48 protein-coding genes and 4 tRNA genes are annotated in these 57,671 nt (G+C 69.7%); 37 read left to right on the forward strand and 15 right to left on the reverse strand.

The genetic code is table 11. The features are described 5' to 3' along the window. Positions 1-4: 4 nt before the first annotated feature. Genes BJ998_RS05390 through BJ998_RS05400 form a run of 3 tightly spaced genes read right to left on the reverse strand, consistent with a single transcriptional unit; the run spans position 5 to position 2,398 of the window. Complete coding sequence (locus tag BJ998_RS05390) at positions 5-1,381, reverse strand: long-chain fatty acid--CoA ligase (RefSeq protein ID WP_184859029.1); 1,377 nt, start codon at positions 1,379-1,381, stop codon at positions 5-7. A 1-nt stretch (position 1,382) separates the two neighbouring features. Beyond that, a complete protein-coding gene (locus BJ998_RS05395) occupies positions 1,383-2,072 on the reverse strand; it encodes an SDR family NAD(P)-dependent oxidoreductase (protein ID WP_221337885.1) in 690 nt (229 codons plus the stop codon). 20 nt (positions 2,073-2,092) lie between these two features. Next, on the reverse strand, positions 2,093-2,398 hold the full coding sequence (locus BJ998_RS05400) for a hypothetical protein (RefSeq protein ID WP_184859033.1): 306 nt from the start codon (positions 2,396-2,398) through the stop codon (positions 2,093-2,095). A 296-nt stretch (positions 2,399-2,694) separates the two neighbouring features. Between BJ998_RS05400 and BJ998_RS05405 the strand changes: the two genes are divergently transcribed. From BJ998_RS05405 to BJ998_RS05440, 7 genes are read left to right on the forward strand one after another with little or no spacing between them, the layout of a single operon-like run. Next, positions 2,695-3,708: an AurF N-oxygenase family protein gene (locus BJ998_RS05405; protein ID WP_184859035.1), complete on the forward strand. Its 1,014-nt coding sequence runs from the start codon at positions 2,695-2,697 to the stop codon at positions 3,706-3,708. A gap of 5 nt (positions 3,709-3,713) precedes the next feature. Beyond that, positions 3,714-4,865: a hypothetical protein gene (locus BJ998_RS05410; protein WP_184859036.1), complete on the forward strand. Its 1,152-nt coding sequence runs from the start codon at positions 3,714-3,716 to the stop codon at positions 4,863-4,865. Next, entirely contained in the window at positions 4,852-7,584 is a 2,733-nt protein-coding gene (locus BJ998_RS05415; RefSeq protein WP_184859038.1) for an AMP-binding protein, read from the forward strand. Before BJ998_RS05410 ends, BJ998_RS05415 begins: the two co-directional genes overlap by 14 nt. A gap of 37 nt (positions 7,585-7,621) precedes the next feature. Beyond that, the gene (locus BJ998_RS05420; protein WP_184859040.1) at positions 7,622-9,211 is read left to right on the forward strand and encodes an MBL fold metallo-hydrolase; all 1,590 of its coding nucleotides are present in this window, start codon (positions 7,622-7,624) and stop codon (positions 9,209-9,211) included. Positions 9,212-9,249: 38 nt separating this feature from the next. Then, on the forward strand, positions 9,250-11,304 hold the full coding sequence (pabB, locus tag BJ998_RS05425; RefSeq protein ID WP_184859042.1) for an aminodeoxychorismate synthase component I: 2,055 nt from the start codon (positions 9,250-9,252) through the stop codon (positions 11,302-11,304). Next, positions 11,301-12,470: a chorismate mutase family protein gene (locus BJ998_RS05430; RefSeq protein ID WP_221337886.1), complete on the forward strand. Its 1,170-nt coding sequence runs from the start codon at positions 11,301-11,303 to the stop codon at positions 12,468-12,470. The genes pabB and BJ998_RS05430 overlap by 4 nt, the downstream gene beginning before the upstream one ends. Continuing rightward, on the forward strand, positions 12,467-13,690 hold the full coding sequence (locus BJ998_RS05440) for a 3-deoxy-7-phosphoheptulonate synthase (protein WP_184859044.1): 1,224 nt from the start codon (positions 12,467-12,469) through the stop codon (positions 13,688-13,690). The genes BJ998_RS05430 and BJ998_RS05440 overlap by 4 nt, the downstream gene beginning before the upstream one ends. Positions 13,691-13,752: 62 nt before the next feature. Here the strand turns inward: BJ998_RS05440 and BJ998_RS05445 are convergent, their stop codons facing one another. After that, positions 13,753-14,946 carry a Cmx/CmrA family chloramphenicol efflux MFS transporter gene (locus BJ998_RS05445; protein ID WP_184859046.1) on the reverse strand — a complete coding sequence of 398 codons (1,194 nt, stop codon included), beginning with the start codon at positions 14,944-14,946 and terminating at the stop codon, positions 13,753-13,755. Positions 14,947-15,280: 334 nt separating this feature from the next. Here BJ998_RS05445 and BJ998_RS05450 point away from each other — a divergent pair, with 334 nt between their 5' ends. The 6 genes from BJ998_RS05450 (at position 15,281) to BJ998_RS05475 (ending at position 24,811) form a co-directional block, all read left to right on the forward strand. After that, the gene (locus BJ998_RS05450; RefSeq protein WP_312889943.1) at positions 15,281-16,534 is read left to right on the forward strand and encodes a cation:proton antiporter; all 1,254 of its coding nucleotides are present in this window, start codon (positions 15,281-15,283) and stop codon (positions 16,532-16,534) included. A 1,037-nt stretch (positions 16,535-17,571) separates the two neighbouring features. Further along, positions 17,572-18,819 (forward strand): IS110 family RNA-guided transposase, encoded by a 1,248-nt coding sequence (locus BJ998_RS05455; protein ID WP_184859048.1) that lies wholly within the window; start codon positions 17,572-17,574, stop codon positions 18,817-18,819. Positions 18,820-18,952: 133 nt separating this feature from the next. After that, positions 18,953-19,174 carry a hypothetical protein gene (locus BJ998_RS05460; RefSeq protein WP_184859050.1) on the forward strand — a complete coding sequence of 74 codons (222 nt, stop codon included), beginning with the start codon at positions 18,953-18,955 and terminating at the stop codon, positions 19,172-19,174. A gap of 545 nt (positions 19,175-19,719) precedes the next feature. Continuing rightward, entirely contained in the window at positions 19,720-22,059 is a 2,340-nt protein-coding gene (locus BJ998_RS05465; protein WP_184859052.1) for an ATP-binding protein, read from the forward strand. A gap of 8 nt (positions 22,060-22,067) precedes the next feature. Next, a complete protein-coding gene (locus tag BJ998_RS05470) occupies positions 22,068-24,221 on the forward strand; it encodes an ATP-binding protein (protein WP_184859054.1) in 2,154 nt (717 codons plus the stop codon). Positions 24,222-24,544: 323 nt separating this feature from the next. Then, complete coding sequence (locus tag BJ998_RS05475) at positions 24,545-24,811, forward strand: hypothetical protein (RefSeq protein ID WP_184859056.1); 267 nt, start codon at positions 24,545-24,547, stop codon at positions 24,809-24,811. 148 nt (positions 24,812-24,959) lie between these two features. Here BJ998_RS05475 and BJ998_RS05480 read toward each other — a convergent pair whose 3' ends face one another. Beyond that, positions 24,960-25,544: a lamin tail domain-containing protein gene (locus tag BJ998_RS05480; protein WP_184859058.1), complete on the reverse strand. Its 585-nt coding sequence runs from the start codon at positions 25,542-25,544 to the stop codon at positions 24,960-24,962. A gap of 514 nt (positions 25,545-26,058) precedes the next feature. On the opposite strand from BJ998_RS05480, the gene BJ998_RS05485 reads away from it, so the two are divergent. Beyond that, positions 26,059-26,496 carry a hypothetical protein gene (locus BJ998_RS05485; protein ID WP_184859060.1) on the forward strand — a complete coding sequence of 146 codons (438 nt, stop codon included), beginning with the start codon at positions 26,059-26,061 and terminating at the stop codon, positions 26,494-26,496. Between the two features lie 201 nt (positions 26,497-26,697). On the opposite strand, the gene BJ998_RS05490 is transcribed toward BJ998_RS05485, so the two are convergent. The 4 genes from BJ998_RS05490 to BJ998_RS05505 all read right to left on the reverse strand — a co-directional run bounded on the left by BJ998_RS05490 (position 26,698) and on the right by BJ998_RS05505 (position 27,567). Continuing rightward, positions 26,698-26,772, reverse strand: a tRNA-Val gene (locus BJ998_RS05490). A gap of 1 nt (position 26,773) precedes the next feature. Further along, positions 26,774-26,845 (reverse strand) — tRNA-Cys (locus BJ998_RS05495). Between the two features lie 57 nt (positions 26,846-26,902). Next, positions 26,903-26,975: transfer RNA gene (locus BJ998_RS05500), tRNA-Gly, on the reverse strand. Positions 26,976-27,141: 166 nt separating this feature from the next. Next, complete coding sequence (locus BJ998_RS05505) at positions 27,142-27,567, reverse strand: SsgA family sporulation/cell division regulator (RefSeq protein WP_043716771.1); 426 nt, start codon at positions 27,565-27,567, stop codon at positions 27,142-27,144. A 243-nt stretch (positions 27,568-27,810) separates the two neighbouring features. On the opposite strand from BJ998_RS05505, the gene BJ998_RS05510 reads away from it, so the two are divergent. From BJ998_RS05510 to BJ998_RS05525, 4 genes are all read left to right on the forward strand, one after another. Continuing rightward, complete coding sequence (locus tag BJ998_RS05510) at positions 27,811-28,443, forward strand: sigma-70 family RNA polymerase sigma factor (RefSeq protein WP_312889944.1); 633 nt, start codon at positions 27,811-27,813, stop codon at positions 28,441-28,443. Next, a complete protein-coding gene (locus BJ998_RS05515) occupies positions 28,440-29,234 on the forward strand; it encodes an anti-sigma factor (protein ID WP_184859064.1) in 795 nt (264 codons plus the stop codon). The genes BJ998_RS05510 and BJ998_RS05515 overlap by 4 nt, the downstream gene beginning before the upstream one ends. Before the next feature lie 23 nt (positions 29,235-29,257). After that, positions 29,258-29,596, forward strand: a complete 339-nt coding sequence (locus BJ998_RS05520) for a TIGR02611 family protein (RefSeq protein ID WP_312890536.1) — start codon at positions 29,258-29,260, stop codon at positions 29,594-29,596. Positions 29,597-29,645: 49 nt separating this feature from the next. Further along, positions 29,646-29,717: transfer RNA gene (locus tag BJ998_RS05525), tRNA-Val, on the forward strand. Between the two features lie 188 nt (positions 29,718-29,905). Here the strand turns inward: BJ998_RS05525 and BJ998_RS05530 are convergent. After that, on the reverse strand, positions 29,906-30,202 hold the full coding sequence (locus BJ998_RS05530; RefSeq protein ID WP_184859066.1) for a hypothetical protein: 297 nt from the start codon (positions 30,200-30,202) through the stop codon (positions 29,906-29,908). A gap of 620 nt (positions 30,203-30,822) precedes the next feature. On the opposite strand from BJ998_RS05530, the gene BJ998_RS05535 reads away from it, so the two are divergent. After that, positions 30,823-31,677: a phosphotransferase gene (locus tag BJ998_RS05535; RefSeq protein ID WP_184859068.1), complete on the forward strand. Its 855-nt coding sequence runs from the start codon at positions 30,823-30,825 to the stop codon at positions 31,675-31,677. Between the two features lie 13 nt (positions 31,678-31,690). Here the strand turns inward: BJ998_RS05535 and BJ998_RS05540 are convergent, their stop codons facing one another. After that, positions 31,691-32,425, reverse strand: a complete 735-nt coding sequence (locus BJ998_RS05540; RefSeq protein ID WP_184859070.1) for a GAF and ANTAR domain-containing protein — start codon at positions 32,423-32,425, stop codon at positions 31,691-31,693. Between the two features lie 297 nt (positions 32,426-32,722). Here BJ998_RS05540 and BJ998_RS05545 point away from each other — a divergent pair, with 297 nt between their 5' ends. The 13 genes from BJ998_RS05545 (at position 32,723) to BJ998_RS05600 (ending at position 43,505) form a co-directional block, all read left to right on the forward strand. Beyond that, on the forward strand, positions 32,723-33,430 hold the full coding sequence (locus BJ998_RS05545) for a GAF domain-containing protein (RefSeq protein ID WP_246488936.1): 708 nt from the start codon (positions 32,723-32,725) through the stop codon (positions 33,428-33,430). Then, a complete protein-coding gene (locus BJ998_RS05550; protein WP_184859074.1) occupies positions 33,427-34,200 on the forward strand; it encodes a GAF and ANTAR domain-containing protein in 774 nt (257 codons plus the stop codon). Before BJ998_RS05545 ends, BJ998_RS05550 begins: the two co-directional genes overlap by 4 nt. 462 nt (positions 34,201-34,662) lie before the next feature. Beyond that, the gene (locus BJ998_RS05555; protein ID WP_184859076.1) at positions 34,663-35,091 is read left to right on the forward strand and encodes a hypothetical protein; all 429 of its coding nucleotides are present in this window, start codon (positions 34,663-34,665) and stop codon (positions 35,089-35,091) included. A gap of 997 nt (positions 35,092-36,088) precedes the next feature. Continuing rightward, positions 36,089-36,421, forward strand: a complete 333-nt coding sequence (locus BJ998_RS05560) for a MerR family transcriptional regulator (protein WP_184859078.1) — start codon at positions 36,089-36,091, stop codon at positions 36,419-36,421. 118 nt (positions 36,422-36,539) lie between these two features. Beyond that, positions 36,540-36,683, forward strand: coding sequence for a hypothetical protein (locus tag BJ998_RS05565; protein ID WP_184859080.1), 144 nt, complete (start codon positions 36,540-36,542; stop codon positions 36,681-36,683). A 138-nt stretch (positions 36,684-36,821) separates the two neighbouring features. Further along, on the forward strand, positions 36,822-37,007 hold the full coding sequence (locus BJ998_RS05570) for a DUF5994 family protein (protein WP_184859082.1): 186 nt from the start codon (positions 36,822-36,824) through the stop codon (positions 37,005-37,007). A gap of 118 nt (positions 37,008-37,125) precedes the next feature. Further along, positions 37,126-37,365 carry an RGCVC family protein gene (locus BJ998_RS46475; RefSeq protein WP_221337888.1) on the forward strand — a complete coding sequence of 80 codons (240 nt, stop codon included), beginning with the start codon at positions 37,126-37,128 and terminating at the stop codon, positions 37,363-37,365. Positions 37,366-37,372: 7 nt separating this feature from the next. Continuing rightward, positions 37,373-38,518: a carboxylate-amine ligase gene (locus BJ998_RS05575; RefSeq protein WP_184868454.1), complete on the forward strand. Its 1,146-nt coding sequence runs from the start codon at positions 37,373-37,375 to the stop codon at positions 38,516-38,518. A gap of 508 nt (positions 38,519-39,026) precedes the next feature. After that, positions 39,027-40,061: a fatty acid desaturase family protein gene (locus BJ998_RS05580; RefSeq protein WP_184859084.1), complete on the forward strand. Its 1,035-nt coding sequence runs from the start codon at positions 39,027-39,029 to the stop codon at positions 40,059-40,061. A gap of 360 nt (positions 40,062-40,421) precedes the next feature. Then, a complete protein-coding gene (locus BJ998_RS05585; protein ID WP_184859086.1) occupies positions 40,422-40,922 on the forward strand; it encodes a DUF5994 family protein in 501 nt (166 codons plus the stop codon). 177 nt (positions 40,923-41,099) lie between these two features. Continuing rightward, positions 41,100-41,459 carry a DUF6292 family protein gene (locus tag BJ998_RS05590; RefSeq protein ID WP_246488526.1) on the forward strand — a complete coding sequence of 120 codons (360 nt, stop codon included), beginning with the start codon at positions 41,100-41,102 and terminating at the stop codon, positions 41,457-41,459. Positions 41,460-41,946: 487 nt separating this feature from the next. Then, positions 41,947-42,663 (forward strand): GAF and ANTAR domain-containing protein, encoded by a 717-nt coding sequence (locus BJ998_RS05595; protein ID WP_184859088.1) that lies wholly within the window; start codon positions 41,947-41,949, stop codon positions 42,661-42,663. 74 nt (positions 42,664-42,737) lie between these two features. After that, positions 42,738-43,505, forward strand: coding sequence for a GAF and ANTAR domain-containing protein (locus tag BJ998_RS05600; protein ID WP_184859090.1), 768 nt, complete (start codon positions 42,738-42,740; stop codon positions 43,503-43,505). A gap of 267 nt (positions 43,506-43,772) precedes the next feature. Here BJ998_RS05600 and BJ998_RS05605 read toward each other — a convergent pair whose 3' ends face one another. Continuing rightward, positions 43,773-43,976 carry a cold-shock protein gene (locus tag BJ998_RS05605; RefSeq protein ID WP_184859092.1) on the reverse strand — a complete coding sequence of 68 codons (204 nt, stop codon included), beginning with the start codon at positions 43,974-43,976 and terminating at the stop codon, positions 43,773-43,775. A 762-nt stretch (positions 43,977-44,738) separates the two neighbouring features. Between BJ998_RS05605 and BJ998_RS05610 the strand changes: the two genes are divergently transcribed. From BJ998_RS05610 to BJ998_RS05620, 3 genes are all read left to right on the forward strand, one after another. Next, positions 44,739-44,966: a hypothetical protein gene (locus tag BJ998_RS05610; RefSeq protein ID WP_184859094.1), complete on the forward strand. Its 228-nt coding sequence runs from the start codon at positions 44,739-44,741 to the stop codon at positions 44,964-44,966. 446 nt (positions 44,967-45,412) lie between these two features. Beyond that, positions 45,413-45,883, forward strand: a complete 471-nt coding sequence (locus tag BJ998_RS05615) for an ATP-binding protein (protein ID WP_184859096.1) — start codon at positions 45,413-45,415, stop codon at positions 45,881-45,883. Positions 45,884-46,184: 301 nt separating this feature from the next. Next, positions 46,185-47,018: a GAF and ANTAR domain-containing protein gene (locus tag BJ998_RS05620; RefSeq protein ID WP_246488527.1), complete on the forward strand. Its 834-nt coding sequence runs from the start codon at positions 46,185-46,187 to the stop codon at positions 47,016-47,018. A gap of 296 nt (positions 47,019-47,314) precedes the next feature. Here the strand turns inward: BJ998_RS05620 and BJ998_RS05625 are convergent, their stop codons facing one another. Beyond that, positions 47,315-50,167 carry an AfsR/SARP family transcriptional regulator gene (locus tag BJ998_RS05625; RefSeq protein WP_184859098.1) on the reverse strand — a complete coding sequence of 951 codons (2,853 nt, stop codon included), beginning with the start codon at positions 50,165-50,167 and terminating at the stop codon, positions 47,315-47,317. A gap of 123 nt (positions 50,168-50,290) precedes the next feature. Between BJ998_RS05625 and BJ998_RS05630 the strand changes: the two genes are divergently transcribed. After that, positions 50,291-54,382, forward strand: coding sequence for a golvesin C-terminal-like domain-containing protein (locus BJ998_RS05630; RefSeq protein ID WP_184859100.1), 4,092 nt, complete (start codon positions 50,291-50,293; stop codon positions 54,380-54,382). A 37-nt stretch (positions 54,383-54,419) separates the two neighbouring features. Then, positions 54,420-54,896, forward strand: a complete 477-nt coding sequence (locus BJ998_RS05635; protein ID WP_184859102.1) for a DUF2690 domain-containing protein — start codon at positions 54,420-54,422, stop codon at positions 54,894-54,896. A 62-nt stretch (positions 54,897-54,958) separates the two neighbouring features. Here BJ998_RS05635 and BJ998_RS05640 read toward each other — a convergent pair whose 3' ends face one another. Both BJ998_RS05640 and BJ998_RS05645 read right to left on the reverse strand, forming a co-directional pair. Beyond that, a complete protein-coding gene (locus BJ998_RS05640; protein ID WP_184859104.1) occupies positions 54,959-56,545 on the reverse strand; it encodes an alkaline phosphatase family protein in 1,587 nt (528 codons plus the stop codon). Between the two features lie 90 nt (positions 56,546-56,635). Next, positions 56,636-57,409, reverse strand: coding sequence for a COG4705 family protein (locus tag BJ998_RS05645; protein WP_312889945.1), 774 nt, complete (start codon positions 57,407-57,409; stop codon positions 56,636-56,638). Positions 57,410-57,671: the final 262 nt, after the last annotated feature.

Below are 57,671 nucleotides of genomic sequence, written 5' to 3' on the forward strand. Positions count from 1 at the left end.
GCGGTCAGTCCTGGTCGGGCCGCGGGCGCAGCCGCGTTTTCTTCAGCCGTTCGGACATGCCGATGGCGTCGACCACGGCGATCTTCGACGGGATCTTGAACGGCTCCACTCGGCCGGTCAGGAACTCGCGCACATGCGCCCGCGCCTGCGCCCGGCTCAGCTCACCGGCCGGTTTGACGTCCACGCACACCGCCTGCCCGGTGAGGGCGTTGGGCCGGCCGTAGACCACGCAGTCCTCGATCAGCGGGCTGGTCAGCAGGATCGACTCCAGCTCGAGCGGCAGCAGCTTCTCGCCACCGACGTTGATCATCTCCGTGGCCCGGCCGCGGATCCGGATGTAGCCGTCGCCGTTCTCCTCGACCAGGTCTCCGGTGCGGAACCAGCCGTCATCGGTGATCGCGTCCGAGTCGTGGTTGAGGTAGCCGAGGAACTGGGTGTCGCTCTTGAGCTCCAGTTGGCCGTCGACGACGCGGTAGCGGGTGCTGTCGTCGGCGATCCGGAAGTAGGTGCTGGAGGACGACTCGCTGGCGGTGGCGGCGATGCCGGTCTCGCTGGTGCCGAACGTCTGCAGCAGCCGCACGCCGGGGAAAGCGCCGTTGACCCGGGCCAGCAGCTCGTCGGACATCGGCTCGGTGCCGTATGTGATGAGCCGCAGGCTGCTCATGTCGTGTCGCTCGTGGTGCCCGCCGACCAGGATCAGGTTGAGGAACGTCGGACTGGCCGGTAGCACCCGGATCTTGTGCCGTTGCACCAGTTCGCAGATCTCCTCCGGCGTTCGCCGGGCCGGCAGCACCGCCGTGCTGCCGGCCAGCAGCGCGCTCAGCAGCGAGTTGACACCACCGATGTGGTCGAACATCAGCACCATCAACATGTTCAGCGACAGTGCGCCACGGGGACGCTTGGCCAGTTTCTGCGCCACCAGCGCGTCCAAGTTGTGCAGGATCGCTTTGGGTTTGCCGGTGCTGCCACTGCTGAGCAGCACCAGGCCGGCCGCGTCGTCCGCGACGAGCCGGGTGAAAGCCGCGGCTCGCTCACCACCGCCCTCCAGCGGCTTGACCTCGGCAGCTCCGTCGCCGGTGCGCACGGTGAACCGGGGGCCGCAGGTCTCGCGCACGGTGTCCACGGCCGACGGTGTCGCGTTCACCAGCGGCACCACGGTGTTGCGGCCGAGGTAGAGCGCGAACAGCGCGGCAATGGAGTCGGCGGAGAAATCTCCTTGTAGCAGAACAGAATCGTGCTGCTCGACACCTGCGGCGTCGAGCTGCTCGCGCACTGCTCGCACCCGGGCCATCAGGTCGGCGAAGCTGTGGGCGACGTCGTTCTCCCACAGCGCCGTCCGCTCGCCGAAGCCGGTCAGCCGGTCCAGGAACGCCTCGCGCACGTCAGTTCACCCCTCCCAGGAAGATCGTCTCGCCGGTGACGAAGGCCGACTTCTCGCCGATCAGGAACTCCACCGGCCCGGCCAGGTCGGCGGTGGTGCACAGGCGGTTGATCGCCTGCCGGGCGACGAGCCCGTCGATGCGCTCGCGCGGCACCGTGCGGGTCAGCACCGTGCTCACCGGCGGCACACCGAGGCCGTTGACCCGGATCCCCTGGTCGGCCAGCTCCTTGCTCATCACCCGCACCAGTTGTTCGACCGCGGCCTTGCTGGCCGAGTAGGCGAGGTGCCCGTCGAGCGCCCACGGCACCGCGACGGAGGAGAGCGTGAGGATGGCCGGGCTGGGGTGCTCGGATCGGCGCAGCAGCTTCACCGCCTCGCGGCAGCAGTTGAGCACCGCGAAGAAGTTCAGGTCGAACAGCCGCCGGGTGGTCTCCTCGGGCGTCAGCATGAAATGGTTCATCACCGACGTGCCGGCGTTGTTGACCAGGGCGTCGAGATGGCCGTGAGCGCCGCGCAGGGCGCGGAACAGCGCCTTGACCTGGCCGCCGTCGGTCAGGTCGACCTGATGGTGGTGGTAGCGCTCGTGCTCGACGACGCCCGGCTTGCGACTGCACCCGATGACCTCGTGTCCGCCGGCCAACAGGTGTTCGGCCAGCCCGCGGCCGATGCCCGTCCGAGTCCCGGTGATCATGACCTTCATCGCCCGACCCGCTACGACGCCGCGACGACGAGCCGGAGCTCCTCCTCGGCGAAGTCGATGAGCCGACGGACGCTGCTGAACGGGCTGATGCGCCGGGACACCGCCTTCTCCGAGGCCAGCGCCACCTCGACGTCGAACTCGTCCTCCAGCTTCTCCTCGACCAGGGCGAGGAAGCCGACCAGGTGCATCGACTCGAAGACGCCGGCGTCGCCGTAGAGGCTCAGGTCGAGGACGTTGTCGGTGGGGATCTTCTCCTCCCGCGCCTCGTTCAGCTCGTCGATCGCGGAAACAATGATCTGCAGTATGCGGTCGTTCACGACGGTCTCCTCCCCGCTGGCAATTGCCGAATATGCCGGCGCCGACGGCGTTCCGGTCGATCCGCCGCGGTCGACCGCGGCGGCCGAGATCGGACACTAACAGCGAATATCGACGACCGGAAGCCGTCCCACAACCGCTTCCACGCCGTGAACACGGCCCTGTGCAACTGCACCAACGACGCAGTTGAACAACGTTGAACGATGATCGAACACCCCTTGTGACCGAGAACGAAAAACGCCAGACTTCGACCCGAAATCAAATCAAACCGATATTCCGATCAGAGGAGTTGTGGGCCATGGCCAGCCAGGCCGAGCAGGGTTCCGACGGAAGCGGACTCACGAGTTTCGCCGGCCTTCCCGAGTTCGACCCGACCGATGCCGCAGAAAGCGCGGTGATCCTGCGGCTGGTCGGCAACTGGCACCGCCGCGCGGCCGTGAAGCGCGCGGAACCGGACGTGCACGCGCTGTTCGAGCCGGCGCGGCCCGATTTCCGGGTGGACATGGTGCCGTTCAGCGGGCATCCGCTGTGGGAGTCGCTGCCCGACGACGAGCGGTCGCGGCTCACCAGCTGGGGTTGGATCGCCTACAACCGCAACACCGTCCTGATCGAGCAGGGCATCGCCAATCCGGCGTTCCAACTGGTGTTGGCCGGCGAATATCCCGGCGTCGGTGGCCAGCAACTGGAACTGGCGATCGCGCAGGCCATGGTCGACGAGCAGTACCACACGCTGATGCACATGAACGGCAGCGCGACGACGCGGCGGATGCGCAAGGGGGAATTCTCCGACCGGGTGCTGCCCGACTCGCTGATCACCACGATCCACGACCAGCACCTGGCCCTGTGCACCGAACGATGGGAACGCAGTCTCACCACACTTGCGTTCGCCACGGTCGCCGAGATATCCATCAACGCCTATCTCGAACTGCTGGCCAACGATACCGATATCCAGGTCGTCAACTCCACGACGGTGCGGCTGCACAACCGCGACGAGTACTGCCACGCGTCCATTTCCGGCGAGATACTCAAGAACGTCTACGAGGTGCTGAACCCGGGCGAACGACGTTTCCTGCTGGACAAGGTGGTTGCGGGACTCGAGGCGTTCGTCGCCCCGGACTTCACCACCTGGGAGACCATCGCCGAGTTCGAGAACGTGCGCGGCCGGGAGAAGGCCGCCGCCGAGATCCGCGAGTCGCAGGGCGGCACGCACCTGGTGCAGGACCACTCCGGCGTGCACTCGCTGCTGGCCGAGATGGACGTGCTCGACCAGGTCGAGTTCGCCTGGGGCACGACCACGGGCCCCAAGGGGTGACGACCATGACCGCACCCGCCCTACGCCCGCAGGCCCTGGCCGTCCGCGACATATACAGCTTCCTGCGTGACCTCGGCCTCGACTGCGACGTCAACCCGTGCGCCGCCGCGCTGGGTGTGCTCGCTGCCGAACGCGCGGCGAACCTCTCCGTCGTCGAAGGGTTCCTCCGTGAACTGGGCGTCACCGCAGCGCTGGCCGACCTTCTCGACATTCCCGAGCCGTCCGTGCGGATCACCTGCGCGGTGCACGACACCGTCCTGTCCGGCGGGCCCGACGACCTGGCCGAGGTGGCAACCGCCTATCACAACGCCCACCCGCTGCGGCTGGACGAAGCCGTGCATGTCGCATTCTGGCCGCACGTCGACGGTGGCCACCTCGTCTTCACGAAGTTCAACCACATGGTCGTCGACCTCTCCGACGTCGTGGCCCTGCTGCCGCAGCTACGGGCGTACCTGCGCGGGGAACCGGTCAAGCGGCCGGGCCACCGCTACCGCGGCCATGCCGCCGCCTTGGCCCGCTACGCCGACCTGCCTGCCGCGGATCTCGACGAGGTGCAGCGCGAGCTGGGCGACCTGCCCACGCCCGGCACGCCCGGTGTGCCAACGATCTCACGGTGCTCCGAGCGCTGGCTCGAGATGCGCTCCGGGATCTCCTTCGACGACCTGCTGGCTGCGGTCACCGCCACCGCGCTGCGGGTGCTCGGCGGCGGGCTCGTGTTGCAATATCCGTTCTCCCGCTGGGACTTCGCGCGGATCGGCGGCTACTTCGTCGAGATCCGCCCGCTCGTGGTACGCGGCGACCGCGCCGGCGAGTACACGGCCGAGCACTTCGCCCGGACCCGGCAACGGCTGGAGGGCCTCGGCCGCTACACGATGTCCGACCTGACCACGTTCGCCACCGCGTTCAGCCGGGGCCGGATGCCTCGGCTCGTCGTCTCCGACACCACCTTCATGCGACCGGAGCCGCGGCACTGGACGTGGGTGCGGGTACGCAGCGAGCGCGCGTTCGAGGACCTGAAGTTCCTCGCCGACCGGTCGTTCCCCGGCCCGCCGCTGATGCGGCTGCAGTACAAGAGCCGTTTCCTCGGCGACGACGCCGCGCAGGACATCCTCACCGAACTCGAGCAGCGGATTGGAGTTTCCCGTGCGACTGCCTGACCTGCTCAGCGGCGCGTTCGCGCGTCACACCGACCGGGTGGCGCTGCGCTGCGCCGACCAGGAGTGGACCTACGCGGCCCTGGACCGGGTCACCGGCGCGCTCGCCGCCCGTATCGGCCGGGAGTGCCCGGCCGGCCGTCGGGTCCTTGTCGTCGGCGAGCACACGGCCGAGGCGGTCGTCTGGGCGCTGGCCGCGCTGCGCAGCCACGCCGTGTACACCCCGACCAACCCGGGCCTGCCGGCCGAGCGGCTGGCCGAGTCCGCTCGGGTGGCCGGCGCGGGCCTGGCGGTCTGCTTCGATGACGAGGGGGTGGCCAAGGCGGCAGCCGCCGGCGTGCCGGCGCTCGACACCAGGCGGATCGACCTCGACGAGGCCGGCGAGCAGGCCACCCCCGCCTGCGACTCGCCGATCGCGTACTCGATCTTCACCTCGGGCTCCACCGGACGGCCCAAGCTGGTCGACGTCGGACACGGCGGCCTGCTCAACCTGTGCCGATCGCTGCGGCGGCTGCTCGACATCCGCCCCGGCGAGGAGGTCCTGCAGTTCGCCTCGCTGTCCTTCGATGCCTCGATCACCGAGATCGTGGCCGCGCTGCACGCCGGCGCCACGGTCGCGGTGCCGGCCCGCGAGCAGCACTCATGGCTGGGCGCGGTCTCCCGGCATCTGGCCGAGCACGGCGCCGACCTGATCATGGTGCCGCCGTCGGTGTACGCCCGCCTCGGCGACCAGGCGCAACGGCGGGTCCGCAAGGTCCAGTTCGCCGGCGAGGCCCTGGGCAAGGCGGAGTTCGAGACCGCGGTGCGGCACAGCCTGGTCTTCAACGCCTACGGCCCCACCGAGGCGACGGTCTGCTTCTCGATGGCCGCGATGACCGAGTTCGGCGCCACCATCGGCACGCCGATCGACGGCTTCACGGCGCTGGTCCGTGACCCGGAGACCGGCGACCTGGCCGACTCGGGTGTGGGCGAGCTGGTCATCGTCGGCGACGGCGTGGCGCTGGGCTATGTCGGCGGCGATCCCGACGAGCAGCGGCGGTTCAGCGAGGTGGAAGGCCGGCGCGCCTATCGCACCGGCGACCGTGTCGCGCTCGACCGCGCTGGCCTGACGTACATGGGCCGCGTCGACGAGCAGATCAAGCGCCTCGGCCACCGGGTCAACCTCGCGCACGTCGAGTCGGCGCTGGCCGTGCACCTGTGCGTGCCGGTGGCGATGGTGCAGCTCGGCGACGAGCTGGTACTGGCCACCACGACCGCGCGCGGCGGGGTCGACGCGGTGATGGCGCGGCTGCGGCAGCTGCTGCCGGCCTGGGAGGTGCCCGACCGCGTCGCGGTCGTGCCGGACTTTCCCTTGGCCACCAGCGGAAAGCTGGACAAAGGGGCGCTGGGGGACCTGTTGTCGGCCGACACCGAGGCCCCGGCGGCAGCCGCGGGCGGTACGGAGCTGCGCCGGGTGCTCGACGTCGTCACGGAGGTGCTCGGCGCCGAGGTCGCCCCGGAGGGGTCGATCTTCGATGCCGGCGCCAGCTCGCTGGCGATGATGCGCATCCAGGTCAAGCTGACCGAGGTCTACGGCCAGCAGGCGGTCGAGGCCGCGTTCGACGCCATGGACTACGACTTCGTCCCCACCGATTTCCTCAAGCACGTGCGCGGCGAGGAGGTCACGCGCGAGGCGTCGGCCACCGAGCTGGCCTACCGGCAGGCCACCGCCGAACTCGCCGAGCTGCGCGCCGAACTGCCGCTGCTGCGCCGTGCCGCCCCGGCCGGCCCGGGCCTGGTGCTGGTGACCGGCGCGTCCGGCTTCATCGGCGGCCACGTGCTGGAACGGCTGCTGGCCGAGGGCCGCCGAGCGCTGGTGGTGAGCACCGGGACCGCCCAGCGACTGCGGACCGCGCACGCCGCCCGTTTCGGCCGCCCCTCCGCCGAACTCGACGAGGTCGAGGTCATCGACTATCCGGAGCTCGCGCGCCGGGTCGAGCAGGGTTCCGGCCCGGCCGTCGACGCCGTCGTGCACTGTGGCTATGAGGTCAACCACCTGCTGCCGCTGGACCGGCACATGAACGCCAACGCCCGCACCACGGCGCTGGTGGCACGCGCCGCCGCCGCGTTCGGCGCCCGCTCGTTCGCGTTCCTGTCCGCGGCCTCGGCCGGCGAGCGCTTCACCGACCTGTCGGCCGAGGCGCTGGCGGCGGTCGGCGACCCGTACTCACGGTCGAAGCTCGTCTGCGAGGCGTACGTTGAGACGCTGGCCACCATCGGCTGCCAGGTCGCGAGCTACCGGGCCGGCCTGGTCTACGGCCACGGCCCCGCCGACACCGCTTTCCTGCGCCAGGACTGGTTCTCCGCGCTGCTGAACCTGTCCGCCCGGCTGCGGGCCATGCCCCGCCTGGACGGCCTGGTGCCGATCTGCGACGTGCAGCTGGTGGTCGACGCGCTGCTCGCCGGTCTGCACCGGGCGCCGGCCCGCTCGCAGGTCGTCGTGCACCGCACCTACGGGCTCGACGACCTGCTGGCGACCGCGGGCCTCACCGCCGACGACGTCGTCGACATCACCGAGTGGTTCGACTTGGCCCGCGACAGCGGCGCCGACCCCCGGGTGCTCGCTGCGACCCAGGCCGCGCTGGGCGGCCGCGGCTGGCGGGAGGCGCGCCGCGAGACCGACCGCGAGCTGCTCGCCGACCTGCTGGCCCTGCTCGGCGCCGCAACCGCGGTCGGCGTCTGACCACTCCCCCGTCCACACCCGAGCGAGAAGGAATGCCATGCCCTACTCGTTGCGCCCGGACGTCGCGGTCGAGCCGGTGATCGCGGGCTGGTACGGCTGGTCGTACCTGCTGCCCCCGCAGACGCTGGCCCGCTTCGTCCACAACCGATTCACCCCGATCATGGAGTCCTATTTGGACTCTCCGGAGGTGCACGCGGCGGCCGTCCGGCAGCCGCGCATGCACGGGGGCCCGTGGGTGCACGCCCACGAGCACTACGACGTCATCAAGGACTGGCACGAGCGCAGCGCACCACAGCGGGAGCTGCTGAACGAGCTGTTCGAGGCGATCCGCCGGTTGGAGGAGGAGATCCTCCCCCGCTACACCGGTGAGTGCCTCGACCCCGTGTACCAGGAGCTTCCCCCGGCCCTGTCGGGTCGCGTCGAGGTGTTCTACGGCCGTGACAACCACACGCCCGACTACCGGTTCATCGAGCCGCTGATGTACGCCTCGGAGTTCTACGACGAGGGCATGCAGCAGGTCCGGTTCCGCCCCGTCACCAGCGACGCCAGGGAGTTCGCGCTCACCACTCCGATGCTGGAGTACGGGCCGGATCAGTTGCTGGTGGACGTCCCGCTCAACTCGCCACTGCTGGACATGGTGTTCCGTGGCGGCCTGGACGAGGCGGAGCTGGCCCGGCTCACCACGGAGCTCGGCCTGGACGGCGAGCGGGCCGAGCGGTTCGCCGGGTACTTCGAACTCGTCGCCGGCGGGCCGGCCCGTGACGAGTCGGCGGAGCCCGACGTGCTCGACTACGCCGGCCACGCCTGCGTTTTCGTCCGCCATGAGGGGACCACGTTCCTGGTCGACCCGGTGCTCAGCTACGACGGCTACGACGACGCGACCGAGGGCCGGTTCACCTTCGCCGACCTGCCCGACCGCATCGACCACGTGCTGATCACCCACAACCACCAGGACCACATGCTGTTCGAGACGCTGCTGCGGATCCGTCACCGCGTCGGCACCGTGCTCGTCCCCCGCTCGAGCAACGCCAGCCTGGTCGACCCCGGTCTGGCCGGCATCCTGCGCCGCCTCGGCTTCACCGACGTCGTCGAGGTCGACGACCTCGAAGAGCGCCGCTGCGGGACCGCGACGGCAGTGGCGGTCCCGTTCCTCGGCGAGCACGGCGATCTGCGCATCCGCAGCAAGACCGGCTGGCTGCTGCGGCTCGGGAACCGCCAGGTCCTGTTCGCCGCCGACTCCACCAACATCTCGCCGTCGACCTACGCCAAGGTCGTCGCCGTCACCGGCCGCGTCGACACGGTGTTCATCGGCATGGAGAGCATGGGCGCGGCGGCGAGCTGGATCTACGGCCCGCTGTACCCACGGCCGCTGTCCCGCCGCGAGGACCAGAGCCGCCGGCTCAACGGCTCGGACTTCGAGCAGGCCAAGGCCATCGTTGACGCGCTCGACCCGGACGAGGTCTACGTGTACGCGATGGGTCTCGAGCCGTGGCTGGGAACCGTGATGGCGATCGACTACGACGAGAGCCACCCGGCCATCGTCGACAGCGACCTGCTCGTCAAGTACGCGCTGACCCGGGGCAACACCGCGGAGCGCCTCTACCTGCGCAAGACGCTGACCCGCTAGCGCGTCCGCCCGCATTCACCACAGACAAGGGGCCGCAAGTGCGCACCCTCCTGATCGACAACTACGACTCCTTCACCTACAACCTCTTCCAGTACGTCGGCGAGATCACCGGCCTCGCGCCGACGGTCGTGCGCAACGACGCGGACTGGTCCCGGATCCGGCTCGACGACTTCGACGCCATCATCGTCTCGCCGGGACCGGGCCGCCCGGACCGCGAGCGCGACTTCGGCATCAGCGCCCGCGCGGTGCTCGACAGCGACCTGCCCGTGCTCGGCGTCTGCCTCGGTCACCAGGGCATCGCCCAGTTGTTCGGCGCCACGGTCGGTCTCGCCCCCGAGCCGATGCACGGCCGCGAGTCCTCGGTCCGGCACACCGGCGAGGGAATCTTCGCCGGTCTGCCATCGCCGTTCACGGCCGTGCGCTACCACTCGCTGGCCGCCACCGAACTGCCGGACGAGCTGGAGGCGGTTGCGTGGACCGAAGACGGCGTGCTCATGGGCGTGCGTCACCGGCACAAGCCCATCTGGGGCGTGCAGTTCCACCCCGAGTCCATCGGCAGCGAGTACGGCCGGGAGCTGCTGGCCAACTTCCGCGAACTGGCCCTGGCCCACTCGCACGCGCGCCGCGGCTACGAAGTGCTGGTGCGCCGGGTGGACGGGTCGCCGGACGGGGAATCCGTTCGCGCGGCGTGCTTCGCCGACGCGAATTCGGTGTTCTGGCTGGACAGCAGCGCGGTCATCGACGGGCTGTCGCGCTTCTCCTTCCTCGGCGACGACAGCGGCCCGCTGGCCGAGTACGTCACCTACCGAGTGTCCGACCAGACGGTCAGGGTCCGCGACCGGCGGGGGCGGGTCACCGAGTCGCGCCAGCCGTTCTTCGACTACCTGCAGGAGCAGCTCAGCCGACGGCAGGTCCCCGTTCCGGCCGGCCTGCCGTTCGACTTCAATCTCGGCTACGTCGGCTACCTCGGCTACGAGCTCAAGGCCGAGACCATCGGTGAGCCGGCGCATGAGTCCGCACATCCCGACGCGGCCATGCTTTTCGCCGACCGGGCGGTCGTGCTCGATCACGCCGAGGGCTGCTGCTACCTGCTCTCGCTGGCCGAGGGCGGCGCGACCGCCGCCGCCACCGCCTGGCTGGACGAGACCGAGGCCCGGCTGCGCGCGCTCACCCCACCCCGGGCCGGCGCGGGCGCCGCGGTGCTGGGCGTGCGCGACCTGAGTGGATTCGGCGCGGGCGTGACACCCCGTCACGACCGGGACGCCTACCTCAGCCGCATCGACGCCTGCCTCGACGAGATCCGCGACGGCGAGTCCTACGAGATCTGCCTGACCAACATGGTCACGATGCCGGTGGACGCCCGGCCGGGGCCGCTGTACTCGGCGCTGCGCGCGATCAGCCCGGTGCCCTACGGCGCGCTGCTGGACTTCCCCGGCATCGCGGTGCTCAGTGCCTCCCCGGAGCGGTTCCTGACCATCGGCGCGGACGGCGGGGTCGAGTCCAAGCCGATCAAGGGCACCCGCCCGCGCGGCGGCTCGCCGGCCGAGGACGCCGCGCTGCGCGCCGACCTGCTCAGCCGGGAGAAGGATCGGGCCGAGAACCTGATGATCGTCGACCTGGTCCGCAACGACCTCAACGCGGTCTGCGCGATCGGCTCGGTCCACGTCCCCCGGCTGTTCGACGTGGAGACCTATGCGCCGGTGCACCAGTTGGTGTCGACCATCCGCGGGGCGCTGCGCCCAGGCGCGACGGCGGTCGACTGCGTGCGGGCGGCCTTTCCCGGCGGGTCGATGACCGGCGCGCCGAAGAAGCGGACGATGGAGATCATCGACCGGCTGGAGGGCGGCCCGCGCGGGGTCTACTCCGGCGCGCTGGGCTGGTTCTCGCTCAGCGGCGCGGCCAATCTCAGCATCGTCATCCGCACCATGGTGGTAACCCCCGGCGCCGTGGAGTTCGGTGTGGGTGGCGCGATCGTCGCCCTGTCCGACCACGACGAGGAGTTCACCGAGACGGTGGTCAAGGCGGGCGCGCTGCTGGCCGCGCTGGACCGGGCCGGCGCAACGACGACCGTGCCGGCCGGAGAAGTCGCGTGACCGCCCTGCGCCGCGCCGTGGTGGTCGGCGGACGGGGCACGGTGGGCACGATGCTCACCGATCTGTTGCGCGGCAGCGGGATCGCCACCACAGCCATCGATCCCGTGCCTGGTGACGGCGACGCGGTCCGGGGTGACATCACCGCCCCGGACGCCGGGATCGCCGCCGCCGTCATGGCCGCGGACCTGGTGGTGCTGGCGGTGCCGGAGCCGGTGGCGCTGCGCGCGCTGGAGCCGCTGGCCCCGTTGCTGCGACCGGGCGCGGTACTGGCCGACACGCTGTCGGTGAAGTCCCGGTTCGCCGCCCGGCTCGGCGATCTGCCGGCCACCGTCGAACAGGTGGGGCTGAACCCGATGTTCGCCCCGGACCTGGGGATGGCGGGCCGGCCGGTCGCCGCGGTGGTGACCCGCGGCGGCCCCGGCGTCACGGCCGTGCTGGACATGGTGCGGTCCTGGGGCGGCCGCGTCGTGCCGTGCAACCCCGAAGAGCACGACACCACCACCGCGGCGACCCAGGCCCTCACCCACGCCGCCGTGCTGTCCTTCGGGCTCGCGCTGACGCGGCTGGGAGTCGACGCCGAGCGTCTCGCCGCTACGGCGCCGCCGCCGCACACGACGCTGCTGGCCCTGCTGGCGCGGATCACGGGCGGCAGCCCGGAGGTCTATCTGGACGTCCAGGCGGCCAACCCGCACGCGCCCGCCGCCCGGCAGGCGCTGGCCGACGGCCTGCGCGCGTTCGCGACCGCCGTCGAAGGCGGCGAGCTCACGGCCGTCTTCGACCAGGTGCGGGCCTGGTTCGGCACCGGCTTCGAGGCGTATCGGCGGCGCGGCCGCGAGTTGTCGACGACCACCCACACGGGGGAGATCCCGATGAGCGAACACCGGTTGAGCGACCTTCGGGCCGAGCTGGACCGGCTCGACCAGGTCCTGCTGGACACCATCCGACGGCGCCTCGAGTGCGGTGTGCAGATCGCCGAGCACAAGGCCGCCAACGACGTGCCGATGATGCAACCCGCCCGGGTCGCCCTCGTCACCGACCGGGCAGCCGGCTACGGCCGGGAACACGGCGTCGACCCCGCGTTCCTGGTCCGGATGTACGAGCTGATCATCGCCGAGATGTGCCGGGTCGAGGACCTGGTCATCGCACAGGCGGCGGGCGTCCGATGAGCGCCGGCGACGGTCGGGGCACGGCCGCCGTCCGCGAGTCGCCGGTGGCCGCCGTACGCGCGGCGATGGCTGCGCGCACCGCCCGGCAGCAGCCGTCCTGGCCGGACCAGGCCGCGCTCGACCGCGTGGAGTCGGAGCTGGCCGACCTGCCCGCGCTGACCACCGAGGACGAGGTCGTCGATCTCGCCCGCGGCATGGCGCTGGTCGCCGAAGGGGCCGGGCTGCTGCTGCAGGGCGGCGACTGCGCCGAGCGTTTCCACGAGGCAGTGCTCGACGTGATCCGACACAAGGTCGACCACCTGCAGGGGCTGGCCGCGATGATGCGCGCCGGCAGCGGGCTGGCCGCGGTGGCGGTGGGCCGGCTCGCCGGGCAGTACGGCAAGCCCCGCTCGTCCCCGTTCGAGCCGGATCCGGACGAGGCCGGGCGGATGATGGCCAGCTACTGCGGCGATGCCGTCAACGACCCCGCACCCGACCCGGTGTCACGTGTGCCCGACCCTCGCCGACTTCGCACCGCCTACGACTGCTCGCAGATCGTGCTGCGCGAAGTGCGGCGCTCGTGGTACGGCAAACCGTTGCAGGAGCGGGTCTACGTCGCGCACGAGATGCTGCTCGTGCCCTACGAGCGCCCGCTGGTGCGGGCCGGCGTGCGTGGGGCGTTCAGCGCCGCCACCCATTTCGGCTGGATCGGCGAGCGTACCCGTGAACTCGACGGCGCCCACCTGGCCCTCGCCACGGGCGTGCACAACCCGGTGGGCGTGAAGGTGGGCCCGACCGCGTCCCCGGACGACGTGGTGGCCCTGACCCGCGCGCTCAACCCCGACGGCATCCCCGGACGGCTCAGCCTGATCGTGCGCCACGGGGCCAAGGACGTCGAGCGGCTGCTGCCGCCCCTGGTGTCGGCGGTGGCCCGGCACGGCGCACCGGTGGTGTGGCTGTGCGATCCGATGCACGGCAACGGGATCAAGCTGCACGGCGTGAAGACACGACTGATGGACGCCATGCTCGCCGAGGTGGCCGCATTCGCGCGGGTGCTGACCGCGCACGGTCAGCGTCCGGCCGGTCTGCATCTGGAGCTGACCCCGGACCCGGTCACCGAGTGCGTGTCCAGCCGGGTGACCGAACCGTCCTTTCCGGACTACCGCTCAACCTGCGATCCGCGGCTGAATCCCGAACAGTCCGCGACGCTGATCGCGCACTTCCTCGACCGGCTGCCCTAGCCCCTGCCCTCGGCCGCCCGACGACTGGGGCCGGCGCACCGGACCCAGTCGTCGGGCGCCGGTCAGACCACGGGGGCCTGTTCCGGAGACCGCGCGTTCCCGGCGCCCGCCTTGCCCCTGCCGGCCAGCAGCGCCGCCGCACCGACCAGCAGAGCCACCGCGACCAGTGCGGCACTCACCAGCAGGGGCGAGCGGAAACCGGCGCCGACGCCGATGGCCACACCGCCCAGCGCCGGCCCCGCCGCCGCGCCCACGTTGAGCGCGGCGGTCGCGAAACCGCCGGCCAGCGTCGGGGCGCCGGTCGCCGAGTAGAAGGCCTGCGTGATGAGGGTCGAGCCCACCGCGAACGAGAGCGTGCCCTGGATGAACATGAAGATGAAGCCCACCACCGGAATGCCCGCGGTGAGGGCGAACAGCAGCCAGCCGGCGAGCAGCGCGACCGCGCCGACGCCCAGCAGCCGCATGGGGTTGCTGTCGGCGAACTTGCCGCCGATGGTCACGCCCGCGAACGAGCCGAGGCCGAACAGCAGCAGCGCCAGCGGCACCCACGCCGCCGCCAACCCCGCCACGTCGGTGACCACGGGGGCCAGGTACGTGAACGAGCAGAAGGTCGCGCCGTTGACCAGGGCGCCCAACACCAGCACGACGACCAGCCGCGGGGTCCGCAGCGCCCGCAACTCGTGCAGAGCGCTCGGCGCGTTCGGGTCGGGTGCGGCACCGGGGACCGCGCGCAGGATGGCGACGACCGGGGGGACGGAAAGGATGGCCACGGCCCAGAAAGCCGCCCGCCAGCCCCACAGCTCGCTGATGAACGCGCCGGCGGGGACGCCGACGATGCACGCGATGGTGACGCCGCTGAGCAGGATCGACGTGGCCTTGCCCTTGGCGGTCGGCTCGACCATGGACGTGGCGGCCGCCATGCCGACCGCGAGGAAACCGGCGTTGGCCAGCGCGGCGACCACCCGGGTGACGAACAGGACGGCGAAGCTCCCGGTCACCGCCCCGATCACGTGCATCAGCAGGAATGTGACCAGGAAGACCAGTAGCGCGGTGCGACGCGGCCAGCGCAGGCTCAGCATCGCCACCAGCGGCGCGCCGACGATCATGCCGACGGCAAAGGCAGAGGTCAGCGACCCCGCCGCCGGGATCGACACGGTCAGTTCCTGGGCGATGGTCGGCACCAGCCCGGACAGCATGAATTCCGACATCCCCTGGGCGAAGACCGCCAGCGCGAGGACGTATATGGCGAATGGCATGACAAAGCTCCACTACGGAGTGAAAAGTGCGTGGTCAGCACCGTCCGACCCGCGCGGCCCTGAGACCGGCGGATGCAACGGAAGCCCGGAACGAGGAAGTCTCGAGACGGTGGCGAGTGCCGCGCACTGCCCGGCGCCACAACGGCGGCCCGGGTCAGGACAACGTCGGCGTCGAGGAGGACGCGACCGCGGAGAACGCCACCGGAGAGGTCCGGTGGCTACCTACTGGCTGCCTCGGGGCTGGACATGACGAACAACATAGCAACGCCTTTTCGCCGCTGTCCATCCGGTTCACCGTGATCGTCGACTCCCGTTCCACAGAGAAAGGCCACTCGTGCTCCCGCTGAACACGCTGGGATTCCTGATCGCGCTGGCGGTGGTGCTCGCCGCCGCGCAACTGGCCGGCGCGTCGGCCGGACGGCTCGGCCAGCCGCCGGTCGTCGGCGAGATCGTCGCCGGCATCCTGCTCGGTCCGACACTGCTGTCCGGGGCCGTGCCCAGGGCGTTGTTCCCGGCCGACGTGCGACCGGGGCTGACCGCACTGGCCGATGTCGGCGTGGCGGTGTTCATGTTCGTCGTCGGCCTCGAGCTCGACCACCGGACGCTGCGAGGACGACGGGGCGCCGCAGCCGGAGTGGCAGCCATGTCGATGGCCCTGCCGTTCGGCCTCGGCTGCCTGCTCGCCTTGGCCCTGATGGCCGGACACGAGCACGGCAGCTCGCCGGCGGCTTTCGTGCTGTTCTTCGGCGCGGCCATGTCGATCACTGCTTTTCCCGTGCTGGCAAGGATCCTGACCGATCGTGGCATGCAGCGCACCGCCGTCGGCGGGCTTGCCATGACGGTCGCGGCGATCGGCGACGTGGTCGCGTGGTGCCTGCTCGCCGGGGTGTTGGCCGTCACCGGCCACCATGCCCTGTGGCAGATCACGCTCGTGCTGCCCTTCGTGGCGATCATGCTTTTCGCCGTGCGCCCGCTGCTGGGCCGGCTCGCTGCAGCACATCTCCGCGCCGGCCGCCCACTGTCGGCAGGCGCACTGGTTGGCGTGGTCGTGCTCGCCGTCGTCTCCGGCGGCATCACCGAGTGGCTCGGCCTGCACTTCATCTTCGGCGCCTTCCTCGCAGGCGCTGTCATCCCGCGCCGCGGCACCGAGGCACTGCGGGAGGAGATCATCAGGCGGATCACCCCGCTGGGCTCCGTTTTGCTGCCCGTCTACTTCACCGTGGCCGGCTTCGGCGTCGATCTGTCCACAATGGACGTGGCCGCGCTCGGCGAGTTCGCCCTCATCGTGCTAGTGGCCATCTGCGGCAAGTTCCTCGGCGCCTACACCGGCGCCCGGGCCTGTGGCCAGAGTCCCCGACACGCCAGCGTGCTCGGCGTGCTCATGAACACCCGCGGCCTGACCGAACTCATCATCCTCGGCGTCGGCCTACAGGCCGGCTTGTTGGACACCTCGTTGTACTCGCTGATGGTCGTGATGGCCGTGGTCACTACCGCGATGACCGGCCCGCTGCTGCGCCTGTGCTACCCCAGCCGGATACAGGACGCAGACCTGGCCGCGACCAGAAAGCTCACCACGACCGCCCACTGACGGTCCACAGTAGACCTGCATTCTGCCGAGAGCCTGCGGGTGCCCGATACTCGGCCATGGGCGTTGACCAGGGGTGACGGCAGGCGGATCGCGTTCGGCATGATCGGCGGTCGTGGCCTTGCGACTCGTGTACCTGATCTTCTGTCGACTCCCGTCCTGGACAGCCCTGCCCGTCCGCTCGGACCGCCAAGACGTGGAGATTCTCGTACCGCGCCATCAACTGGCCGTCTTACGCACGCTCCTACGCTGGCACGCCGATCTGCGGGGTTCCGGAAGTCGGCCTTCGTATCTGACCTGCGGCGACGGACACGTTCAACGGGCCGGGCATGATCGCCAGCCATGGCGCCGCGTCTGCTCTACCTGATCTTCTTCAGGCTTGTGGGCCTGATGGTGTTGCTCAGCCGCTCGTCGAAGTCCAAGGACATCGATGCGCCTGCCGCCCACGGGGCCGCGGCTACACCGGCTGGTCACCCCGGGCACGATCCTTCGCTGGCACCGGCGCCTGGAAGCCGCGAAGTGGACCTAATGACTCGTGAACGACCGCCGGTGACGCCTCTGAGTTACCCAGGGCGGTAGACCTGCGTCCAGGCCGGCGCACTGGTTGGTCGTTCTGGATGGTCGAGTGCGAGCAGGACGCCTTAAGTGGACCATGGCAGCAGCCTTCTTGGTGTAGACCGGCGCCTCTCGCCTCGACATCCTCCTCACTCGTTCCGTTGACGCCTGGCGATACCTCGGGCCACGAGCCCTCCAGCTAAGACCGCGCCGACAACGGAACCGGAGGTGGTGGTGGCCAGCACGGTCGCCACCGCCTCGTTGATCAAGATGGTCGTCGTGATTCGAGCCCGTCCGCACGGAGGACACCTCGTTGGCCGGGAGCCGCATGAGCTCTTCGTCGAGACCGGTGCCCGCGCGGATCGCTGGGATCGTGAACGGCTCAATCGGAGGTCAGGCCATAGAGCCTCGTCATTAGGGCGCCGCGCGTTCTCACCAGGGTCTCGTTGACCAGCACAAACAGCCAGTTCGAGGAGAAACACAGAGTGAAGGTGTTCTGCGGGATCGACTGGGCCGAGGACCACCACGACGTCGCCCTGATCGACGCCGACGGCGGTCTGGTGGCCAAGCGTCGCATCGGCGACTCCGCCATGGGGTTCGCCGAGCTGATGACGATGCTCGCCGACGCCGGCGACATCGCCGAGGCCCCGATCCCGGTCGCGATTGAAACCCCGCGCGGCCTGCTGGTTTCGGCCCTGCGCCAGACCGGCCGCCGCGTCTACGCCATCAACCCGATGGCCGTCGCCCGCTATCGCGAGCGCCACACCGTCGCCCGCAAGAAGTCCGACCACGTCGACGCCATGACGCTGGCCAACATCCTGCGCACCGACGCTCACGCCCACCGGCCGCTGCCCGCTGACAGCGACCTCGCCCGCGCCGTCGCAGTGCTCTCCCGTGCCACCCAAGATGCCACCTGGCGTCGCACCCGCGCCACCCAGGAACTGCGGGCAGTGCTGCGCGAGTACTACCCAGGGTTCCTGGCCGCCTTCGCCAAGGGCACCGTCACCAACCTGGCCAGCCCAGAGGCCCGCGCCGTCCTGGCTCTCGCGCCAACCCCAGCGGCCGCAGCAAAGGTGACGAAGACACAGTTGGCCGCCGCACTACGCAGGGCCGGCCGCCAGCGCGGCATCGAGGATCTGGCCCTCCAGTTATGCCAAGCCCTGCGCGCCGAGCAGCTGCGACAGCCACCTGCCGTCGAGGACGCGTTCGGCAGTCAGGCCCTCGCTCTGCTCGGCACCCTGAACGCCGAGTGCGCCGCCGTCGATCAACTCAGCCAGACCACCGCGGAACTGTTCCAACAACACCCCGACTACGCCGTGATCACCAGCTTCCCTGGCCTGGCTGACCTATCTGGAGCCCGGGTGCTCGGCGAGATCGGCGATGACCGCAGCCGGTTCGCCGACGCCCGCGCGCTCAAGGCATACGCCGGCTCCGCACCGGTCACGAGGGCATCCGGACGCAGCATCTCGATCACCCGCCGCACCGTGAAGAACGACCGGCTCAACGCCGCCGGGTTCCTCTGGGCCTTCGCTGCGATGGCGAAGACCGGGGCGCCCCAAGAGCACTACCGGCGTCGCCGAGAACGCGGTGACCGACACGCTGCCGCCTTGCGGCACCTGTTCAACCGCTTCCTCGGCCAGCTCCACCATTGCCTACAGACTGGAGAGCACTACGACTCGATCAAGGCGTTCGGGCCGATCGACGACACACCCGCCCAGGCCGCCGCAGCTTGACACTTAGCGAGATCGGAGGTCTACCCACACCGGCGCGGGCGTCCGCCCGTCGACGACGCGATCGCAGGGCTGATCGAACGGATAGCCACGGAGAACCACGGCTGGGGCTACAAGATCGCTCCGTTGTGGACTGTTGAGCGGTTTCTCGGCATCCGCAACGGAAGGCCGTTACGGGCCTGGGCCCGGTAGCGTTGTACGAGGTGTCATCAAGGTCGACGGCGACCTCGTCGGCGACTCGTTCGACGACGCCGCCGAGAACCTATCGCCGGCCACCAAGACCGAGCTGATCTGCTGGCCCGGCAACGCCTTCGCCACTCGCCCCGAGGCCGACCCGGCGATCTTCGCGCTACATTGACGGTTGGTATCGCCCCCGGCGGATTCCAGCAAGGGCTCGACGGCCTGTCTCCCGACGAGTACGAGGAGGCATGGGGTGTCCGGCAACGGACGGACTCGGCTACGATCCCAGACGAATCCCGATAACCAGGTCTCCAGCGAAGCAAAGCGGGGGAACCTCATCACCACCGCACTGGTGGCAGTGCCCTGACGCCGGACGTCGCCACCGGGGACCACTCGCACCACTGGCCACCGACATGCCGCGGCAGACATCGGTTCATCATCCGCCCCGTGCTACGGAAAGGGGTTACTGTTCCGTTGACGTTCGATGGCCATTGTCGGCACCGCGCCTCCTTCTGCCGTTCCACCACGCGGGGTTGCTGCCGCATCCTTGATCGCGGCGTTTGTCGGCTGTGCCGGTTTGCTGCCGATGTGGAGGTTGGTGCCGTGCCTCGCGGAAGGTCACAGTGAACGCATCGTGGCAGCTGGTGGCCACGGTGCACGGCTCCGGCTCGCGGCCTGGATGACACCATCGAACGTGAGGTCTGTGATGTCGGGTATTCGGGTATGAGGTCGTCGCAGCTCAATGGCAATCTTCCCGCCGACGTCACCAGTTTCGTGGGCCGTCGCAGGGAGGTCTCCGAGGCGAAGCGGCTGCTGTCGAGCACTCGGTTGTTGACATTGACCGGGGTCGGCGGGGTGGGCAAGACCCGGCTGGCATTGCGGGTGGCGGCCGGGGTGCGGCGGGCGTTCACCGACGGGGTGTGGCTGGTCGAGCTGGCCGCGTTGCAGGACCGCGCGCTGCTGGAGCAGACGGTCGCCGACGCCGTGGGGCTGCGGGACCAGTCCGCGCGGTCGCCGCGGGAGATCGTGGTCGGTCACCTGCGGGACAAGCAGGCGCTGCTGGTGCTGGACAACTGTGAACATCTGGTGGACCGGTGCGCGGGCCTGGCGGCCGACCTGCTCCCGGCGGCGCCGGGTGTGCGGATCCTGGCCACCAGCCGGCACGCGCTGTCCACGCCGGGCGAGCACATATTCTCGGTGCCGCCGCTGCCGCTGCCGGATCCCGAGCGCCCGCCGCAGCGGGGGAAACTGGTCGGCAACGAGGCGATCCACCTGTTCGTGGAGCGAGCCACGCTCGTGCGGCCCGGCTTCGACGTCACCACTGGCAATCACGCGACGCTTGCCCGGATCTGCCGCCGGTTGGACGGGCTGCCGTTGGCGATCGAGTTGGCCGCGGCACGGTTGCGGGCGCTCTCGCCGGAGCAGATCCTGGCCCGGTTGGACGACCGGTTCCGTCTCCTGCGCGGGGGCAGCCGTGTGGTGCTGCCCCGGCATCAGACGCTACGGGCGGTGGTGGACTGGAGCTACCAGCTGTGCTCACCGCCGGAGCAGGCCCTGTGGGCGCGGGTGTCGGTGTTCGCCGGCGGGTTCGATCTCGACGCGGCGGAAGCGGTGTGCGCCGGGGACGGCATCGCCCGGGACGGGGTGCTCGACCTGGTGGCCGGGCTGGTCGACGAGTCGATCCTGATCAAGGAGGACGCGGACCAGGCTCTCCCGGTCCGGTACCGGCTGCTGGAGACCATCGCCCACTACGGGCGGGACGTCCTGCGGGCGGCCGGTGGGGAGGCGGTGCTGCGTCGGCGGCACCGGGACTACTACCTGGATCTGGCCGAGCGCGGCGAGGCCGAGTGGTTCGGCCCGACCCAGCTGGAAGTGTTCGCCCGGACCCGGTGTGAGCACGCGAATCTGCGCCGCGCCCTGGAGTACTGCCTGACCATGCCTGATGAGTCCCGGGTCGGGCTGCGGATGGCCGCGGCCCTGTACTTCTACTGGCACTGCGGGCACGTGGCCGAGGGCCGGCATTGGCTGGACCGGGCACTGGCGGTGGACACCGAGTCGAGCAGTGCCCGGGCTGTCGCCCTGTGGAGCAACGCCCACCTCGCCGTCCTGCAGGGGGACATCTCCACCGGCACGGCCATGGCGCAGGAGTCCCGGGACTGGGCCCAGTTGCGGGGCGACGCGAGTGTCCTGGCGTACGCCATCTCCATGCTGGGGGTCGCCGCAGTGTTCGGCGGCGACCTACCGCGCGCGCAGGCTCTGCTGGAGGATGCCCTGGCACGCTTCGAGGCCCTCGGCGAACTGAACACCACCGTGATCATCGCCTATGTCGGGTTGATCTTGGGAGCAGCTTTCCAGGGGGATCTCGGCCGTGCGGTCACGCTGGGCGAGCACGCCCGCGCGCTCTGCGAACGGCACGGCGAGCAGAGGGGCTGGGCCCTGACGTTCTACGCTCTCACCCTCGCCGAATGGAAGCGGGGCGAGTTGGCGCTGGCGAGCACGTACGCCAAGGACAGCCTTCAGGTCATGCGCGCCTTCGACGACACCTTCTGCATGGTGCTGATGGTCGAACGGCTGGCCTGGATCGCGGGCACGGCCGGCGAGGGCGAGCGGACCGCCGTGTTGCTCGGCGTGGCGCACCAGATCTGGCCTCTGGTCGGCGGCCGGCCCCTGATGGGCTCCCCGCACTACCTGGCCGCGCGCGAGGCGTGCGAGCGACAGGCCCGCTGCGCCCTGGGCGACCGCGCGTTCCAGGCCGCGTTCGACCGTGGCACGGCACTCGACCTCGACCAGGCCATCGTCTACGCCCTCGACGAGAAACCCGGGCCCGATCCCTCGGCCGCCACCGCGGCCGGTACCGCGGGCACGTCGTTGACTCGTCGGGAGCGGCAGGTCGCCGAGTTGGTCGCGGAGGGACTGTCCAACAAGGAGATCGCGGCCCGGCTGGTGATCGCTCAGCGCACCGCCGAGGGTCACGTGGAGCGCGTCCTGGCCAAGCTCGGCTTCACCAAGCGCACCCAGCTCGCCGCCTGGATCGTCGAAGAGCGAAAGGGCCGGGGCCGGTGAGGACCGGTGTGAGATCACCACGGCCGGTGGGCAACCTGCCGGGCGAGGTGACCAGTTTCGTGGGCCGCCGCAGGGAGGTCGCCCAGGCTGTGCGGCTGCTGCGGCGGGCGCGGCTGCTCACGCTGACCGGGGTCGCCGGGGTTGGCAAGACCCGCCTGGCCCTGCGAGTGGCCGTTCGGACGCGCGAGGCGTTCCCGGACGGGGTGTGGCTGGTCGAGCTGGCCGCGCTCACCGACGAGAAACTGTTGGCCCCAACGGTGGCCGACGCCCTGGGCATCCACCATCAGCAGGGCCAGCGGTCCACCACGCAGACGCTGGCCGACTACCTGGCCGACAAACGGCTGCTGCTGGTGCTGGACAACTGCGAGCACCTCCTCGACCCGTGCGCGGTGCTGACCAGCCGGCTGCTGCGGGCGACCACGGGAGTGCGGATTCTGGCCACCAGCCGGCAAGCTCTGGGCACGGCCGGGGAGCACCTGCTGGAGGTGCCTCCGCTGCCCGTGCCGGATCTCGGACAGCCCGTGATCCCGCGCGCCCTCACACGGGGGGAGGCGGTGCGGCTGTTCGCCGAACGGGCCGCGCTGGCCCGGCCGGGGTTCGCGGTCGATGCCGGTAACCGGGCGACGGTGGTGCGGATCTGCCACCGGCTGGACGGTATCCCGCTGGCCATCGAACTGGCGGCGCTGCGGGTTCGGGCCATGCCGGTCGCCGAGATCCTGATCGGGCTGGACGACTACCTGGGGTTCCTGAGCACCGGCAGCCGGGTCGCGGTCCCGCGGGCGCAGACGCTGCGGGCCGCGATCGACTGGAGCTTCGCCCTGTGCTCCTCGCTGGAGCAGCAGCTGTGGGCCCGGGCCTCGGTGTTCGCCGGCGGGTTCGACCTGGACGCGGCCGAGGTGGTCTGCGGCGGGATGGGCATCGCCTGCGAGGACGTTTTCGATCTGGTGGCCGGGCTGGTGGACAAGTCCGTGCTGACCGTGGTCCCCGACGAGACCGACGTCCGCGCGCGGTACCGGATGCTGGAGGCCATCCGCCAGCACGGCCAGGAACGGCTGGCCTCCTCCGGCCACCTGATGGTGGTGCGCGCGCGGCACCGCGACCACTACCGCCAGTTGGTCATGGGGGCGGAGCGGGAGTGGCTGGGGCCGAACGAGCTGGTGTGGTTTGCCCGGCTGCGCCGCGAGCATCCCAACGTACGGGCCGCACTGGAGTTCTGCCTGACCGAACCCGGCCAGGCCCGGGCCGGGCTGGAGATCACCGCCGCCCTGTGGCACTACTGGATCCGCTCCGGCTCGCACACCGAGGGCCGCTACTGGCTCGACCGGGCCCTGGAACTGGACCCGCAGCCCAGCCCGCACCGAGCCATGGCCCTGAAAGCCAGTAGCTGGCTCGCCCTGCTGCAGGCCGACATGGCCACCGCGCGGTCGCAGCTGGAACAGGCCCAGGGCGTGGCGCACCAGGTGCGCGACGAGCCCACTCTCGCGTACACCACGCTGGGCTTCGGGGTGGTCGCGTTCTTCGAGAACGACGTGCACCGCGCGGTCCCGCTCCTCGAAGACGCCCTCGCTCGCCATCAGGCGCTCGACGACCCGGACGGCGTCTGGCTCGCCTTGTTCTATCTGACCTTGACCTCTGTGGCCCTCGGCAACCCGGGTCGCGCGATCGCCTTCAGCGAGGAATGCCTGGCCCTGTGCGACAGTCGGGGTGCGTCCTCGTCCAGGAACTACGCGCTGTGGGAGCTCGGCCTCGCCCGGTGGCTGTCCGGCGACCGGCAGGAGGCCAGCACACTGATCCGCGACGGGATCCCCGCCGCACTGCGCATCGGTGACCGGTGGGTTGTCGCGCACTACCTGGAGACGCTGGCCTGGATCGCGGGAACCGACGGCCAGCACACCCGCGCCGCCCGACTGCTCGGCGCGGCCCACACGACCTGGCGCTCCATGGGGGCGCCGCCATCCGGCCCGAGGTACCTTGCCTCCGTCCACAACCGCTGCGAGCAGCAGGCCCTCAGCGCTCTTGGGGACGAGCGGTTCGCAGCGGCCTTCCAGCACGGCACCCGCTTCACCCTCGACCAGGCCATCGGCTACGCCCTCGACCAGACCAGCGAACTGACGACACAGTCCGGCCCGCACCGACAGCCACCGACCCACGGGCCTGCCTGACCTTCAGGCAACGGCCGGGTTCGGTCAGGATGATGGTTTCGACGAGGTCCATCGCCAGGATCGCCTCGCCTTGGGAGCACAGGATGTCCGTCCACGTGACGGTCGTCCGGAGCGGGCTGGGGGTGCCGTCAGTCTTGACGATCTCCCACATGGTGCGGCGACCGTGATGCCGAGCAGGGCGGGTTCGCCGCGGATGCGCCGGTAGCCCCAGGACGGTCCCGGTTGCCTGCGGGGTTCCAAAAGTCAGTCAGCAGCTCTGACCAGCAACGCAGGCACCACAACAACCTGGGGAGAGCCCGACGCGCCCAGCCACCATGACGCCCTTGGCCCTGCTCGACCGCGTGCTCGACGACCAGCGCCGGACCCGAAACGCCGTCAGGCTGCTGGCCATTGCCGGCGTTGCCGCCGGCGTCATGCTGGCCGTCGTGGTCACCGTGCTCGTGTTCGTCATCGATCTCGTGCCGAGCCCGGCGTCGGCGGGTACCACGATGATCGGGGGTGGTGCATCCCGCCGCGTCGGCGTAGGACAGAGTCGGGGCGATTACACCGCCGGTGTGAAGTCCGCTCCAGGGGACGAGGCTGGCGTGTAGACGCTGCGCTGGTAGCCGCCGCCGTCAGGCAGCTCCCGCCACACCTCTGTGTAAGGCCCGAACCTACACGCGAAGTCACGCCACGTTGTTGTCGCGGTTCGCGAGCCCCTCCACCGGCCGCTGTCGGAGGGGTGATGTGATTCAAGGGTCAGGCGTCCGGACCGGGAAGCCCCGGCACCCGCGGCCCGCAGTAGAAGTCGACCGCGTTGTCGCCCGTATTGGAGCGTCGGATGAGGGCGGCGTTCGGCCCCTTGCAGATCGGTGCCGGGTCCCCGAAGGGGATAGGCGAGGTTGGGATGGTGCTCACCGAGTCGACGATCACGTTGGACGGGGACAGCAGGGCGATGCTGAACCGTTCGGGCAGCGTGAAGCCGGTGAAGTACTCGTCGACGGTCGGGCCGCTGTAGCCCAGCGGGTTGACCATCAGGTAGACCTGGCCGGGCTGCAGGATCGTGCCCGGTGGGATCGCGGCCACCTCGAAGATCTGGGACCGGCTGGGCGCGAACTCGACCTTGAAGTTGCCCAGGTCCTGCGGGACCTGGCTGAGGTTCTTGATCTGGATGTACTGGTCGGCGGCGCCGGCGGGGCCGTGGGTGGCGATCTGGTCGAACACGAAGGTGGAGGACTTCTGCACGCTCGCCATCGACCGCGCCGCCGCGGACGCGGCGGCATCGGTGATCAGCGAGAGCGCGACGATACCCGCTGCAACGAAGGCGATAACGGAACGCCTCATGATCATTTTCTCCTCGTTCGCATCGAAGAGGGGCGGCGGTGCACCTGACGGGCGGCGAACGATCAGCGGCCACCGTCCACGATTCTTGAATAGCGTGACCCGTCGCCAGTCATGCTTTATCCAAGGATTGCCGACTGGCCGGTTTTGGTAAAAGAGGCCAAATGATTGGCCCCCGCCAGGATGGACGGCCTGTCGTGACTGAAGATGGTTGAAACTGCGTCCGCAGAGATTGCCCAAATGACGTGATCTCACCGAGATTCTCGCGTTGAACACAGTGGATACGTGCGAGCTGCGCGGACAGGCTGGTCACCGACGAGCCGAACCCCGTGAAGATGGCCGGGGAGCCCCGGGTAAGACTGGATTTGCGAAGATCAATTCCGAGCCGTGATCACGTGTCGTGCCACACTCGACGTGCCCCGCGAACTGGCTCGGTACCTTTCGGCTCCTGCGGGCCGAACGCCGCCGTCGCGGCACTCGCACGAACTCCAGGGCGCCGACCTGCTTCTGGCAGGCGGTGCTGGGTCTGCGCAGGCTCCGCCAGAACGCCGATGCCACCACACTCGTCCGCGACCACGGCACCTCCCGTGCCACGGGCTATCGCTACCTCGACGAGGTGATCACGGTGCTCGCCCAGCAGGCGCCGGACCTGCACGACGCTCTCCAGCACGCCAAGGACGAGGGCGCGACCCACCTGATTCTCGAGGGCAAAGTGTTCTCCTGCGACCGCTACAGCGAGAAGACCACCAGCGCCCTATGCCGAAGGTCACACGCCGCCGATCCTGCCGTGGTTCACCTTCAACGAGGGCCGGCACACGCACGCCTCATGGCTGGTGTCTCCGAGGTGGGGCGGCGCGCACGGCTAGGACAGAAGAGGAAAGAGATCGGTCGGGTCTACGACAACGTGACGCCGGAGATGCGCCAACAGATCCTCGAGGTGCTCGAGGCGCGGTGACTGGCCTCGCTGAGAGCACTGCGGCCGCACGAGCTCGGGAAGCTCGTGTCCTGGTTTCCACACGTTCGGGCAAGTCTCGACGCGTTGCCCTGGGATGCCGCGTGATGGCCCCATCGCCATCTCATCGCCATTTGATCTTCCCGGAACGCGAAAAACGGCCGACGAAGATCGTCGGCCGTAGTTCTCACCAGCATATATAACTGGTGGGCGATACTGGGATTGAACCAGTGACCCCTACCGTGTCAAGGTAGTGCTCTCCCACTGAGCTAATCGCCCGAGGCGGAGACGGGAATCGAACCCGTGTACAGGGCTTTGCAGGCCCTTGCCTAAGCCACTCGGCCACTCCGCCGTTTTCCCGGATGGTACTCCGGGAACATCGACCCGAATGACGAGGGGCCGTTACCCGAGCGGACGACGAGACTCGAACTCGCGACCCTCACCTTGGCAAGGTGATGCGCTACCAACTGCGCTACGTCCGCATGCGACTTCGGGAGTGGATCTCCGCAAGTGAACCCTCTGGTTCATCTCCCGGTTGGGATCCGTTCTCCGTGGTGCTGGTGAAACCTTATCCGATGGCCCCACTCTGGATCAAATCGGGGGTCGGCTAACGACATCGCCGCAGGTCAGGAGCGGTGTAGACGGGGTTCAGCTCATGTCGTTGGAGATCAGGTGCGTGAGCGCCTGGTCGACGTTGACCCAGAGGTGCTCGTTGCCGGGGACGACCACGTCGTAGGTTCTGTCCAGGAAATCGGCGAGCTCCTCGGAGGCGGCCTCGAAGGTGGCGTGCCCGGACGGCGAGTTGAGCTCGATCACCACGACCTCGGGGTCGTCGGTGGCGGGCTTGATCCGGACGTCGCCGTCGCCGGCCTCGGCGATCAGCCCGTCCGCGAGCAGGTCCCGGGCATACACCCACTCCACCCAGCCGGCGCGCCCGGTGCGGAAGGCGGCGACCACGGCGTACGGGTCGCGGGTGTCGTAGCGGAGCTCCACCTGGACGGGCACCGCGGGTGTGCGCGGGGCGAGCAGGTCGAACACCGCCGTCGAGCGGAGCGTCACGTGGTCGTTGCGCATCGTCGTTACCCTTCTGCTCCCTTCCCGGCCAGCAAACGACCGAGCTCCTCAGTTGTGACGCCGAAGTGAGGAACACCGCTCGCGGAGACGACCTACTTCACCCGTCCGGGCCAGATCAGTACCTCTGGGCAACCGGTCGATCACTCTCCGTGAACCCTTCTGTTCGGCGACCCCCATCTTGCTGGGTTTAACCTGAACCCGGTACCGCATGTTGCGCGAATGTTGGACGTGAGGATTTCCGTGGTGGCTGACGCGCCCGTCCCACCGGCCAGGTCCGCCGCGGCCGACGCCGAACTGGTTCGCCGCGTCGCGGGCGGCGACCAGGAGGCCTTCGCCCAGCTGTACGACCGGTACTGCCGGCAGGCCTACTCGCTGGCCCGACGGGTCTGCGTCGACCCGGAATTCGCCGAGGACGTCGTGCAGGAGGCGTTCCTGGCCGTGTGGCGTGCCCCGGGGCGGTTCGACCCGAGCCGCGGCGGCTTCGCCTCCTGGCTGCTCACGCTGGTGCACCACCGCGCGGTCGACGCCGTGCGGCGGGAGGCCGTGCAGCGCAGGCGGAACCTGCCCGGGATCGACGAGGTCGCCGAGCGGCTCGTGCCGCCCGGCCCCGGCGCCGACGACCAGGCGCTGGTCGGCGTCGTCGGTGGGCAGGTGCGGGAGGCGCTCGGGCGGCTGCCCGACGAGCAGCGCGAGGTGATCGCGCTCGCCTACTTCGGCGGTTACACCCAGTGCGAGGTGTCCGCGCTGACCGGGCTGCCGCTCGGCACCGTCAAGTCGCGGACCTTCGCGGGGATCAGACGGTTGCGGGGGCTGCTGTCGTCACTGCTCGGCGACGGCGACGAGGCGACCGGCATGCGGACGGAGGTGCAGCGGTGAACGCCGCGAAAGGCGACGGGCGCTGCCCGAACGAGGAACTGGCCGTCGGCTGGGCGCTGCGCGCACTGGAGCCTGATGACGAGCACGCCGTACGGGTCCACCTGCCGGGCTGTCCCCTGTGCCAGGAGACCGTGCGGTCCACCGAGCAGGTGACCGCGCTGCTGGGCGGGTCCGTGCCGCAGGAGGAGCCGCCCGCGCGGCTGCGGCAGAAGGTTCTCGGCGCCGTCGCCCGCACGCCCCAGGAGGCGTACGAGCCGCTGCCGTTCCGGATCGGTTCCTCCCTGTCCGAGGCCCCCGACCGGCCCGCCGAGATCGTCGGGCATCCGCGGCCCCGCAACCGGGTCGCGCAGCTCGCCGCCGCCGCGGTCGTCCTCGTGCTCGCCGTCGCCGTCGGCGTGCTCGGCTGGCAGGTCAGCCGGCTCGACGGGCAGCAGCAGGTCCAGGCACAGGTCCTCGCCGTGCTCGGCGATCCCGCCATGCACCGGACCGTGCTGCGGGAGAGTGACGGGCAGGAGGCCGCCGTGCTGCTGTCCACCCCCGACTCCGCCGCCGTCATGCCGCTCGGGCTGCGGCCCAACAACGCCGCCGACCACACCTACGTCGTCTGGGGGCTGTCCACCGGCACCCCAGTCGCACTCAGCTCGTTCGACGTCAACGGCGCCACCGCCCAGCTGCTGGCGTGGAACAGCGCCGCCGCCCAGCACCAGAAGTTCGCCATTTCCCTCGAACCCGGCCGGGCCCTGCCGGCCAAGCCGTCCGACGTCATCGCCAGTGGTGAGGTGACCAGCTGAGCACGCTACGCACCATCCGACGCATCGGGACCGCCATCGCCGGCTTCGCCGTGCTCGCGCTCGGCATCGTGCTCATCCCCTACCCCGGGCCCGGCTGGCTCGTCGTCTTCGCCGGCCTCGCCATCCTCGCCACCGAGTTCGCCTGGGCCGGCCGCGTCCTCAAGTTCGCCAAGGCCCGCTACAACCAGTGGACCGCCTGGCTCCGCCGCCAGCCCCTGCCGCTGCGCCTGCTCGTCCTCGCCGCCACCGGCCTCGTCATCCTGGCCACCCTCTGGCTGCTCGGCGTGTTCTCCCTGGTAGCCGGCTGGTTCGGCATCCACAACCCGCTGTTGGACCCCCCGTTTTCGCGTCTGGTGGGGTGATGTTGTAAGGTAGTTCCATCACCGCGAGAGCGGGGAACACAACTCCAAAGGGCGATTAGCTCAGGGGGAGAGCGCTTCGTTCACACCGAAGAGGTCACTGGTTCGATCCCAGTATCGCCCACAGGAAATGAAAGGCCCCTGACCAGCATGGTCAGGGGCCTTTCACATGCCCCGGGGTACCGGGTGTGCCCGGATCCCGCGTACTCCTTGATCACTCCACCGAGGGGTCGCGTCCGCAGGCGCCTGCGGGCCTTCAGACCGGTTGCGGCACAGGGTTGCATGGGCCGATCACCCGCACGCAGTGGGCATTCATGCGCGGAGCCTGGGCGCATTGGACAGCACCTTCATCTCCTCGGCTTCGAAGACAGCGTCGAAGGAGTCGGCGTACTTGCTGTCCCGGTCGCGGAGAACGAAGCGCAGGGACTCGACACGGCTACCCGGGTTACGGGCCTGTTGGGACACCCACTGCGTGGTCGGATGCGCGGTGACGCGCGTGATGTGGAGCTTGCGGGTGCGATGCTGCAGAAACGCCAGCTTCCTGAGTGCGGCCGCGGTAGGCGGGCCCTGCGCACCGGCGTCGAGCGGCGGCGGCAGTAGCGACGACAACGCGGCCAGCCGGAATCGGTCTGCTGGCTCACAGCGGATCCGACCATGGACCTGGGCTGTGCGCCCAGCCGCCACCGCAGGGATGACTTCGCGAGTCCCACAGGCAGTGCAGTTCGCCGGCGCGCAGCTGCGCCAGCGCCATCCGGCACGTCGGGATCGCCGTCTCCTCGACGGAGATGATCGATGCTCCTGCCGGTGCGACGTGTCGTCAGCTCAGGGGTTGGGTCCCACAGCTTCACTGGTAACCGACAAAACCTCACCGCTTGGTTGACCGGAAGTCGGTACGGTCTGCCAGCCGAGGCAGCGTGCGACTGTCATCCATGGATCGCCATTGGCGCACTGCCGCCGAGCGCGGCCCTGGTGCGAGGCGTGCTCGCTGACAGCAGGGATGCGATGGTCGGGCCAACCCCGGGAATTATGTCACCTTATCGGGGGCTGAAAGTCCGGTTGACCGTAACCTAGCGTGTGAGTGACGGGCGTGTCCCGTGATCATCGCGGTGGCAGTCCGGCAGCGTGGCTGACGCCTTCATCTGCCGTTCAGCGGAGAAGACGTGCACAGTCCCCACCCCAGCCGGAACTGCCCCCAGATCCTCCGGCCCGCACTGGCCACGGCGGAGGCGGTGCTGGCCGGCGCCTGCCATCGCGCCGGCGTCGACCACACCGGCGCCCGTCTGGTTCAGCTGGTGGGCAACGCGGTGTTCCAGCTCGCGCGCGCCCCGATCTTCGTGAAGATCATCCTCAATGCGGGACTGCGGTATCGCGCCGAGAACTCGGTGGCGGCTGCCAGGCTGCTGGCCGATCACGGCGTGCCAGCCGTGCGGCTGGCCCCGGTGGCCTGCGCGCAGCCAGTGCACCTCTACGGATGCACAGTCACGTTCTGGAAACGCGTACCCCAGGCCGGCCCGCCGGCCGGGAGCGGTGAGTTGGCCAAGCTGCTCACCCAGCTGCACACGATCCCGACCGACCCCTCGCTGCGGCGATGGGACCCGATCGCTGACCTGCGTGCGCGCATCGCCGCAGCCGCCGACATCAACGTCGAGCAACAGCGGTGGCTGCGGTCGCGGTGCGAGCGGCTCGCGGAGGACCTGACCGGGATGCGGTACCGGCTGCCACGGGCCGTCATCCATGGCGATGCCCGACCGGCCAACCTCATCAACACCCGGACCGGTCCGGTGGTGTGCGATCTGGACACCGTCTGTGTTGGCCCAGCCGAATGGGACCTGGTACCCATGGCGGTCGGTGCGCTGCGGTTCCGCGGCCACCACGCCGCCTATCGCGAGCTGGTCGATCTCTACGGGTATGACGTCACCACCTGGGGCGGCTTTGCCACCCTGCGGCGGGTGCGCGAGTTGAAGCTGGTGGCCGTGGCCGTGCCGATGGCCGCGGGCAACCCGAGGATCCACAGTCAGTTGCGCCACCGACTCCGGACCCTGCGCGAGGGCGCGGACGCAGCGTGGTGGACGCCGTACCGGTAGTCGGCGGCGGCGGCTACCGGCGGCCTCCGCCCGGCTCGGGCCTGACCCTGTGTGCGGAGGCCAGGATGCTGGCGGCGAGGTCGGTCAGTTTGCGGTTGCTGTTCTGCGAGGCCCTCCGCAAGATCGCCAACGCGGTGTCGGGGTCGCACCCGCGCTGGGCCATGACAACCCCGACGGCCTGGTCGACCACCGCGTGGCTGACCAGGGCCTGATCCAACTGAGCGATCATCGCGGCCTGGGCGGCGCCGTGGATCGTCGCACCCAGCAGCGCCCCGATGTGCTCGGCGGTCATCTGGATCGCCAACCGAATCTGCGGATCGGACACGACGGGCTCCCGGCTGTACAGGCCCAATGCCCCGACCGCCTCGTGTGTCGCCCGCAGCGGGTGCCAGTAGACGCTGCGCACCCCTTCGGCCCGTAGCCACTCCAGGTCCCATCTGCTCTCACTGGCCACGTCGGTCACGGTGACCGGTGTTCGGCTGTGTAGACAGGCCCGGCCCGGCCCGTACTCGTGGCTGTCCTTCAATCTCGCGCTCAACGTACCGGGGGTCTGCGAGGATACCTCGGTTATGGCCTGGCCGGCCCGGTCAAGGGTCACCGCGACCAATGGCCGCTGCGGCAGCATCTGCGCGGTGGTGTCGGCGGTGCGCCGCAACGCCTGTGCCGTATCGGTGGTGCACAGCAACAGCGTGGTCAGCTCACGCAGGCCGGCGGCCAGATCCTCGTACAGGCGTGGATGTTCGGGCACAGTTGCTCCTTTCCGGATCATGCGGGAGTCGCAGGCGCGTCGACAGTGGCTGCCCTCGCTTGCCAAGGCGGCCTGATGGACACGCCCAGCCAAGCATGTGTCACATCGCGCGGGATACCGCCGGATTGCCGTGCGGGGACAGGGAACTATGACTCGAATCCAAACCCGGGTCGGTGACGCATGCGTGTCGATGGCGATCTGTGGACACCCGGCACGGACCATGCCGCTTCTGGCGTGGGTCACAGCCGCGTAGGCTCGGTTCGTCGAGACAGTGGCGGAAAGGTGGCTGCTATGTCGATGGATGGCCGCAGGTGGCAGGTCTTGGCCGCGATTGTCGGCAATGGGGGTCTGATCAATGCGGTCGACACGGCGCGTCGGGTGTGCGAGTACAGCGCTCGGCGCGTCGGCGCGTCGGACTCGGCGATCAGTTTGATGTCGTCGACCAGCGTGGTCCACGTAGTGGCCGCCATCGGCGACCACCACGGGGTTCTGCCGGACACGCAGTTCACTCTGGGGGAAGGGCCGTGTCTGGACGCCTACCGCACGTGCGAGGTCGTGGCCGTCTCCGACCTTGAGCAGCTGGATCCGTCTCGCTGGCCCGGGTTCAGCGTTGTCGCGCTGGAGGCCGGTGTCCGGTCGGTCACCTCGATACCGTTGCAGGCCTGCGGGGCGGCCATCGGCAGCCTGGACCTGACCTGGGGCACACCAGCTGTGCTTGCCGACGACGCGCTGACCGACCTGCTGCTGGCCGCCGAAGTGGCGACCAACGCGATTCTGCTGCTGCAGTCCAGTTCGGACGGTCAGGACCAGTTGGCCGGGCTCCTCGGCGACGACGGTCGCGGGTCGATGGCGGTGCACCAGGCCACCGGATTCCTGTCCTCACAACTGGACATCACACTCGACGACGCGCTAGCGCTGCTGCGCGCCCACGCGCTGGCCAATGGTCGCTCGCTGTACCAGCTCGCCCGCGACATAGTGGCGGGCACTGTGAGGTTAGAGCCATGACCCAGATACCCGAGCCGGCCGATCTGGCCGACAGCGCCCTCGGCCGCTCGGCGGTTTTGGCCCAGGCGCTGGCCGAACTGACCAACACGCTGGTCCGCCAGTTCGATGTCGTCGAGTTCCTGCACAAGCTCACCACCTACGCCGTGCTGCTGGCCGGGGCGAACGCGGCCGGCGTCGTGCTGGCCGACACCCACGGCGACCTGCATGTGATCGCGTCCTCGACCGAGCAGACTCGGTTGCTGGAACTGTTCGAGGTCCAGGGTGCCCAGGGCCCGTGCCTGGATGCCTATCGGGCCGCGGCGGCTGTGCAGGCCAGCGGGACCGCGGCGGCCGAACAGTGGCCGCAGTTCGCGCCCGCCGCGTTCCAGCTCGGTTTTCAGACGATGGCGGCGGTGCCGCTAGCTCTGGAAGACGAGAGCATCGGCGCGCTGAACCTGCTCCACGTCAGCAAACAGCCTTTCACCGACGGTGAACTGTTCACCGCGCGCGCCATGGCCGACATCGCCGCGATCGGCCTGTTGCAGGAGCGAGCGCTGCGCGAATCGCGGATGCTCAGCGCGCAACTCCAGCACGCGTTGACGTCACGGATCGACATCGAGCACGCCAAAGGCGCCATCGTGCACCAGATGGGTCTCACGCCCGACGAGGCCTTCGAGCTGATCCGCCAGTACGCCCGCCGCACCAAACGAGGGCTGGTCGATGTGGCACACGACATCGCGAGCAAGCGCCTCACCGCCGCAGACCTTGCCCCCCGAACCGACCATGCCTGATCGTGTCCGTCAATTCCTGGCGGTGGTCAGGTCCGGCGGCGCGATCCCGCCTGAGCGTGAACGCCGGTGGCCCCGCCCTGCAGCTTGGATTTTAGGAGTCGTCGCAACACCCGACCAGCGGGAACGCGATGGACGTCGAGATCCGCAAGGACCGCTCACCCCACGCAGGCAAGAAACCGGCCCGGGAACCGGCCGCCTACCTTGATCTTGTGAGCAAGGGCGTGAGCAGCCGGGAAGGCGACCTGATCATCGGCAAGGACAACAAGTCCGCCATCGGCACACTGGTCGAACGCGCTCGGGCGCTGCGGCGCACCCCCGGCTGGTGCTCGTCGCTTCACCGCGCAACGCCCCATCCCCCATTGAACGCCGGCCGCCACCTGTGGCATCAGGCGGCCACTAGACCGCGGTGGCAAGATCGCCTGCCGAGGTCGAGCTGGCAGGCCAGCCTACGGGAGGATTGTCATGGGTATTCGTTACACCGGTCCGTACGCGCAGCAGGTCGACGACCACGAGGGGCAAGCCGCGCGCAAGCTCGCCGATGGCACGGTCAGCGCGGAGTGGACCGAGGAGACCACCTCACTGCACGGCTTCGTCGCCGCATGTTCGTGCGGGTGGCGCGCGGAAGACGAACACCCGGCGACGGAGGTGGGCAGGGAAGCGGCGGAAGCGCAGTGGAACACCGAGCACCTGAGTCCGCTGATCGAGGCCGCCCGCGCCGCGTGGGACACCTGGCCCGAGGAGTTGGTCGGGTTGGCGCGGTATGTGCGGGACCGGATGCACGCGCAGGACGCCGCGGAGGCATTGCGGATCCTGGACCAGATGGTGGCCGATGTGGACTACCGACGCCGGACCGTCACGCAGCTCGCGGCTCAGCAGGAGCCCCTGGCCTAGCGGGCCACCCCGAGTCCGAGCAGGTCAGCGGCGCACGCGCGTGACGCCGGAGCACATATACGTCACCCGTCCGAGGAAATCTATGCTGGCTGGGGTAGACATTCGGTTGTGGGTGCGTGTAGTGTTCTGGCCAGCGCGAGAGAGAAAACGTCAGATGGCACGGGAGATGACGAACTACCCGTGGAGCACAGGTAAGACGGTCAGGCGCATCGGAGCCGATCACGGTACGGGGTTCCGGTAGATGGCCAAGGACTGTTGCTCCTGCTGAGCAGATACGCCAGGGCTCAGCGGCAACGGTCGTAGCATGGAACGCAAGAGGAATCGACGCGGGAGATGACGAACTACCCGCAAGCAGTGGCTGGACGATCACCCGCCGGAGCGATCAGTAAAGGCGCTCCGGCGGGTGACCGAAGCAGTGAGCCGAAGGGGACCAGATCGTTCATCCGGTCCCGTGCGGTGACATCAGGTCAGAAATGCACAAGGTACGACAGTAGGACGCGGGAGATGTTCGACCACCCGCGAGTCTGAGATGAAGTGCAGGACGGTCAGGTGCGCCGGAGCCGATCAGTGGAAGGGGTTCCGGTGGGTGACCAGCGGCATCAGGTGCTGGGCCCGAATCAGGTTAGGGGTTCCAGGCATGATCGCCGCGAGAGGACAAGCACGACAGTCACACAGTTGTTCAGCACGTGTTGATGGCAGTACAGCAAGTGCAAGTGGCAGTACAGGTAATGCACATCAGGTAGTCAGAGGAGAAGGGAAGGGTTACACGCCGTCGGATCGCCCGCTCCAGGCTGTGTCGCGCCGGACGGGTACCGCAGTCCCATCGGAATGGAAGGTGGTCTTCGGTTACGCATACGCGATCCCCGCAGGTTCTGCCTCTCAGGCGGGTCACGCGGATAACGGAAGCCGGCCTTACGACCGGTTGATGGTGATGAAACCCGAACCCCTGGGGCCCCGGCGCTACATGCGCCGGGGCCCCTCGTGATGCGGAGGCGCGATGATCCCAGACCAGCGAGACACGGCCGGTGCGGGTGCGGCCGACAAGTTCGACGATGAGCACTACCCGGCCTACACGATGGGCCGGGCCGCCGAGATGCTCGGCACCACCGCGGGATTCCTGCGCAGCCTGGACGAGGTGAACCTGATCGAGCCGCAACGCTCGGCCGGCGGCCACCGTCGCTACTCCCGCTACCAGCTGCGGATCGCCGCTCGCGTGCGGGAACTGGTTGACCAGGGCACCGCCTTGGACGCGGCCTGCCGGATCATCACCCTGGAAGACCAACTCCACGAAGCCCAACGTGTCATCGCCGAACGAGACGACCAACCCTGACCACAGCTCCAGGATGGTCGGACGAGGGTGTTGCTGAGGGCGGTCGTAGCGGTCGGCGCCATCACAGGTCGGCCTCAGCAACTGTTCGCCCCGACGCGGCGCGGCCCCGGTGCGGTCGATGACCGTTGTAGTGCTGGACGTACTCGGCGAGCACGGTGTCCAGATGTTCGGCGTGGTCGGCGCCCTCATCGCGATCCCCGTCGCCGCGGCGGCCTTGTCGCTGGCCGAGGAGGTTCTCTACCCGCGCCTCGACCGCGCGTGACCGGAACCGGTCGATATCACCCGCGGAGGTGTAGTGTTGCCGGTACCGGGAGCATCTCGCGTGTGGGCAGTCAGGCCGACGCCGTCCCCGGGGAACTCCCATGTCGGTCGTGACGCGGCCGGGGACAAGGAGACCGACATGAGGTCGGGTCCGTTCGTCCGCCAGATCCAGCACCAGATCAACATCGGGCCGGTGAAGTCCGATTCGGTCGACGGCGGTTGGTGGCCGAGGTCGCGCGAGTTGGCGGCGGAACCGCCGTCGTCGACCAAGCCCCTTGGCGTCCGGTCCAGCTGGATCCGGGCCACTGGGCTGCGTTCGCGGTGAAGGTCAGGGCAGCCGGCCCGCCTCCCGTGCCGCGCTGTGTCCGATGTCCCGGCAGGCTCCGCGCGCACAGGAAAACGCTGCCGGAGCGACGCGATCGCGACGGTCCGAGGGCGACGGCATGGTGACCGGGGCTGTCCACTTCAGACTGTTGCCGTGTCTGGGCGGCGAAAGCCGGAGGCAGGTTCTGACGGGATCCGCGAACACGACACCCGACACGAATTCCGCCGCGGTCGTCTGCCCTGTGTGCCCGCATCCGGCCGAGACGCACGACGAGATCGGCGCGAGGTACTGCGCCGCGACGGCCGCCGGCAAGTTCGACCGCGGATGTGTCTGTGTCACGGGCACATCAGCCCGGTAGGCCGGCCGTGGCGCCGGCCGCCGAAACGTGGTGCACGATTGGCGTCGAGGAGGAGTTCCTCCTGGTGGACGCCGTGTCCGGAGGTGCCGTACTCGGCGCGCCCGACATGCTGCGGCTGATCGAGGACGAGCCGGCCATCACTCAGGAGTTCATGCGGTACCAGATCGAGACGGCCACCCCGGTCTGTGCCGGACTCGGCGAGGTCCGTGCGGAACTGGGCCGGCTGCGTGGCCTGCTCGCGGGCGCGGCCGACCGCGTCGATTGCGTGCTCGTGGCCGCCGGCGTGCTGCCGTTCGACGCCCCGCCCGCACTGGCCGCGGTCACCGACGAGCCGCGCTATCGGGAAATCGTCAATCGGTTCCCGGCACTGCTGTCCTCCGCCGGGACGTGTGGGTGTCACGTGCACATCGGCGTGCCGTCACGCGAGCTCGGCGTGCAGGTGCTGTCGCGGCTTCGACCGTGGCTGCCGCAGCTACTCGCGATCAGCGCCAACTCGCCGTTCGCGCTCGGACAGGACACCGGCTGGGACAGTTGGCGGCACCCGATGTGGTCGCGGTGGCCAACCGCACGCCCGCCGGAGATCTGGGCCGACGCCGGCCAGTACGACGCTGCCGTGCGCAGTCTCGTCGACAGTGGCGCCGCCATGGATCCGCGCGGTGTGTACTGGCACGCCCGACTGTCGCCGCGGTATCCGACGGTGGAGGTGAGGATCGCGGACGTCTGCCTCTCGGCGGACGATGCGGTGCTGCTGGCCGGACTGGTGCGGGCGTTGGTGGCGACCGCGGTCGCGGAGTTCCGCGAAGGCCGGCCGGCGCCGGCCGTGCCCACAGTCACGATCGCGGACGCGCTGTCCGCCGCCGCCCGGCACGGCCTCGGCGGACCCGGCATCGACGTCCGCTCCGGCGAGGTCAAGCCGCAGCAACAATTGTTCCTGGATCTGCTCGACCATGTGCGGCCCGGACTGGACATCACCGGTGACACGGACGAGGTCGAACGGCTCGCCGCCGGCGTCGTGCTCGGCGGCACCGGGGCCGACCGGCAGCGGGAGTTACGCACCGCCTCGGCCACGACGGGTGAGTTCGTCGTGGCCCTCGCCGACACGACCGCGGAGAGCCGAGCAGCGCAGCTCACTGTCGACGGCCACGGCTGGTGATTCCGGTCGGGGCCGCTGTGCCGAACGGTCGCGCGTGCGGCACAGCCTGCGGGCTACGCGGTCGTCTTCCCCGGCATTCGAGCGGTTCGTTGACGGACACGACCGTGCCGTCCAGATCGGCGACATCGGACAGCCGCGGCAGCGACCGGAGCGGGCAACGGGTTTCCGGTGACCAGATGAACGAAATCGCTTTTACCGCACCATCTTTCCCCGTCAGACGCCCAACGGTGGGCGGACCGGACCGCGGCCGGGGAATCCACAGTGGATGGACGGGCCGGCACGGGCGTGGCGATCGGATCCGCCGGTGAGACACTCGAACCAGTTGCCCGGAGAGTCCGCGGCAGAGGTGATGGCGAGCGACGGCACCCGACGTGAACGTAACCCACGACGTCGGCGACCCCTGGAGTCATGTCCCGCCGCCGCGGCCGGAACTTTTCCGGATCGCGGGGCGTTGTGCGGAGGACGGTACGCGCCCGTGTCGGCCGTCCCGCTCGAGCATCGGAAACACATGACGTCGATCGACCGAGGACCGGCCGCCACACGACACGGCACCGATTTCGCGGAGCTGTCCCGTGTGATCAGGCAACACGGCCTGCTCGACCGCCGGCGCCGCAGCTATTTCGTGAAGTTCGCGGTCAACGCGGCACTGCTGGCCGCGGGCTGGGCGGCGTTCGCCGTGCTAGGCTCCTCGTGGTGGCAGATCGCGACCGCGGCCTTCCTGGCTCTGGTGCACACCCAGCTCGCCTTCATCGGTCACGATGCCGGCCACAAGCAGATCTTCATCAGCAAGCGGGCCAACGACGTCATCGGCCACCTGCACGCCAGCCTGATCGGCATGAGCTACGGCTGGTGGCTGGGCAAGCACAATCGCCATCACGCCAATCCCAACCACGAGGACGAGGACCCGGACATCCAGATCTCGGTGCTGGCCTTCACCGGCGAGCAGGCCGCCGCCAAGCGCGGCGTCGTCCGCTGGCTGACCAGGTACCAGGCCGTACTGTTCTTCCCGCTGCTGACGTTGGAGGGGCTGGGCCTGCATCTGGCGGGCGTCAAGGCCGTGTGGCGGCGTCAGGTGAGGGCGTTCTGGCTGGAGGGGGCGCTGCTCGTGGCGCATGCCGCCGGCTACCTGGCGGCGGTGTTCTGGGTGCTGCCCCCGCTGCACGCGCTGGTGTTCATCGCGGTTCACCAGGGCCTGTGGGGTGTCTACATGGGATGCTCCTTCGCTCCCAACCACAAGGGCATGCCCACCGTGCCGGCCGGGCAACGGCTGGACTTCCTGCGCAAGCAGGTCCTGACCTCCCGCAACGTGCGCGGCGGCCGCGTCGTCGACTTCCTGCTGGGCGGCCTGAACTACCAGATCGAGCACCACCTGTTCCCCAACATGCCGAGGGCGAACCTGCGCCACGCCCAACCCCTCGTACAGCAGTTCTGTGTGCGCAACGGCATTGCGTACAGCCAGACCAGCGCCCTCGGTTCCTATCGACAGGTGCTGAGCCACCTGCACGCCATCGGCGCGCCACTGCGCCGGACGAAAGGCAAATGATCATCACTCAGACGATCACAGCCGTGCCGACAGTGGACGGCCGCACGCCCGTGCACACCGTCCGGTTCAGCCATCCGGCCCCGGACGCGCCGGAGCGCCGCTGGACGGACGTGACGCCCGGATCGCCCCGCTGCGAACCGGTGCGGTTTCTCGCGCCTCCCAGCGACGACCCGCCCACGGAAGAAGATCACCCCAAGCCGGCGATCCATAAAGGACAGTCATCGTGGCAGCGCTCCCGTCGGGTCGGCGTGGAGTCGAAGGCACGCCCCCGGAGTGGATGGGCGGTGTAGCGTGAGGGTCGACGCCGTTGTCGGCGTCGACCAGCATCGGTCGCCGGCCGGCCGAGTCAGGAGAACCGACATGACGTCGGGCCCGCACAGTCGTTCCATTCCGTCGCAGCCGCTCAGGTTGCGACTCAAGCCCAAGGCACCTGCCACCGGCTACGTCGATGGCGCCTGGTGGCCGAGGACCCGCGACCTGGCCGCCGAACTGCCCGAACTGGCCGAGGTCCTGTCCGTGCGGTTGGGGCCGGTCCATCGGGTCGCGTTCGCGATGGACGCCTGGGCGCCACCGCCCGCGCGCCGCCTTCCAGTGGATGGCCGGCAGGTTCGACTGGAGGCGTTTCGCTACCAGGACAAGGACATCGTGTATGTGTCCGGGCTGGACGGCCGGCGGATCTGCCTGCTGGTGATCCCGCCGGAGGCGGGCGACGCCGCCGGTCACGACGCGATGATGACGGCAGCGCGTCGAGGCAATGCCGACAGTCCGGTGTTGATCCTGAGCAAGGCCGGCGTTTCGGCGAAGGACGCGGTTGCCCCCAGGGCGACCAGCGGAGGGCACTCACCCGGCCAGTCGGCGTGACACCGCCCCGGAATCCACAAGGGACTGTCACTGCCCCGGCCATGCCGCATACGACACCGCCGGCGGCGCCCGTCGTGGGCAGGCCGAACGGCGGCGGCTCCGAATCAGCGTCACGCCCCGGGGCCGCTGGCGTATGAGGACCACCGGCACTGTGACCGAGGCCCGAGGGAGTCGCACATGAGTCATGGAAATCAGGTCGGTCGCCGAGCGGGGCTGGCCATGCTGGAGCCGGCCGAGAACGTCGAGGGCGAGGACGAGTCGGACCGTGCGGACTGGCCGGAGTCCGACCCCGACTGCACGCAGGCGTTGAGCCAAGGACTCGCCGGCTATCTGGCCGCGGTCGCGACGGCGGTTGGTGTGCCCACCGAGGGCACCTCCTACGAGGTCACCGACACCGCGACCGCCTACCTTGCACTGGTCGAACGCCGGCCAGATCGACCGGGCCACGACCTGATGCTGGTGTGGAGCGAGCATGCCGGCTGGGTGGTGTCGGTGGAAACCGAGCCGAGCGAGCGGTCGGCCCTGAACGCGCCATGAGTGAGGTACCGGTGGAAGCCGATGGTCACAACGGCGAGCCCGACGTCGAGCCAACTCAGGCCCCAGCCCCACTCAACGGGAACTGCGACCGCCAGAGCCACCATCGGCGCCGCCGTGAACGCGCCCACCAACGCGACGCGGGCGCTGGACTGTTCGCCGGCGAACATCGGTTCCGGCTCGGGACTAGAGACGCACGAACGGGAGCGGTCACGAAACCGACCTCCGGGGGCCAAGTGGTGTCCGGCCGCCGGGTCCAGGGCGATCGCAGCGAGCTCTCACCACGAGGTACCCGCAGGACGGGGGCAGCCGCCGTGCGTACCGGCTGGGCGGCATTCGACCGGTCCCGTAGGGTGAGCCCGTACACGTGACGTGGTGACGCTCTTGGCGTGGGCCCGGACCCGCTACACCAGGAATGGCTACGAGTAGTCGATGTGGCGGAGGTGGCGCATGCCAGTCGTGCGGCTGCCGCGCACCGCGGTAGCCCCAGATGAGTGACCTGGGCGATCCGGTACGGCGAGTGCACACCGTGATCGCGGCGGTGCTGCGCGACCACGTGGGTGAGCCGGATCTGCTGGCACAGGTCTGCCGGGCCTGCGCGGATCTGCTGCCGGTGGACGGGATGTCGATCTCGGTGATGAACGACACGGACCGGCGGGAAGTGCTCTACGCCAGCGACGAGGTCAGCGCCAGGGTCGAGGCCCTCCAGTTCAGCCTCGGCGAGGGGCCCTGCTTCGAGGCCTTCGAAACCTGCATGCCGGTGCTCGTGCCGGACCTCCCCGCCGCCATCGCACCGTCATGGCCGGTCTTCGCCGCCGAGATGGCCGGTGAGCCGGTGGGCGCGATCTTCGCGTTCCCCTTGCAGACCGGCGCCATCTGCATCGGCGCGATGGACCTCTACCGCCGGCGGCCGGGCTGGCTCTCGGCGGCCGAGCTGACCACCGCGCTGGCGGTGGTCGACGTGGCGGTGATGGTCATGCTGAGCCTGCTGGCTGACGCGGACCACGGCGATTGGTGGCTCGCTCTGCCCGAGCAGCGTGAGCAGGTGCACCAGGCCGTCGGGATGCTCATCGCGGCGTTCGGGATTTCGGCGGATCAGGCGCTGGCCCGGATCCGGGGATACGCGTTCGCCGTGGGCCGTCTCGTCGACGAGGTGGCACACGACATCGTCACCCGCAGGCTCGCGCCGAAGGATCTCGACCGGTGAACCAGAGGGCCGCAGGGGTGAGCGAGGGCGGAACTGGCTATCCTCGATGAAGCGCACAGGAGCGGAGCGGACCCATGGACAGCACGGCCCCCACTGGCACACAACGGGAATCGCATCTGCTTCAGGCCTTCGTCCAGATGGCGGACACCCTGGTCGACGACTACGACGTGGCCGACGTGCTGCACCAGTTGGTCGGCCACTGCGTGCGACTGCTGGACGCCGCCGCGGCCGGCTTGATGCTGTCCGACCAGCGTGGGAATCTGCAGGTGCTCGCCTCCTCGTCCGAACGGACTCGGCTGCTGGAACTCTTCCAGATACAGAACAACGAAGGTCCCTGCCTCGACTGCGTCCGCAGCGGTGAGTCGGTCGTGGTCGCCGACCTCACCGCTGCCACGCGGCGCTGGCCGATGTTCGCCCCGTTGGCGGTCGGGGACGGCTTCGTCTCGGTGTCGGCCGTGCCGCTGCGGTTGCGACGGGAGACCATCGGCGCGCTGAACCTGTTCGGCCGCGAACCCAGGCCACTCAACGACCAGGACGCACGGGTCGCGCGGGCTTTGGCGGACACGGCCACCATCGGCATCCTGCAGGAGCGGGCCATCCGCCGCGGCGAAGTGCTCACCGAGCAGCTGCAGACCGCACTGAACAGCCGAATCATCATCGAGCAGGCCAAGGGCGTGCTCGCCTACGCCGGAAACCTGGAAATGGACCAGGCGTTCGAAACCCTGCGTCGGTACGCCCGCCGTCACGGGATCCGGCTGAGCGACATCGCGCGCCAACTGGTCACCGGTGGCCTTCTGCCACAAGAAGTTCTGCCGTCATCGGACAACAGCGTCGATTCTTGACACCCGGTTGCCGTAGACGGTTTCCGAATGCGCGTCTCGTTGTCACCCGCGACATGTAGCCGTCAGCCGCGGCTCCGGCGTGGACTGGCAATCCGCCCGCCAACCCCGGCGGCTGTCGAGCCGGGGTTCGACAGACCGGCGCCGCGTCAGGGGTGACGCCGCCTGTCGGTCGTGCCCCGACCGCATTCGGCCCCGAAGTGTCGCACTGGTCGGAGTGAGCATTGCCCGGATGCCGACGACGCGGTGTCGTGACTGTGGCCGCTTCGGTCAGAGCAAGCGGACCGCGGTGGCCTGCGGGCCCTTCTGGCCCGCGGTGACCTCGAACTCGACCGGCTGGTCGTCCGCGAGCCCACCGTGGTCGTAGTCCTGGATTTCGGTGTGATGCACGAACAAGTCGCGCCCGCCGTCGGAGGGAGCGATGAAACCGAACCCCTTGGCGCCGCTGGACCACTTGACAGTTCCCTGAGTCATTCTCATGTCCTTCGGTCGAGTGGAATGTGTTCGCCGTGCCCCTGGGCAAGCCGGACGTTGATCACCGGCACTGGGGGGACGGTCGGGTGCGCTGCGCCGGAGACATGCCCGCGCTCGGGCGGCCGAATCTGCTGGTCCGCTTCCGCCTTCGCGGCCATGGCTCGCGTGTCGTCGAACCCGACACCGAATCCCGAGGCTCGGCCCGGTCCGTATCGGCTCATGTGGGCCGCGCGGAGAAGCCGCGCGGTTCGGATCGAGGGGACCGCACCGGCTGAATGCCGGCGGCTCGCGCCCCTCCGCGGCGACGGTACCCCATCGCACCCGGGCGAGACGGGTGTGGAACGCGGTCGAGCGGTGTTTCCGGCGAATCGCCGCGTCCGGCCGGCCACGGTTCGTGCGGACCTGCCACATCACCAAGAGCCGGGCTGGCGGCATGGTTGCCACTGCCGCCAGCCCGGGATGGAACGCCAGCTACGCGGAACCCGGTCGCTCGGTGTCTCCCATGATGGGCGCCTGGGGCTTCGTCGTTGCGAAAACGGTCAGCCGTGGCGGCTCGATGCCCGCAAGGGACATGGTGAAGACCATCCGAGGCGGGCAACCCGACGTCATGTCGACGCTCCCGTCCCTGGTCGGACAGGTCCGGCCAGCCTGGTCGCCGAGGACGCCACCGGCAGGGGTACCGGCATGCGAAAAGCTCTCGACACCGTTCACGGTACCCCACATCCGGCTGTCGCGCGGCACGTCAGGGAGTACCGTCGCGACATGACGGATGAGGCGGGCGGACCGGTGCTCGGTCCGACGCTGGCCGAGTGGGTCAAGGCCAGGGAAGAGACGCTACGACACCTGTTGGCCGGCACCCCGCCCGTCGACGAGAGATGGGTGCAGCACCTGGCCGACCTGTTGGCGACCGAGCGATCGTGGCAGGACCAGTACACCGAACTGATCGCCCTTGGCCGCGCCGGCGGCTCGTTTCCGTCCTCGCAGCGCTGACCGACCCTACCTGAGGGAACCGGTGGCACGACGGCGAACCCAGGCCAGTCAGCGGGTCCCACGTCGTCCGGCAAGCTGCCGGCAAGCGTTGCGTCTGCCTCGGCGAAAGCCTTGGTGCGGACGGTCATGCCGTCAGCGCCGGAGTTCCGTGCCCCAACTCGCAGCAGCCTCCGGGAACCCTGGACACGGCGCCAAGCTTGTCCACAATGGGCGATCAGCTCCGCTACGACCGAGCTGGTGGTTCAGCGCCTCGTCCATGCCGGTGAACCGGCGAGTTGCCTGGGCGGCAACACCAGGTGCGCGGCAACCTCCCGAGACAGGATGAGAACACGCTGATTCCACGCATATGTCGGTCGAACCTGGGTACCCGACCGTTCTTGCGCGAATCGTGACCAGCCCGTCCGGCGCGACTCGTGACCAGAGTGTCGCGCGAACTGGAGACGCATGTGGCTCCCTCGGCCCCCGGCGATGACGTCGACCGTCCTCCCGACACGCATGTGGTGCCGGACCTGGGGCGGACCGACGTGCCGACCAATGCCACCGCCCTGGCCGAGGCCCGCGAGCAGTTGGTGGCATGGGCCAGCACGGCCGGGTTGGACGCCGAGCAGATCGAGGACGTCGCGTTGGCCACCTACGAGGCGATGGCCAACGTCGTGGACCATGCCTACGACCAACCGGGCGGCGTGTTCGACCTGCACGCCTGCCGACACGACGACCAGGTGACCGTCACAGTGGCCGACAATGGCCGGTGGAAATCCCCGGTGTGCGGAAAGCAATCCTGGCGCGGTCGTGGGCTCCTGATCATCGAACGGATCTCGTGCGAGTTCGAACTGACCAGACACGCGCGCGGCACCGTGGTGACCATGAGCTGGTCGGTCCTCGTCGACGAGTCACATCCGCAGCCGACCAGGCCCTGACCGCGCCATGGCCACGGTGCGGCAGGCTCGGGCCATCGCACTTGACTCGCTCTGGTCCCCGCCGTCGGGGCCACGGGTCCGACGGGTGCTCGGTCCCCAGGAGTGGATCGGCACTCGCAGTTGCCTTCTGCGACCGCGAAGTTGAGCGATCGAGCCCCGGCGCCCCTGGTACCCGGTGGGGACGGAAGGTATCGTTCGCGGTGCATCGTGAGGCCACCGAGGCCGCGAGGAATCGGTCGTGACGGGGCCTCGGACGGGGCTACCAGGATTCGAGGCGAGCAGCGCTCCCCCATCAGCGGGCATGACATGGCCTCCCTATGAGGTCACTGCGCTTCTGCCTCACCTGGGCATCGTGTCCACAGCCACAGAGGCGGGACCGATCGGACGGCGGCCGACAATGCCTGCCACGGAACGGGAAGTGCGCGTTGCCGAGGCCGTGCTCGGCCTCGCTCGCCGCGCCGCGGACGTCGATGTCCTGGATCTGCTCTACGACCTGACCGACCAGGTGCTCGCCATGCTGGCGGTGCAAGGCACCGGGATCACCATCGTTGACACCCGCGGCTCGGTGCGGCATGTCACCGCGTCCGACGAATGCTGCCGCTACTTGGAGGAAATCCAGATCGAGCTGGGCGAGGGCCCCTGCCTGGACAGTGCCCGCAGCAACAGTCTCCTTGGCCCGGTCGCGTTCGGAGACGGCAGCCCAGGCGCGACGCGCTGGCCCCGGTTCGCCGCCCACACCCGTGCGGAGGGCGTGGTCGCCATCTCGGCCGTCCCGCTACGCGTGTCCGGGACCACCATCGGTGCGCTCAACCTGATCAACACCAGGCCGCCGGTGATCACCAGCCTGGATCTGGACGTCGCACAAGCTCTCGCCAGCGCCGCCACCGCCGGTTTCCTGAACCAGCACCGACCACTCGACCAGGAGGAACTCGTCGATCAGCTCCGGGAAGCCCTCAACAACCGCATCACCATCGAGCAAGCCAAGGGAGTCCTCTCCGAGCGCTTCCACATCTCCGTGGACGAAGCGTTCGCCCTCCTCCGTGGTCACGCCCGCACCCTGCGATTGCCGTTGAAGGACCTGGCCATCGAACTTGCCAAGGGGCGCGGGCCCAGCGAGCTGAATCCCGCGCGCTGACCAGGCAGCCCAGCACCGCCGAGCCCGTGCGTGCCGAGAACAGATCCATGCCGGTCGAGCAGGGCATGCCATTGGTCGTCCACGGCCTCCTGACCACACCCCCCATCCGAAGAGGTCATGTCGCTTTTGGCTCCAGCGGGTTTTCCCGGCAGGTCCAGCCGCCATCCTGCTCCCACCGCTGCTGGAGGGGCCTGCGGCGTCTCCTCGATCATCTGCTCGGTGATGTGCGAGTAGTGGAAGGGCCCGACTGCGCCAGCTGACGGCTCGCGCCGCCACGCCAAGGCCTGGGGTCGGGGTCAGCCGAGTGAGCTCAGCGCGGCCTCGGTCGCCGCGATCTGGTCGGACTGGCCGAGCGCCTGCCACAGGCCCAGCGCCAGCCCCAGGTCGCGGCGGGCCGCGCCGGTGTCGCCGAGACGGGCGGCCAGCTCGCCGAGCTGTTGCCGGCATTCCGCCTCGTTGCGGTGGTCCCCGTTGAGCCGGAACACCTCGGCCGCGCGGGCCAGGGCCGATTCCGCGCGGCCGCGGTCGCCGAGGTCCGCGTACATGCCGCCGATCCGTTGCTCGGTGTAGGCGGCGCAGCGCTCGTCGTTGATCTCGTTGAAGATCGACAGGGCCTGGGTGAGGCACCGCAGCGCCGTGGTCACGTCGTGACACTTGCTCAACACCCGCAGGATCACGGCCTCCCGGTGCCGGTCCCCCAGGCCCCGGGCGATCCGCAGCCCGTCCTCGATCATCGCCTTGGCGTCGTCGTCATGGCCCCGCTCGAACAGCATCACGCCGACGGCGGCGCGCAGCTGCGCCTCCGCGTGCCGATGCCCGACGGCGGCGAGCAGTTCCAGTGATCCGGTCGCGTCCCGCAGCGCCTGGTCGTGTTCGGCGAGCACGCGGCGCACGGTGGACAGGTTCGCCAGCGCGAGCGCCTCGCCCCATCGGTCCCCGATGCCACGGTAGAGCTCCAGGCATCGGTTGAGCGCCCGGATGGCCTTCTCTTCCTCGTCGAGGTAGATGTGCACCTGGCCGAGACACAGCAGCAGCGCGGCCTCGCCGTGGGCGTTGCCGGTGGCCCGGGTCGCGTCCAGCGCGATCTGGTGGCTGCGGTTCCAGTCCTGGTACAGGCTTCGGTGGTCGTAGTACGGCACGGCGGCGACCGCCAGTTCCCAGGCCGGCTCGTCCAGCTCCCAGTCGGCCGCGAGCTGCATGGCCCGCAGCAGCGTGCCCCGCTCGGCGTCGAACCAGGCGACCGGATCGACCACGGTGTACGACGGCGACCAGCGCGGCGAACGACCCGGGGTCTGCTGGAAAAGGCTGGGATAGAACAGATCCCGCGCCTGCTCGGCCAGCGCCAGCCAGGCCGCGAGCACCCGTTCGACGGCCGCCCGGCGCTCCTGCACCGGGTAGCGCTCGGCCTCCTCGGCGGCATAGGCGCGCAGCAGATCGTGCAGCCGGTACCTCGGCTGCCCGACGCGGTCGGTCGCCACCAGTCGCACGAGATTGGCGTCGACCAGCACATCCAGCACGTCCTCGACGTCGTGCCCGCCGAGCAGCGGCTCGACCACCCAGGCGGGCAGGGTCTCCGGACCGAGCAGCCCCAGCAGCCGGAACGCCCGCGCGGCCGGCTCGGGCAGCAGGCGCAGGCTCAGCTCGAAGTTGGCCCGCACGTCGAGATCACCGACCCGCAGTTCGCGCAGCCGCTGCGACTCGTCCGCCAACCGGTCCCGCAACACCTGCAACGTCCACGCCTGCCGGCTGGCGAGCCGGGCGCCGGTGATCCGGATGGCCAGCGGCAGGTACCCGCACAGCCGGACGATCGCGTCGGCCGAGTCCGCCTCGCGCTCGACCCGCTCCGCGCCGACGACGCGGGCGAGCAGCTGGCGGGCGTCCTCCGGCGGCAGCACGTCCAGTTCGAGGTGATCGGCACCGGTCAGGTCGGCCAGCCGGTGCCTGCTGGTCACCACCACCGCGCAGCCGCCGGACGACGGGAGCAGCGGACGCACCTGCTGCGCGCCAGCCGCGTCGTCGAGCAGCACCAGCATCCGGCGGTCGGCGAGCCGTGACCGGTACAGCGCGGCCCGCTCGTGCAGGCCGGCCGGCATGACCGCGTCGGTGACGCCGAGCGCGCGCAGCAACTCGGCCAGCAGCATCGCCGGATCGCGCGGCACCTCGGACGTGCCGGCCAGGTCGAGGTAGAGCTGCCCGTCGGGAAACCGCTCCCGCGCCTGGTAGCTCGCGTGTACGGCCAGCGTGGACTTGCCGCTGCCGGGCGCGCCGACGATGACCGCCACCCGTCCCTCGGTCAGCAGCCCGAGCAACCGGCCGAGCGGCTCGGTCCGGCCGGTGAAGTCCGGGATGTCCGCCGGCAGCTGCGAGATCGGCCGCTGCTCAGCCGCCGTCGTGGTCAAGTGCAGCGCCGGGTCGGCCCGCAGGATCTGGGCATGCACGCGCTGGAGCCCGTGGCCCGGATTGGCGCCGAGCTCGTCGGCCAGCAGGCGCCGGATGTCCTGGTAGACCGCCAGCGCGTCGGCCTGGCGGCCGCTGCGGTAGAGCGCGATCATCAGCAGTTCGCGCACCCGTTCCCGGTACGGATGCTCGGTCGCCAGCCGGGACAGCTCGGGCACTGCCAGCGCGTGTTCGCCCCGGAGCAGGTCGAGTTCGGCCATGTCCTCCAGCGCGCCGAAGCGGTACTCGTCCAGCCGCGCGCGTTCGGTGTCGGCGGCCGGGGTGTCGATGCCGCTGAACGCCGGCCCGCGCCACAACGCCATCGCGTCGGCGAGCCGCTGCCGGGCCGTGACCAGGTCACCGCCGCTCTTCCGCTCCCGCGCGTGCGCCAGACCAGTGGCGAACTGGGCGCTGTCGAGCTGCTCCGGCGTCACCCGGAGCAGGTACCCGGTGCCAACGGTGAGCAGCGTGCCGTCGGCCAGGTCGAGCGATCGCCGCACGTCGCCGACGTATTTCTGGACCAGGTTGACCGCGCTTCGCGCAGGTTGGCCGCCCCAGACGCAGTCGATGATCTGGTCCCGCTCGACCCGGTGGTTGGCGTGCAGCAACAGCAGCCCGAGCACCTGACGGCGCTTGCCGTCGCCAAGGCCGACCGGTTCGGGGCCACGCCACGCGGTGACCGGTCCGAGCACCCCAAAACGAACTTCTGGCACGAAAGCCCCCTTCGTGCTGCGCAGGATACCCCGCTGACCGGCGACGTTCCGTCGGATTGCAGCGACGGTGCAGCGCCCGCTGGCACGATCCCGGCGCGGTGCCCGCCAGCCGGAGAGGCCACGATGATCCCGAGACGCCTGCTTTCCCTAGCCTGTTCGATCGCGCTCCTGCTCGGCGTCGTCCAGTCCGTGCAGCTGCCGGCCGCCCAGGCCCACGACGGTCACGACCAGTCCGTGGCGGTCGCACCCGCGATGGGTGCCAGCATCGAAACGGTGAGCCCACGCTGGTGGGAGGGTGACGACATTCTCGTCACCGGCCGCGGCCATCCCGACGGTTACACCCTGTACGTGGCGCTGGAGAAGGAGAAGTACGTTCTGCGGCCGCTCGCGACGATCCGGCCCGCCGGGTACGACGCGGACGACTGGCTCGGCTACACGTGCCTGACCGGCGATCGCCGGTACGCCGTCGCGACGCTCATCCCGCGCTGGGCGGTCAACGTCCCCCGCCTGCGGGACCGGGGTGGCCTGGCGTACGTGGTGGACACCAAGGACGGCACGATCCGGCCACTGGCCAACGAGGTGGCGTTCAAGTACCACGCCACCAACTGCGGCGCCGGTTCGAAGGTCGCCCTGATGCGCAACCTCGGCGACGACCAGCAGGCCTCGGAGGTGCTGGTCGCGGACGCGGCGAACGGCAAGGTCACCAGCCTGGGCGTGGTCCCGAAGCAGTTGACGTCACCGGTGCCGGACGGCGACGCCGCGGTGGCGCTGGGCGAGGGCGGCGTACTGGCGCTGCGGCCCGGCGGCCAGACCTCGGTACGGGCCAAGGTCGACGGGGCCGTGCCGTATCGCCTGGTCGCCCGGGGTACCGGTCAGACGCTGGCGGTCCAGCGCGGTGACAACGTCGAGGCCTACGCGGTCGACGGCGGACGGCTGACGCCGGCCGCGTCGGGGCCCAAGGCCGGCGCGCAGGTGTTCGCGTCGGACTCCCCCGCCCCTCGCGTCGCCGGCCTCGGCGTCGCCGGCGGTCGGGTGGCGAGTCCTCGGCTGACCCGCGCCGACGGGCCCGACGTGATCGCCCGTGACCTGGTGCCCGACGCCGTCAGCGCCGAGGGCAAGGTGGTGCTGGCGACCACCACCGCCGGGTCCGTCAGCCAGCGGACCGTGCGGGCGGACGAGGAGTCCGACACCACGCTGGCCCAGCCCGGCGCCGACGAGAAGCGGCTCTTCGCCGCGGCAACCGGCCAGTTGCTCGCCGGCCGGTTCCCGGCGGACTCGGCGTCGTCGGTGTCCGAGGCGGTGCCGGCGACCGTCACCCAGGCGAGGCAGTTCGGCCCCGCCGCGAACTCCACCACGCCGAAGTGCGCCGTGCCGCGCAACGAGCCGACGCGGATGGCCTACGGCGCCAACGACGTGCAGGCCAGCTGGGCCGTCGAGCAGGCGAGCCGGAACTCGTTGCCGGCCCGGCCGGCGGACTACCTCAAGAGCGGTCTCCCGGCGTACGGACCGAGCAGCGACTTCGCCCTGCCCACGCTCAAGCCCGCGGGCGGCAACGTGCCGCCGGCGCTGTTCGAGGGCGTGCTGGCGCAGGAGTCGGCCTACCGCCAGGCCTCGCGGCGTACGCTGCCCGGTTCCGGTGGGAACTCGGTCATCGGCAACTACTACGGCGCCGGCGGCACGCTCGACGTCATCGACTACGCCAATGCCGACTGCGGCTACGGCATCTCGCAGGTCACCACGGGCATGGCCGCGGCGGACACCTCGATCACGCCCAACGGCAAGGCCAAGATCGCCATCGACTACGCGGAGAACATCCAGGCCGGGATGAACATCCTGGTCAAGAAGTGGAACCAGCTGCTGGACGCCGGCATCAAGCTCAACGACGCCAACCCGAAGATCGTCGAGAACTGGTACTTCGCGCTGTGGGCCTACAACTCCGGCGTGCAGCCGGGCCCGCAGTTCGGCAACACCACCGGCTGCACGCCGAGCCCGTCCTGCACGGACGCGTTCGGCAACTGGGGACTCGGCTGGAGCAACAACCCCCGCAACCCGGACTATCCGCCGAACCGCAACGTCTTCCTCCGGACGACCTACGCCGACGCCGAGCACCCCGGCGACTGGCCGTACCAGGAACGGGTCCTCGGCTGGGCCGAGACGCCCATCAAGAACTACAAGGGCGAGGACGCCTACAAGCCGGCGAATCGGGGCGCGGCCAACTACTATCCGCCGATCGACTCGTTCTGCACCGCGGCGAACTCCTGCGATCCCAAGACGGTCACGGGCTGCACCCGCGCCGACTTCCGGTGCTGGTGGCACGTGCCGGTGACGGTGAAGCGGTGCGACCCACTGGGCGCCTGCACCACATCCGACTTCACCACGGCGGCGGGCGCGCCGGAGCCGTCGGCCCCCAATCCGTGGGAGCCTGCCTGCGACTCCGACCTGGGACCGGCGGCGGTCATTGTGGACGACATCCCCGATCCGTCGAAGAACATCTTCTGCCCCAACCGGAACTGGACCAACCGCGGCACCTTCGGCTACGAGGTCGGCAAGGACGCGACCGGGGCGCCGCTCGGCGTCATCGACTTCCACCAGGCGGCCGTCGGCCTGGGCGGGCACATCTTCTTCACCGGGAACCGGGTCGCATCGGACACCGCGCACAGGGTCACCGGCACGTGGAAGCCGACCAGCCTCAAGCCGGGCCCGTACGTGGTGCGGGCGCACATTCCTCGCGCGGGGGCGAGCGTGTCGTCGGCGGTGTACAAGATCACCACCGCTGACGGCACGGTGCACGAGAAGGTGATCAACCAGCACGAGCACTACAACCACTGGAAGACGCTGGGCGCGTTCTTCCTGGACGCCAACGCGCAGGTGCAGCTGAGCAACGTCACCCAGAACGACGTCATCGGCGGCGCCGGCACGGTCGCGTTCGACGCGATGGCCTTCGTGCCGGCGACGGGCACGGTCGTGGAGGAGAAGATCGGCGCCTACGCCTACTTCGACCCCGACCAGGACCTGACCGCCTCCGAGACGTCATCTTGGCTCGCCGGGCCGCTGGCCGGTCCTCAGCAGCTGTACGACTGGGGATCCGACCGGGCGGCCGCGCTGTCCGTGCAGGGCGGCACCGCGACCCGGGCGATGGGCGGCCGGTTCCTCAGCGAGATCCGCGACGCCCACGACCGGCCGGACGCCGATGACGACGGCATCAGCCCGGCCACCGTGCTGAACGAGTCGAACGAACTGGGCTACCGGCCGAACTCGGCCACCCAGCCCGCGGCCTTCGACACCGACGCGAACGCGTACAAGATCCGGTCGACCGCGGTGGTGAGCTACGTCCGCGGCGCCGACGGCAAGATCATCGAGGGGTCGGCCGACGTCGACTACGCGCAGCGGGCCGGCAACACGCACCTGCCGAGGTTCATGACGGAGTTCTTCGACGCGGTGGCCCAGGACTACGGCATCGCCAAGCCGGACCTCGGCTACTCGACGACGGACCTGAACAGCTACGACCACCAGATCCGCAACGTCCCGTCGAACGGCGGCTACTTCCCGGCCCGGGCGCTGAAACCCGCCGGCAAGGCGCCGCGGCTGACCGATGAGACGGGAGCACCGGGCAACTCCTGTGTGGCCGCGCTGTACACCTCGGGCGGGGTCGACGGCTATCGGCCGATGCTGGGCGTCGGCTATGTGTCCGCGCGGGTCGAGGCCTGGAAGGACCAGGTCAAGGACCGCGGTGACATCCCGGCGCCGGTCAAGGACATGGCCGACGACATCTACCAGATCTGGTTCGACACCGGACCGATCAACGGGGTGCCGCCAACCGGCTCGATCTTCAACCAGGCGCCGCCGATCTGGCAGGAGCTGAACTTCACCATCTGCGGCAACGGCAAGCTGCTCAACCCGCAGACCGGCACGCCGGTGCTCCGGGCGGCGTGGATGACCGACCAGTACCTCTACCGCGACGGCCAGGCCATCAACCTCGACGGCAGCACCCGGTTCACCGCCGGGCCGGTCATGACCGGTGACTTCGTCCGGTTCAGCCGCGTGCCCGGCGGATCCGCCTGGGACAACCCGTTCGGCGACTGCGACACCGACACCGGCCGGTCCGGCAATCCCTGGGGGATGACCGCGGGCCTCAACGCGCCGGGAACCGATCCGGACAAGGCACACTTCTGCCTCGACAAGGATCTCGGCGTCGATCCGGACGCGGGCGGCTAGTGCACGTAGTAGAGGCTCAACCACGAGAGGGGACCACATGCGCTTCACCCTGATTCGCCGCATCGCCTGTGTCGCGATGATCACCGGCCTCGGCCTGCTGGGGCTGGACGCCGCGCCGGCCATGGCCGTCGGCTGCACGTACAACAGCTGCAACGGCAAGGACCCGCAGGCCATGGGGTGCTCGTCGGGGGCAAGCAACCTCGAGCAGTACACCAACAACTGGGGCGACTACGTCGAGCTCCGGTACTCGCCGACCTGCGGCACGGTCTGGACCCGGTTGACCACCACGAACTGTTTCTGGGACCACCCCGTGCTCGAGGTCGGGTACATCGACTACTACGGCCACTACACGCTGCAGGGCCGGTACGTGGGCAAGACGGCGCTGTGCAACGAGGGCACCCGGCAAAGCTGGTCGCCGATGTCGTCCTCCCGGCGTGAGCGGATGAAGTACGAGTCCGACTACGAGAAGTCCGGCACGAAGGTCCACCTGACCGGCTGCAACGACTGCTACTGACCAGAACCACCGCCGTTCCCGGTCACCACGGTGGCCGGGAACGGCGGCGCGGGCTCGAAAGGTCAGTGCAGGCCGGGCAGTACCTGCGTGTGTTCGATGCGCACCGCTTGCAGCGCACCAGGATTCAGCCGCAGCAGCGCCAGGATGCTCGGGGCGATCTGGGTGGTCGCCACCGGCGCGGCAACGGTCCGGTGGCCGCGCACGCCGGCGCCGGAGACGACCAGTGCGACGTCCCGGTCGTCGGGGGCGGCACCGCCGTGTTCGGCGATCTTCGACTTCTTGCCGGTGTAGACCACACCGTACTGAGCGACGCCGACGAGGTCGGGCACGCGGGGATCACCGAGCGTGGTGTGGAAGTACGACTGTCCGGTGTGGACTGATGCCAGCCCGGACGAGACGAACGGTTTGGCGGCGCCGGAAATGCCGTTGCCGGTGCCGTTCTGCGCGAGCAGGTAGCGCTGCGCGAAGTCGAACGCGGCGGCGGAACGGTCGTTGAGCCACAACAACATCGCGTCATCGTCGGTGGCGTGGGCCACCAGGTCGCCGGATCCCGGGTGGGCCGACTTCCACGCGGCGTTCAGGCCGTCCAGCAGCGGCCCGTCGTCGATGCGGGTCAGGGCCGCGGGGTCGGTCGGGGACTGGCCGTGCTTGGCGGACAGGATGATCGTGGTGCGGTCGGCCAGGTGCCGCTTGGCCAACTCCGCGGTCAGCGAACCGATTTCGTTGTCGACCGAGTCCAGTGCGCTGACCAGCAGCGGCCCGGGGGTGCCGTCGGCGAGGTAGCCGCCGGCCGGCAGCTTCTGCGCGGTGGACACGGTCTGGAAGTTCAGGCCGAAGATCGCCGGGGTGCCGACGCGGGTGCGGCCGGCGTGGTCGTAGCCGTCGATCTCGTTACGCACGGCCAACACCTTGTAGTGGTCGTACTGGCGCGTGGCGTTGTTGTCGGAGGTCCAGTCGCCGGTGCCGACGCTGCTGTTGATCTCCGGCGTGAACAGGTCCTGGATGCCCGTGCCGGACGGCCCGTTCAGGATCGCGTAGGCGGGGTGCTTGTCCGACCAGGCGGTGCGCAACCCGGCGGCGCGGACGACCTCGAAAACGGTGTTGACCTTGAGGTACTGGTTCGGCGGCACGGGCTTGCAGGTCGCCGGGTCGACCGGTAGCCCGGACGGCTGGAGCAGCGTCTGCGGCGCGCCGGTCATGCCGAGGATCGAATTCGGCAGCCCGGCGAGGCCCTGCCCGGCGTCCAGGGCGGTCTTGTCCTTGTCCAGGTCCTCGGTGAGGTCGACCTCGGCGCCGGGCTGCGCGTCCGCGCAGTTGGTGGTGCCGGCGGGCAGCAGGGCGTGGTTGTACGTGTCGTCGTAGTAGATCCCGGTGGTGGCGGGGTCGCCGCCGGTGAACTGGCCGACCATGCCGGGGAAGGAGTCGGACGGCACCGGGGTCTTCGCGTGCGAGTAGTCGACGCCGTCCCGGGTGAGCGCGGCGAGCGTCGAGTTCGGGTGCTGGTGCACGTACCAGGCCAGATCGGTGGCGTGCAGGCCGTCGACGGAGATCAGCAGCACGTGCCGGTCCGGCGCCGCCGCGGCGGCGGGCCCGGCCGCGGCGGCGAGCAAGCCCACCGCCGCCGCGGCGACCAAGGTTCTTCTGGGCATGTCGTTCGCACTCCCATCGCCGGCTACTACGTTGCCGTAGAAGTAATAGGCGACGACGGTGTACTCGGCCTGAACGCGGCATGAACCGCGTCAGGCCGTTGTCACCTCGGCCTGGACGTCCACCCGCGTGACGGCCAGGTAGGCGACGATGCCGGCGATGAGCGCCGCCAGCACCAGGCTGACCGGTCCCCCGCCCAACCCGAGCCCGCCGGCGTCGGTCGGCTTGCCCAGCCAGTCCGCCACCGATGCACCCAACGGCCGGGTGACGACGTAGGCGAACCAGAAGCAGAAGACGCGGTTCCAGCCCCACCACCGGTAGCCCACGGCGGGCACGGCGATGACCGCCGCGAACAGCACAATCGACCCGAGATAGCCCAGATCGAGGGTCATTGCCGTCAGGTCACCGACCGCGGTACCCAGGGCGAAGGTGGCCACCACCGCGGCCCAATAGAACATTTCCCGGCGAGGCGTGTCGATGCTGTGCACCGACAGCGTCCGCTCGACCCGAAACCACAGCAGATAGACCGCGAACAGCACGATTCCGTACAGCAGCGCGGAAAGCACGTACGGCACGCCAAATCCGACATGCAGCACGTCGGCGGCCATCGTGCCGAACACCCCGACCATCACCACCGCGAACCAGTAGGCCCAGGCCCGGTAGCGCCGCATCGCGAACTGCACGACCAGCGACACCACAAACGCGGCAAACCCGCCCAACACGGCCGGAATCGGCGACAGCGCGCCCACCAGATAGTCCGACGCCGACTCCCCAAGCGCCGTCGACAATGCCTTGGCCAGCCAGAAGAAGACGGTGATCTCCGGAACCCGCAGCGCGCGAACCGTGTTCCCACCGGATAACCTCACCGCGGCTGTGTTCCCCACCCTCATCGTCACCTCGTCGTGAATTCGGCCCGAGTCGTTACCCGTGACGCGTCCACGAACTTCTACAGCCGTGTAGTACCCAGATGCAAATCAGACCATCCACCGGTCAACTCGGTCCGTCGCGCCAGCCACGACAACGACCGGGAGAATCCCGGCGGCCGCCGATGACGGTGAACTCACGACCACCCCGAGGCTCGCAGCCCAGTTGCCGTACGGTCACGATGCCGGTACCTGCAACCGGCCG

The organism is Kutzneria kofuensis, assembly GCF_014203355.1.
In the GTDB taxonomy this organism is placed as follows: Bacteria; Actinomycetota; Actinomycetes; order Mycobacteriales; family Pseudonocardiaceae; genus Kutzneria; species Kutzneria kofuensis.

Coding starts and splice junctions, on each gene's coding strand:
- BJ998_RS05395 (WP_221337885.1), bottom strand. CDS start 2,072: ATGATCACCGGGACTCGGACGGGCATCGGCCGCGGGCTGGCCGAACAC.
- BJ998_RS05405 (WP_184859035.1), top strand. CDS start 2,695: ATGGCCAGCCAGGCCGAGCAGGGTTCCGACGGAAGCGGACTCACGAGT.
- BJ998_RS05410 (WP_184859036.1), top strand. CDS start 3,714: ATGACCGCACCCGCCCTACGCCCGCAGGCCCTGGCCGTCCGCGACATA.
- BJ998_RS05420 (WP_184859040.1), top strand. CDS start 7,622: ATGCCCTACTCGTTGCGCCCGGACGTCGCGGTCGAGCCGGTGATCGCG.
- BJ998_RS05440 (WP_184859044.1), top strand. CDS start 12,467: ATGAGCGCCGGCGACGGTCGGGGCACGGCCGCCGTCCGCGAGTCGCCG.
- BJ998_RS05445 (WP_184859046.1), bottom strand. CDS start 14,946: ATGCCATTCGCCATATACGTCCTCGCGCTGGCGGTCTTCGCCCAGGGG.
- BJ998_RS05465 (WP_184859052.1), top strand. CDS start 19,720: ATGAGGTCGTCGCAGCTCAATGGCAATCTTCCCGCCGACGTCACCAGT.
- BJ998_RS05480 (WP_184859058.1), bottom strand. CDS start 25,544: ATGAGGCGTTCCGTTATCGCCTTCGTTGCAGCGGGTATCGTCGCGCTC.
- BJ998_RS05505 (WP_043716771.1), bottom strand. CDS start 27,567: ATGCGCAACGACCACGTGACGCTCCGCTCGACGGCGGTGTTCGACCTG.
- BJ998_RS05545 (WP_246488936.1), top strand. CDS start 32,723: ATGGATGGCCGCAGGTGGCAGGTCTTGGCCGCGATTGTCGGCAATGGG.
- BJ998_RS05550 (WP_184859074.1), top strand. CDS start 33,427: ATGACCCAGATACCCGAGCCGGCCGATCTGGCCGACAGCGCCCTCGGC.
- BJ998_RS05555 (WP_184859076.1), top strand. CDS start 34,663: ATGGGTATTCGTTACACCGGTCCGTACGCGCAGCAGGTCGACGACCAC.
- BJ998_RS05560 (WP_184859078.1), top strand. CDS start 36,089: ATGATCCCAGACCAGCGAGACACGGCCGGTGCGGGTGCGGCCGACAAG.
- BJ998_RS05565 (WP_184859080.1), top strand. CDS start 36,540: ATGACCGTTGTAGTGCTGGACGTACTCGGCGAGCACGGTGTCCAGATG.
- BJ998_RS05570 (WP_184859082.1), top strand. CDS start 36,822: ATGAGGTCGGGTCCGTTCGTCCGCCAGATCCAGCACCAGATCAACATC.
- BJ998_RS46475 (WP_221337888.1), top strand. CDS start 37,126: ATGGTGACCGGGGCTGTCCACTTCAGACTGTTGCCGTGTCTGGGCGGC.
- BJ998_RS05580 (WP_184859084.1), top strand. CDS start 39,027: ATGACGTCGATCGACCGAGGACCGGCCGCCACACGACACGGCACCGAT.
- BJ998_RS05585 (WP_184859086.1), top strand. CDS start 40,422: ATGACGTCGGGCCCGCACAGTCGTTCCATTCCGTCGCAGCCGCTCAGG.
- BJ998_RS05590 (WP_246488526.1), top strand. CDS start 41,100: ATGAGTCATGGAAATCAGGTCGGTCGCCGAGCGGGGCTGGCCATGCTG.
- BJ998_RS05595 (WP_184859088.1), top strand. CDS start 41,947: ATGAGTGACCTGGGCGATCCGGTACGGCGAGTGCACACCGTGATCGCG.
- BJ998_RS05600 (WP_184859090.1), top strand. CDS start 42,738: ATGGACAGCACGGCCCCCACTGGCACACAACGGGAATCGCATCTGCTT.
- BJ998_RS05605 (WP_184859092.1), bottom strand. CDS start 43,976: ATGACTCAGGGAACTGTCAAGTGGTCCAGCGGCGCCAAGGGGTTCGGT.
- BJ998_RS05610 (WP_184859094.1), top strand. CDS start 44,739: ATGACGGATGAGGCGGGCGGACCGGTGCTCGGTCCGACGCTGGCCGAG.
- BJ998_RS05620 (WP_246488527.1), top strand. CDS start 46,185: ATGACATGGCCTCCCTATGAGGTCACTGCGCTTCTGCCTCACCTGGGC.
- BJ998_RS05630 (WP_184859100.1), top strand. CDS start 50,291: ATGATCCCGAGACGCCTGCTTTCCCTAGCCTGTTCGATCGCGCTCCTG.
- BJ998_RS05635 (WP_184859102.1), top strand. CDS start 54,420: ATGCGCTTCACCCTGATTCGCCGCATCGCCTGTGTCGCGATGATCACC.
- BJ998_RS05640 (WP_184859104.1), bottom strand. CDS start 56,545: ATGCCCAGAAGAACCTTGGTCGCCGCGGCGGCGGTGGGCTTGCTCGCC.